This window comes from Propionicicella superfundia DSM 22317 (assembly GCF_000423465.1).
In the GTDB taxonomy this organism is placed as follows: Bacteria; Actinomycetota; Actinomycetes; order Propionibacteriales; family Propionibacteriaceae; genus Propionicicella; species Propionicicella superfundia.
In genome coordinates this window covers 1-56,468 of record NZ_AUIA01000013.1, presented here as the reverse complement: position 1 = coordinate 56,468, position 56,468 = coordinate 1, and the positions used below count along the sequence as shown (strand labels likewise).

Genomic DNA, 56,468 nt, shown 5'->3' with positions numbered 1-56,468 from the left:
TCTCGTGGTACCTGACCCGCCGCATCGGCCATCCCGTCGAGCTCCTGACCCAGGCGGCCGGCCGGCTCAGCCGTGGCGACTACGACGCCCGGGTCACCGTCACGGGCGGCGGCCCCGAGTTGAGCACCCTGGGCGACACGTTCAACACCATGGCCGACCGCCTCGGCGACGTCGAGAACACCCGCCGGCGCCTCCTGTCCGACCTGGCCCACGAAATGCGTACCCCCATCGCCACCCTCAACGCCCACCTCGAAGGGATCGCCGACGGTGTCCTCACCTGGGACGACAACACCCAAGCCGTCGTCGAGCAACAAGCCCAACGCCTCACTCGGCTCGCCCGCGACCTCGACGAGGTGTCCCGAGCCGAAGAAGGACGCATCGAACTCCAGACCAGCGTGCAACCGCTCACCGATTTGGTCGAGCCGGCGATCCGTCAGGCCAGGCACGCCTACGACACCAAAGGCGTCACCCTCACCGTCCGAGTCGACGACGTGCCGGTCCGAGCCGACCCCCAGCGCGTCGCCCAGATCCTCGGCAACCTGCTCACCAACGCCCTCCGACACACCCCCCAGGGGAGACGAGTCGACGTGACGTCAACCTCGACCCCGGACGCCGTGACCATCAGCGTCGCCGACACAGGCCAAGGCATGACCGCCGAACAACTCGCGCACATCTTCGAGCGCTTCTACCGCGGCGACGCCGCCAGGGAGGCCGACAAGGGCGGATCCGGCATCGGGCTCACCATCGCCAAAGCACTCGCCGAAGCCCACGGGGGCAGCCTCACCGCCACCAGCGACGGGGAGGGCACCGGCGCCACCCTGCGACTCACCCTCCCCAGGGAAACGCACCAATCGGGGCGGTGAGGGCAAGACCGTGACACCCGCTCCTCCGCTGTGGACGCTGACCGGACAGCCGCTCATTGCGCCGGCGTCACGCCCTCGTCCGGGTGGCCTGCGAGCTGACGCCAAGCCGTCCGCGTCGTCCAGGAGACAGTAGGCAGAACGTCCGCTTCCATATGACACCCGGCACGACTCCGGGCCGAGGTCCACAGGTCGGTCATCAGGTATTTCTGTGCTTGTTCAGAATGGGCCCTTTCCCGCAAAAGGGCGGGGTGTCGCGCGGGGCTCACTTCCCCAAAGCCAGCCGCACCGAGCGGCGATTCAGGCCCGTTCGCTCGGCGATCACCGTCTCCGCAACCCCAGCATCCGCAGTAGCGATGACCGCCCCCGTCAGCCGACCCATGGCCTCCCGCTCAGCCACGCGCGCCCGCGACCACTCCTGCGCGAGACCCTCCAGCGTGGCGTCCCCCACTAGCACCATGAGCGCGCCACTCATGGCTTCCCCCATCATCTCCTCGTCGGGATGCTGTCCGTGGCCCCGGCCCGGGTAGCGGGCGGCGATCATGTCGATCATCCGCTCGAAGGCCTCGCGCTGGTCCCCGGTCAGCTCGGTGTCGCCGAGCTCGTAGGGCTGCATGGTCATGCTGTCGGTCCTCCCGGGTTGGCGGCTAGCTATCTGTGTACCACTATACAACCGTTGTGCAGTGCTGCACAATCCCTGAGGAATCCGGGAACGCACTCAGGCACTAACCACGCCGCCGCTGGCCTCCCCGACCCCACAGCCACCGATGTGCGCTACGTCCTAGCTGGCATCCGCCGGGAGCACAGCCGCCGACTCTGACGCGCCACGCCCCTGAAGCCACCACTGCTGTTCGACGTGCTGACCGCCTGCCCCACCACCGACACCACGGCATCCGGACGCCGAGAACCCAGTCTGACTGGCGCCCGCGACCGTGCCCTGCTGATGGTCGTCTTCGTCGGCGCACTCCGGCGCAGCGAGATCGCGGCCGCCACCGTCGAGGACTTCCAGCCCGACCCTCGGGACTGCTTCTGCGGATCCCTCGATCTAAGACCAACCAAGACGGGGCAGAGCCGGAGCTGGTCGTCCTCCCACGTGCGCGCCTAGGGCGTGTCGCATAACTGGTCGCGTAGCAGCGTGATGATTCCGGCGAGGACGGATCATGCCGGCGTTGGGGTCCCACACGTAGTCGCGGTTGAACCAGACCACGAACTCTTCCAGCCAGTCCCACACTTCCTGGCGTAGGAGCGGGTCCTGGCAGGTGGCCGGGTCCCACGGGCGCGGGAGCAGGGCCGGGTCGCCGAGCATCTCCTTCTGCTGGGCGGTGCCCTCTGCGGCGAGGTAGAGGTCGCGGTAGGCGACGGCCAACAGTGGGGTGTTGGGGGTGGGGAACGTCCACACCAGCGACTTGTCCGGTGTCCTATCCATCGTGGTCGGCCGCCTCGGTGAGTGCGTGCCGGCGGGCGTTGGCCAGGGCGGCGAGTTGGCGGGCCTCGATGGAGACCTCGTCAGCACGCGCACGCTCGACGATGGTGCGGGTGGCGGCGAGTTCGGCCAACAGTTGGCGTCCGGTCTTGCCCTCGATGCAGCGCGACAGCTTGGCGATGATCGGGGGTGCGTTCTCGGGGACGACGAGGGCCTGCTTGGTGGGGATCTGCCGGACTTCCTCGGGTTTGAGGATGGCCATGTCCTCCCCGCTGACGCTGCGTCCACCCTTGCCGCCGGTCTGCCAGGTGGTGCGGGCGACGCGGACGCTGCCGACGAGTTCGGAGATCTCCCGGTTGAACCCGCCGTCCTTGCTGCCGCCGAACATGACCAGCACGTTGGTCAGGCCGAGCAAGGCGCGGGCTTCCTGCTCGCCGTACAGGGCGGCGAGCTGCCGCCACGTCTGTGCAGCCCAGATGAACGAGATGCCCAACGCTCGTTCGTTGGCCATCCGGATGCGGAGGGTGGGCAGGGGTGCGGTCGAGGGCAACTCATCGAGGCAGGCCAGCATCGGCGGGCACAGCTTGTTGTGCTCGCTGGCCGTGGCGAGGGCGAGGGCGGTGTCGAGGACGTGTTCGGCCAGGGCGGTCATCAGCGGGCTGGCGCTGGCGTAGGGGTCCTCGCGTCCCAGCAGGTAGATGGTGCCCCCGCGCCGGATGATGTCGGCGATGTCGGTGGCCGGATGCCCCGGACGTGGCATGCAGCGACGGCGGATGTCTGGCTGGAAGAACAAGGTCAACGCTTGCTGGACGGTGGTGATCGTGTTCCCGGCGGTGCGGTCGTCGCCGGTGAGCGCGCCGGTGAGCAGGCCGTGCCAGAACGGGGCGGCGTCGGGGTGCTCGCGCAGGATCTCGGCGGGTTCCTGAGTGGCCAGCGGGTTCGCGACCCAGCGCAGGACGACGTCGAGGGTCTGCCCGGTGAGCGCGGCGGCGTGGAAGTAGCCCTGCAGCACCTTGGCGGCCTCAGCAGCGTAGAACCGGGCTGCGGCATCACCGCTGCCGGAGGCGCCGGCCTTGACGGTGCCGGCGGTGAACGCCTTCGCCCGGCGTTCCGCCACCAGCGGGTCGACGCACCCGTCGATCGGGTTCCACACCAGTTCAGGCAGGCCCGGGACGGCGCCGAACGGGTCCAGGACGTGGCAGGGCCGGCCGTCGCGGGTGCGGGCCTGCCACGACAGCAGCAGGTCGGCCGGTTTGGTGAGGGTCACCAACGCTGCACCGGGGGCGGTGAGCAGGGCGGGGACGAGGATGTCGAGGGTCTTGCCCGAGCCCTGGGGGCCGATCACCCCGCAGGTGCGGTCCCACGGGCACCACAGGTCCCCGGCACGCGGGTGGTGGGCGCGGCCGATCCGCCACCCCACGTGGTGGGGGTCGAACCGGACGCGGCGTGGCTTGGCTTCATGGTGGGTGATCATGCTCATCGGAGTGCTCGCTTCTTGGGGTACAGGTCGGGGCGGATGACGTGGCGGACCTTGCGCAGGCGGCTCACGCCGAGGACGTGTTCGACTTGGGTGGGGGTGGCCATGCCGAGGATGCGGCCCGGCCCCCACCGCGCCCACCCCCACACGGTGAGGAGGGTGATCCCGGCCAGCAGGACGAGTTCGGCGACGATGATGCACACCAACACCGGGGCGGTCGCCCCGGCGGGTAGGGCGCCGTCGGCCAGCCCGGCGTGCGGGTCACCGGCCACCACGCCGGGGATGCTGGAAACCAGGGCGGTCGGGGTCGGCCAGTGCCAGCCGTACCCGGCCAGCCAGATCGCGAGCCCGCGACCGGCGTGCAGGCCGTAGAACAGCACCAGGACCACGCCCAAGAGGACGGCGAGGGGGATCTCCCAGGTGAGCGGGTAGGGGTTGTGGCGGCGTTGCTGCTGCATGAACGGACTCCTTAACTAGGGCTGGACGAGGTTGGTCGGGGTGGGGTTAAACCGGCGCTAGCAATTATTCGAAGCGGTTGAAATGTCCATGCCACGAGGTGCGCGGCAGAACCCATGGGGGTCGGCGACGGTAGGCTGAGGTCGTCGGGCGAGGAGGGATCGCAAGCATCTGGTGCCATGCGCGACGCTGATCTGAGAGGTGGTCTGTTGGCACAGGAGGTCCCCGTTCCCGGTAACCCGGAGGACGCTCAGCAGTTGCTGTACCTGCTGCTCGGCAGAGCGATCGCCCGTTGCCAGGTCGCCGAAGCCGCCGCAGAGACGATCCACCAGGTGCTGCTGGGCAAGCCCCCTCGCGAGCGGAGCACGCTGGGGGCGAAAGCAAAGGCCGTGGAGCCTCAGCTTCCAGACCATCTCCAAGCCGAGTACCGCACCCTTGTCGAGGCGCGGAACTATCTGGTCCACCGGTTGCTGTTCGACCACGGCGGATGGAAGGGCATCCCCGGCTGGGACAGCCCCGAGCTGTATCGGAAGCTCTACGACTCCATCGACGACGCAACGCAGACCATCGATCGAGTCAGCGACCTGCTGAACAGGTACCTCGTTGACACGAACCCCGAGGTGGCGATCTTCGAGATTGGCGATCAGGGTGTCGAGGACATTCGAGACCTGTAACCCTCCGCCCTCTTGATGGTTCGGGCTGGTGGCCCTCCCCGAGCGCGCCAGGCTGCTCAGCGTCAGCGGCGCGCGCCGGCGTAGTTGTTCCAGGCGGAGCCGGTGAGTTCGGCCCAGCGGGTGGCGGTGCCGATGCTGATGCCGGTGAGGGAGGCGAACACGGCGGGCGGGGTCGTGGATGCCAGGTGCAGCAGGGCGGTGTTGCGGCTGGCGCGGGTGATGATCCCGAGCCGGTTCATGCGCGCCATGAGCGACGTGGGGTGCAGGTGGGTGCCGGCGTTCTTCCCGGTGAACAGCCAGCGGGGATCGGAGAGGGTGCTTGCCGTGCCGAAGGGCTTGGCGACCGGCAGCGCGGTGACCAGGGCGTCGAGCGGCGGGATGAGCAGCAGTGGCTCGGGGCCGAGGGCGAGGTAGGTGTCGCCGTCGCTGACCTTGATGTCGCTGGTGGTTAGGGCGGCGATCTTCGCGGCGGGTTGGGCGTAGAGCAGGATCAGGCAGGCTGCGGCGCGGTCCTCGATGCTGGCGGAGTCGGGGTCGTGCAGGAGCCGTCGGGCCAGGGCGAGTTGTTCGTCAGGATCAGCGTCGTGGCCTGGGTCCTTCGGCGCGATGGGCTCCGGCAGTCGTACTCGGGGTAGGTAGCCGCCTCGTTTGAGCCAGCGGATGAAGCTCAGACGGGCGCTCCGACTGGGGCCGCCGAGCCAGGCATCGATGCAGGCTTGCGGGCAATCGTCGAGGTCATGGCCGTAGGCGGTGAGGTGGTCGAGGAAGCTCTTGGCGGTCTGAATGTCGCCCCGGCAGCGGGCCGCGACGTGCGCGCTGATGCGACCGTGGCGGTTGGTCTTGGCGCGGCCGGCGACGTGCCAGCGGGCGTAGCGTGTCAGCACTCCGCGTAGCTCGGGATCGGTGATGCCGGCGACGGTTTCGGTGACGTAGCGGTGCAGCCTGGTGGCGTTCTCATCGCGTGGCGGGAGCGCCTCGGCGGCGACGAGCATGGCGCGCAGGTAGTTGACCGAGAAGACCTGCGGCTGGGCATCGAGAGCATCGTGGGACAGGTCGAGCCGGCCGGCGGCGATGTCGGTGAGCAGGCGCAGGCTTGCAAGACCCCGCCAGTTGCTCAGCAGCGACCGGGGTTGGCGAAGCTCGGTCAGCGCGTCGCGGACGCCTTTGAGCTCGGGGCGGATCGTCCCGCCTGGGCCGGTGAGTGCGGCGTCGATCTGCTGGGCGGCTTGGCAGGCGAAGCAGCGGGGACGGCCATGATTGGTGGTGCGGCGGCCGAGGGCCTGCCACCCGCAGATCGAGCAGTCGATCACCGGCGCCTGGTAGCAGGTCGGGCAGATATCCGGCGTCGTCGCGGTGGCTTTCAACGCGATCCGTTTGAGCCGGCCGCAGACGCAGCAGACCCGCTTCGGGTTGCGGTAGCAACGCGGGCAGAGGTTCCGCGATCCCGCGCGCTTCCCGCCGGCCCGAGTAGCCAGTGGGCCGAGAGTGCCGCATTCGTCGCAGGCGTCCTCGGCGGTGCGAGTGCGGGCGTAGCAGGTCACGCAGATCGCGCCGCCATCGTCGGTGCGGGCGTTGACTCGTCGCGTCCTGCCGCAGCCCGTGCAGACCTCCTCGGGTGAGCGCTGCGCGCGGCAGGCTCGGCATTCGCCCCGATCCAGGATGTGGTTCCAGCGCAGGTTCTTGTCCCGTCCGCAGCGGAAACAGGTACCGCGGACGATCGTGCTCGCCATTCAGTCGATCAGTCCCCGGCCGGTCTGATGACCGCGCGAGTCGGACGGTTCTTGCTCGGCTTCGACGGCGTGGCCGCCCCGGTGGTGCCGGTCTTGCGGCCGCGCCGGGAGTTGGTCGCGACGTAGGGCTCGATCAGGTCGTTCGGTGTGACATCGAAGATGTCGCAGAGCGCGGCCAGGAACCGCATGTTCAACCGCTCGGGCTGCCCGGTCACGATCCGGTAGACCTGCGTGGAGGTCATCACCACGCCTCGTTCGGCCAGCAGCGGCACCAGGTCGGTGGTGGACTGCATGCCGTGCTCGTTCATCACCTTGCGGACGTGCCAGCGATAGGCCACGGTCTTCGTCATGATGGTCAGCCTTCCTCGATCGCCGATGGTGGAGTGAACGCCGCGTCCAGAGCGCGGCGCAGGGTGCGGTTCCGGTAGTCGCCGGAGACGCCGGTGTAGAGGGCGGTGGTCGATCCCCAGCGGTGCCCGACCTGCTGCTGCACGAACAGCGGGTCGAAGCCGTCCTCGATCAGATGCGTCACATAGGAGTGCCGCAGGCAGTGCGGGTGCAGGGCGGGGTCGAAGCCGAGCTCGTCGCGGTACTCGGCGAACCGTAGCCCGATGTAGCTCCCGCTGACCCTGGATTGTCGCTCGGTCGGCCAGAGCATCCCGCTGCCGGCCGTGTCGAACAGGGGCAGCACCTCGGTGACGTATTCCTCAATCACCGGGCGGGTCCAGTCGAACACCGCCAGCACCGCGCGACGCCGGGGTTGAGAGCCACGGCTGGCTTTGCCCCACCGGACGTTGCAGACCCCGAACCGGCCGAACTCGGTCGCGGTCGGGTTGCGGGTGAAGTCATGAAGGTCCAGCATCCCGACCTCACGACGACGCAGCCCGAAGGCGTAGATCATCTTGAACAGCGTCGCGTCGCGGAATACCGACTTCCAGCCCTTCTTCCCGCGTGTGCGGGCCTGGTCGACGCGATCGTCGGCATAGTCGAAGAAGGTTTGCACCTCGATCCGCGACAGAGGTCGCACCGTCGGGCGTGCCTCGTGATCGCCCGTGTGGATCGCGGTGTTCCACTCGTGGCAGACCTGCACCGGGTGGGTGCCGAACAGCTCCTCGCACCGCTCCACCCACCCGTAACGACGGTCGGTGAGGAAGTCGCAGAACAACGCGACCGCGTTCTGATAAGAGCGGATCGTGCCGTGCGAGCAGGGCTTGTCGCCGGAGACCAGCTCGGTCGTCCACTCCTCGATGTCGGCAGGAGTCCACTCCCACGGCAGGCTCCCGCAGAACCCGGCGAACCGGCGCACCTGCGCCAGTCGCGCCCTGATCGTCTTCGCATTCAGCATCCGCGAGGACTGCTGCGCCGACCAGCCGGCCAGCATGTCATCGAAGACCTGCTCCACCGGGCGCAGCAACGACACGTTGCCCGGCCGCAGCGCCGTCACCGATCCAGGCCGGTTCCCGTCCTCGAAGTCCACCCCGATAGTCTTACATCTAATGTAAGAAAAGAACATCTAATGTAAGCAGTGGCGCGTTTCCCCCGGTCACGAGCCGCTTCGCAGCGCCCAACTGTCGCCCACTGATACCCTTGCCTGACCAGGGAATCCGCACGATCCCGGCCCTGGTCGATTACATCTAATGTAATAATTGCTAGTTCGGCCTGACGGTGACGTGGAGGTGGTCGTAGTGGCCTCCGGTGATGGAGGCGGGGTCGTGCATGCCGCCGCCGTTGTAGGGTCGCCAGCCCTGGGCGTCGCGGGTGATGGACCAGATTTGGCCTTGCCAGATGAGGTACTCGACGCCGAGCACGTCGGCGTTGTCCTTCATCCAGTTGGTGACCTCCCAGCCGGCGTCGAGCTGCGCCGGGGTAGGCCGCTGGCCGATCCGGTTGCCGAAGGTGATGTCACATGCCCTGCCGAGTGGATGCTCGGACTTGGTGCCGGGGCGCGGTGAGTAGCAGCCCCAGCCGGTGTCGGGGAACGCGGCGAGGGTCTGCTGGTAGAGGTGCAGCATGCGGGCGGTGATCTTGCCCGAGCTGGTGGGATCGTCGACGAGCCGGTCGGGGTCTCCATCGACACCGGTCGGCGCACCGGCGGTGGCGTTGTTGCAGGCGGCGGGTGATCCGCTGGTCGCCATCGGCAGGTTCGCGGCCCCGTGCTCGTTGAGCCAGGCTGCGGCGTCGATGGCCTCACCGTTCGTGCCGCCGGGCTGGACCTCGAAGTGCAGATGCGCCCCGGTGCTCATGCCCGAGGAACCAACATCGCCGATGTGCTGCCCTGCGTTCACCCGGTCTCCGCGGCGGACGTGGATGCCGCTCTGCCACATGTGCGCGTACGCGGTCGCGACAGTCTGGCCGTCGATGGTGTGCTCGATGACGATGAGACCGCCGTACCCGCTAGAGAACTCCGCGACGGTCACGGTGCCATCCGCGGCGGCGAGGATCGGCGTGCCATCGGGCGCGGCGAAGTCGGTTCCGGTACGCATCTTCCGCTCGCCCGTGATCGGGTGCACCCGCATCCCGAACGGCGAAGTCAGCACCCAGGTGCCCTCGGGCAGCGGGAACACCACCCGCGACGACGAGACTGCCGGGCCGCCCACGCCACCAGCAGCACTGCCACCTCTGGTGAGGGCGGCGAGGATGCTGTCGGCGACGGGCGCGTAGTTGCGGTAGCGGTCGGGGTAGGCGGACACTTCGACGGCTTGGGCGGCTTCGCCGGGGTCCATCTGTTGCCAGCCGGGGATGTCGAGCAGGCCGCGCGGTGAGGGGTAGTTCGGTCCGGTCGGCCCGCCGAAGAACGCTCGCGCCTGATAGTTCGGGTCCATCAGTTCTGCGACGGTGCCCCATCCTGATTGGGGGCGCATCTGGAATAGTCCGAGGGAGTCGTGGTCGCCGCCGTTGCCGTCGTTGGGGTAGTTCGCCGACTCGGGGTAGGCGCTCGTGTTGGTGAGCATCCGCAGCGTGGACTCGGTGAGCGCGGCCATCAGCGCGATCTTGATTCCCGGCCTGCCGACGTCGGTGATGCCGTTGCCGACGGCGATGATCGTGGCTGCGTGCGTGAGCTGTTGACGGTTCAGTGTGAAGGTCTCGCCGTTCGCGGTGGTCACGGTGAGCGAGTCCGGGATCGGGCCGAGATTCACGGTCCCGGCGGGGGTGGCGCAGTAGGCGGCAGCGGGGTTCATCAGCGCCCCGATCCCGAGGAGTGCTGCGGTGGGGGCGAGGAACAGCAGCGCCAGGGCTGCGATGGCGGCTTTGCGGAACACGGATGCCAACCCCTTCAGCGCAGCGGGTTGTCGAGCTGGGACAGCCGCAGCAGGTGGCAGGTCGGGTAGGTCGGTGCGCAGACGACGAACACGGTGAACGCGACCGGATGCTCGCTGGTCACCGGCTGCCCGTTCCAGACCCCGGCACGCTGCCGGGTGCCCTCGATCGTGATCGCTGTCGTTCCTGCCGCGAGCTGTCCCGGCTGGGCCTGCGCTACCGCGTCGGCCCAGGCGTCCGGGACGTACGCGGTGTCGATGGTGAGGTGCTGACGGGTGGCGTACTGCCGCAGCTCGATCCAGGCGTCCCGGGTCGGCAGGTACGCGGCCACGTCGGAGGCCAGCCCGGCCTGTTCGTCTCCGCTGGGGTCACCGACCGTGAGGATCGCCGACGTGTAGTCCAGCGGCCACAGCCCCGAGGCCGTGTTCCACGCGAACAGAGTGGACACGACACCCTGAGCGAAGGTCTCGGGATCGGCCGAACGCGGAACCGCTGGAACCCGCGGTGGCTGCGGTGTGCTCGGGGCCACGGTCGGCGGTGTCGCCGTGACCGGGCCGGACTCCGGGCCGGGATCGGGGCTGGTGCTGCTGCGGGGGCCGGTGAGGAGTCCGTAGACGCCGACGCCGGCCAGGAGCAGCAGGACGATGCCGGCGGCGATGAGGGCGACGAGTCGGCGGCGGTTCCGGGGATAAGTGGGTGCAGGGCTCATGCCGAGCAGGTGCACACCCGACACCCACGCCAACGGTCATAGCGCGCGGAGTCGTGGCCGCTCCGCCGTGCCTTCGCGGGCGGCTCGGAGCGCATCGGCGAACCGGACTGTGCCGTCGGTGGTGGCGAGGAAGTTCTCGAACTGCTCATCGGTCAGCTCGGCGGCGAGCGCGCCGGCGTCGTAGTGGGTCCACCAGTTGGTCAGTTCGCCCCAGGTCTGGATGAATGCCCGGAGCGGGTAGCGGACGGGTTGCCCGTCGCCCGTGACGAGCGGCAACGGACGCGGTGCGGTGCGCTTGCCCTTCTTGATCGACTTCGCCTGGGCAACGGCGGCTTCGGCACGGGCGTGCATCTCTGCCTCTCGCCGCTCCCGCGCGGTGGTGTCGGCATCGCGGATCGCTTGGTAGATCGGATGCACCGGGTCGCCGGCCTCGATCCTTTCCAGCCCGGCCGCGGCCTCGGCGCGCAACGTCTCTGGCTGAGCGGGGTTGTTGGCGATGTCTTCGAGGTAGCCGATCTTCTCCAGCGTCGTGTGCGAGGCACCGCCGGGAATCATCGCCGCCGCCTGCTCCCGAGCCTTCCCGAGCGGCCCGCTCGACGGTGGTGCATAGTTTGCACCACCGTCGTTTCCCGGCTGGTTGTCGCTGCTGAACTGCGTAGCGGACTTGCGTCGGGCGGCGTCTTCGGCCATGACCTGCTTGATCTCGCGGTAGAGGCCGGCGGCTTCGAGCTGGGTGTAGGGCTTGTGGAGCATGTTGTCGTCCTGCTCGGCGAGGAGCTGCCCGAGCCGGTCGGACAGGCCGCTGCGAACCCACACGTTGACGGTGCGCCAGCCGAGGTTCTTGATCGCGGCCAGGCGTCGTGCCCCGCACACCAGCACGCCGTCGATGGTGATCGTGAGCGGTTGCAGCAGTCCGTCGCGCCCGATGGAGGCGGCGAGGGCGTCGATGTCGCCGAGGTCGGCGCGGTGCCGGGTGCCGACGAGGATCGACTCGACGGTGCGGTCGAGTTGGATGCTGCCGATCTGTGGCTCGGTCACGATGGCTCACCGCCTCCGCCGCTCGGGGCGGCCAGTGCGAGCGCGAGGATCAGATCGTCATCGCGGAGCAGCAGATCGAGGGTCTCGCCGAGCAGCAGCCGGAGCAGGACGCCGCGACCACTGCTGGTGGCGACGTAGGCCGGGTGTGGGTTCCCGAGTAGCGCTTTCAGGAGCGCGGCCCAGGAGCGGCGCGGCAGGTCGAGCAGTGCCCGTGCGTGCCGGTCGCGGCGCAGCGCCTCGTAGGCGGACTGGCGGGTGCCGGCCTTCATCAACGCGCCGCAGATGTGCTCGACCGCGGCCCGTGCTGTGTCGGTGGGCCAGTCGAGCAGGCACAGCATTGCGATGGCGTCCTCGGCCGCCGATCCAGCGGACATGCATGCCTGCGCCGACCCGAGACTGTCGCGCGGTTCCGGTTCGAGGTCGCTGGGACGCAGGTCGGTGGTGTGGAACGCGGGATGGTAGTCGGCCAGCGCGGTGTCGCGTTCGGAGAATCGTTCGGGGTCGTGGAACGCCGAGACGTGCGCGCGGCGGGCCTGGTGCACCGAGCAGAGCAGCCCTTGGGCGCGTTCCTCGTAGACGCAGGTGATCCGCACGGCGTGGGTGATGATCGCCCACGGATCGTTGGCCTCGCGGGTCGAGCGGTACTGCATCGCGTCGAACGCCGCCGTGACCGCTTCCCAGGTGTCGAGCTTGTGCTTCCTCGCGAGAGCGCGGTACTTGTCGGCGGCGAACTCCATCAGGTCGCGGGCTACCGGGTCGTGAACCCAGGCGTCCTCGCCGCCCTCGTAGAGGCGGTTGAGCAGGGCGCGCAGGCCCTCGCCGGTGGTGAAGTCCTCAGCCCCGTAGGCCGTCGGCTGCTCGGTGCTGGTGCGGGTTGGTGTGGTCATGGTGTCGGCACCTCCTGGCAGGCAGGTGCGCACTCGCTCCCACGAGCGCGTCCTGCATGCCGATGCCGTCGCAGCCATGACCTGTCACCGCCGTCAACTCATCGAGACCCCGGAGCGGGACATCTGCGACGCCGGTGTGCTGCTGCGCCCGAACGCTGAGATCGGCGGCAGTCGCCGGGCGCTGTCCCCGAGACGACGAACGCCTGCACCGAGCGGGGTGCGGGTGCGGCGCGCCAGCTCGGCCTGAAAGTCGAGACCCCGCCCGGCCGCGTGCGCGGAATGCCGGGCGATGAGGTCGGTGGGGCGCACCCACTCCACGCCGCGCCCGCGAACGAGCGCGTGCTGCTTGTCGTCGCGGGCGACCTGCGCGGCCCGCACGGCCTCCGGCGCCGAGGCCGAGGCGACAGGTTCGAGATGCCGCTCCGGCTCGTCAGATACCTGACGAGCCGGAACGCTAATAGCACTGCTCAACTGCCGTGGGGTATTGGTGCTGTTCATGGAATGGCCCCTTTTCTCTCCACGGCGATGTCGCCTGTGACAGGCAGGTGCGCGACGGCGAACCAGCGCCCCACCGTCGAGGGGTGCACACCAAGCTCGTGGGCGATCCTCTTGTTCGACCACCCCGCGTTTTTCAGCGAGGCCGCGTGAGTCCTCCGAACCAGATGGCCGTCCGCTTCAGGCGACGTTACGGATCCATCGGACTCGGCTGCCACAGGATCGGTCCCGACAGACAACACTTGAAGTTGTTCGGGCAACACAGGCACAGGAGTCCCCGTCAGAATCACCGTGAGGTGCGTGATCGCAAGCAACACCACGGGCGGTACCGCTGCGACCGAGGCCGCGAGCATCGCCGGCACGTCGGCGTCTGCGGCAACCACGGCGTGTATCGAGTTTGCCGTCACCGAGACGAGCGCGCCGCCGACCAGCAGCGTCCACGGATACCAGGCCGAGCGATGCCCGGCCAGGGCGACGACGGCGACGGTGGCGACGACGATGATGCCGTCCACGATCAGCGGCCACGCCCACGCCTGCCCCGCACCGATCCCGGAGCGAGCGGCCAGATCGGTCAACGAGGTGAACGACAGCCAGAACGCCCCGGCGGCGATGAACACCGTCCCCGCGACAGCAGTCACAGCGGCCCAGCGCCGCCCGTCCGATTCACGCCTCACAGCCCCACCCTCCCCACGGCTGCGGAGGGTGCGCCCGCCGAGCGGCCGAACCACCGGCCCTCGCCCCGGGTCCGGCCCTCGAACGTGGCCTCGGGTGGGGGCTGGGTGGTGCGGTAGGCGGAGCGCACGGTCGTGGAGATCTCGCGATCGCCCAGACCCGCCGCCTGGGCCGCAGCCCCCAGCGCATCGAGCGCGTCGGCGGGCGAGACGCCGTTCTCGGCAAGGCGGCAGGCGGCCCAGAACAGGCTTCGGTTCCGCTCGCCCTCACCCCGCCCGGCGACCCACGCCGCCAACCGCTCAGCATCCACATCCATCGAACCGCTGCTGGCGCGTGGTGGGGTGACGGTGCGCGGGTCGAGGAAGTCCCGCAGACGGGCCGCGTCCACCGTGCCGACCGAGTGCGCGGCGATGTCGGCGACCTCATAGCGGCGCGAATGGCTGTCGATGATTCGCCGGGAGGGCGGAGCAATGATGTAGCCGCCATCGCCCCGGAAATCGATACCCGCGGTGGCGGCCTGCCACGACCGCTGCTCCCTGCCCGGCGCTGCTGGGAAGTAGACGTGCGCGCCCCCGGTGGGTGTGCGCACCAGCAGACCGGCTCCATCGACGAGCCCCGCATCGGTGGCACGCCGGTACGCCGCCCGGCCGTCGTGGTGGCCGTGGGCATCGACATCGACGACGACAACGCCCGATGGAGCGCCGGTCGGGATGCCGAGGTTCGCGTTCGGTGTGCGCGACCACCACGCCGCCACTTGTTCCGGGTCGCTGCTCGCGTCGAGGAACCCACGGCGGGTCAGCGGCCGCTTCCCCTCGACGACGCACGGGAACACGGGCACGCCGGCCGCCGCGAGGCTTCGTGCCGCAACCGCCAGGTTGGGCGAGCGATCAACGCGAATGAGCGCGGCCAGAACATCGAGTGGCTCGGGCATCACAGCCCCCGCCCTGCCAGGTCCGGCACTGGCGCAGCACGCGGGCGATCCGCCTCCACCGCCGGCGCTGCCGTGCGGGAGGTGCGCGGACTGGGAGTGTCGCGGTCGATGCCGGGCGGGGTGCCGTCGCCGACCTGGAGCGTGTCGAGCTGGTCGAGGATCACCAGCGCGGTCTTTCGCACCCGTTCGCCGGTGGCCTGTACCACCTGGACGGGCTCTTGGCCGTCCGCGCGGGCGGCCCAGGTCGAGACGTACGGGATCGTGTACCCGGCGGTGTCCATGCCGTGCGCGGCACCGATCATCAGCGCGACGGACTCGGCTTCGACCTCGCGGATGCCGCGATGCTGCCGCGCTTCCTCGTCGTCGGGATCGTGCATCACCACGTGCGCCAGCTCGTGTGCGAGGGTCTTGACCTGCGCGGCAGGGTCCATGTTCTCCCGCACCGCGACCGTGCGCGCCTCGTAGTCGGTCATACCGTTCGCGCCGGAGATCATCCCCTCGTGCGGCACCCGCAGCACCTCGAACCCCGCGCCGCGAATCTGCCCGGCCAGCCCCTCCCACAACCCCGACGGCGCTTCACCTTCCAGCAGCGTCGGAGCGGGCGGCACCGGAAGCGGTTCGCCGTCGGTCTGCGAGGCATCCCACACGTACGCCGGGCGCGCTCCGACCATCCGCGAGCGCACGACCTCGTTGACCTTGTGCTTCTCGCGGGGTCCCAAGCGACGCCAGGAGTTCGGATCGGCAGGATTGGATGAGGCGAACCGGCCCGTCACGGGCGCGAAGATCATGTAGCCCGGCTGACCCTTCAGCACCTGCCGCCCAAGCCCTTGCCACTGCCGGTACCCGGCAACCAGGGTGGGGAAGGGTTCGGGCACGCGGCCTGCCTCGAACGCGGCTTCGTGCTGCACCCAGATCAGCATCGTGTTGTTGAACGACCGCGACCGGAACCGCGCCGCGAAGGCGAGCGCCTGGCGCCAGTCGTCACCCGAGACCAGCGACTCGACCGCGCCGGTCAGCTTCTCGTGCAGCTCGTCGAGCTTCGCCTCTCGCGCCGCGCGGGCGTCCTCGTTCGATGCCATGCTCCGGCCTCCTCTTCGGCGGGCCGCGACGCGGCTGCGCGCGGCGGTACACCTGGCAGGTAGGCGCGAACACCCGCGCCCAGACCGTGAGCTGGACATCGTTCACCTCCTTGAGGCAGCCCGAGCCGAGACCGGGACGCAACATTGAGCATGCTCAAAATGCCCCGGAGTCCTGTTCTAACACTGACCGTTGAGCATGCGCAAGCCTTGATTTGTGCATGCTCAACGAGTACGGTTGAGCATGCACAACCACCTTCTGGGTGGACTACATCGATGCCTTGCCCGTTGCGAAGGGAAGGGGGTCACCGTCATGACCGAAGACGAGAGCCAGGCTGCGGCCGAAGACCTCGCCAAACGTCTGCGGCTCCTGATGGATGTCGCCGTCGCCGAGTCCGGCACGGAGCCGACCTACTCGCAGATCGCCGGCTACCTCCAAGAACGAGGCACCAACCTGTCGCGGTCGCGCTGGACGTACATGGTCAACGGCCACCGCTACGTCCAAGACCCCGCCGTCTTCGAAGGGCTCGCGGAGTTCTTCGACGTGGACGCCGCGTTCCTGCTCGGCGAGGACGGTGCTGCCACTCCCGAGAAGGTCTCTGCGCAGCTCGACCTGGTTCGGTCCATGCGTGCCGCGAAGGTGAAGTCCTACGCTGCCCGCACCCTCGGCGATATCTCGCCGAAAGCACTCCACGCCATCACCAAGTTCCTGGACGAGGAAATGACACACATGCCCGAGCACTGACCGGTACCGCACGATGGAGCCGCCACCGGTCCCTGCTCCCTACAGAGAAGGGGCGAACCGTGAAGATCGAACAGACCGTATCGGCGGCCGTCGCGGGCCTTGAGCTCGGCAATACCTTCGCCCTTGACGATCTCCTCCACACCGTCCAAGACCGGCGGCACCGTAGGCTCCGCGTCGTCGAACTCGCAGACCTCGACACCCACGACGGCCTCTGCGCGCTCTGGCTCTCCACCGATGCCGAAGACGTCGTGCTTCACGCCCGCAGCGACTCCGCGCTGCATCGCCAGCAGTTCGTGCTCCACGAGCTCGCCCACATGATCCTTGGCCACGGCGAAGGCGACGGCTGTGCAGTCGGGGAGGTACTGCTGCCCAACATCCCGCCGTACACCAGAGGTCGCCTGCTCAGGCGGCAAGACCTCGACAGCGAAACCGAGATCGCCGCCGAGTCCCTCGCCGACCGGCTCGCCGCCGGCATCCGAGGGTCGGTGTTCGCAGAGTCCAGATACTCGGAGATATTCGGATGATCCAGACGCTCGTCGCAACGCTCATGTGGGCGCTCGTGGCGAGCCTGCTCATCTTCCGACGCAAACGCACCGACCGAAGCATCACCTACGCCGCCCTCACCATCGCCATCGCGATGACGCTCAACGTGGATGCCGCCTACAGCGCCGTCGATCGACTGCTCGGTGGCACCAACCTCGCCACCCTGATCGCGGACGCGCTCCTGATGACCGGGCTGTTCTTCCTCGGCCGCGGCGTCATGAAGACCGGCGAGTACCGGCCCAGGCTCGTCCGAGCCGCCGTCAGCATCCCCGTCCTGCTCGTCGCGCTGCTCGCGATCACCGCATCGTTCCTGCTCATCGACCGCGGCACCACTACCACACGATTTATGATCGACCTCGGCGCACAGCCAGCGGCGGCGGTCTACTCGATCATCAACTTCACCTACTGCCTCGTCATTGTCGTGGCGATGCTCGTCCTCGCCATAAGGCAGTACCGGCACAACACCGGCATCCAGCACCTCCCCGCGGCACTGTTGAGCCTGGGGTCGGCGTTCGGCGTCGCGCTCTGCCTCGCCGTGATCGTCATGGACGTTGCCCACGCCACGGGCCACCTCGACCTCATGCACACTATCCAGTCCGCCTACGATCCGCTCTCCGTCCTGACCTTCGTGTTCCTCTGTGCCGGGTTCGCGATCCAGCCTGCCGTCCGTCGCGCTCAGCACCGCGCCCGGCAGAGGCAGACCGTCGCCCTCACAGCGCAGCTGGAGTCGCTTTGGCACCAGGCGACGCGCGCACGGCCCGGGCTGAGCCAGGCCGACCCCCTCGCCGCCAGTAGCGAAGACCCCGAAGGGCACCTCCACCGAGTGATCGTCGAAATCCGCGACGCGATGATCGACCCTCGCATCACCTTCGACATCAGCACCGACGACCGCGACCTGCTCGAACGCGCCGAGAGCCACCTCGTCGGAAGCGACAGTGCCCTCGCGACGACCTCGCCCGTTCCCTACGTCGAGGAGCGGGAGTCGTGATAGGCCGCATCGCTCTCGGCGCTGGGGCCGCGGCGGCAGCGGTTGCCGGGGTCGGGTGGGCCATCGCGCGGCGGCTCACCGCACCCGTCGGCCCACGAATGTTCGACCTCACCGTTCGAGGCGTCGAGTACACCGACGACGGCGACCTGATCGTGCTCGACCGCACCGACCAGGCCGCCGCGCCAGGCATCTACAATCTCTGGTTCGAGCACGGCGGCTGGGCGCAGCTCGCCACAGATACCGTCGATCGAGGACCCACCCGCGTCGCTCGCAGGATCACGGGCACCACATCGGGTTTCACTCCGAAGACCGGCGATTGCGCCTCCTGGAGCGGCATCTACTACGCCACCCCAGCCGACGCCGGACTCCACACACGCGACATCACCATCACGACCCCCGCAGGACCATGCCCGGCCTGGCGCATCGACGGCGACCTCGCGACCTGGGCCATCCACATCCACGGCCTCGGCAGCACCCGCGCCGGCACCCTCCGCGGCGTCCTCGCCGCAACCGAACTCGGCTACACCTCCCTCGTCGTCAGCTACCGCAACACAGCAGAAGGGCCGCGAGTTGGCACCGGCCGGACGACCTTCGGCTACGCAGAGACGAGCGACGTTGACGAGGCCATCGGGTACGCCGCCCGACGAGGAGCCGAACAGGTCGTGATCTTCGGCTGGTCGATGGGTGCCGCTGTCGCTCTCCAGCTCGCCGACCACCCGCGACATCCGGGACTGATCGCCGCGCTCGTACTCGACTCCCCAGTCCTCAACTGGACCGAAGTCATCAAGTCCAACTGCGCCCGCAGCGGATGGCCCGCAGCAGCCGGGCACCTCGCGATCCCGTGGCTCACCCTCGACCCACTGGCACGCACAGTCGGCCTGCCAGGACGCATCCCACTTCCCACCTTCGACTGGACATCCCGAGCCGTAGAGCTCAACACGCCGACCCTGATCCTCCACGGCACCCGAGACGACTCCGTGCCGATCCGGCTCTCACAAGCACTCCGAGCCGCTCGCCCGGACCTCGTCGAGCTTGAGACCTTCGATGCCGGCCATACCCTCTGCTGGAACAGCGATCTGGACCGCTGGCGGAACACGGTGACCGCCTGGCTCAAGGTGCGCATCCCACGCTGATCGGCAGAACGCAGCGGCCACTCTCGAAACCCGTCTCGTTCGGCCACGCCCGGAGAAACCCAACTCAAGCCGTACCTCAGCCGGTATCATCGTGGGTGTTGGCCTGCCTGGGCCATTGAGCGAGGGAGGACCAACGTGGCTGAGCCGTGGCTGTCCGCAGACGACATCGCCGCCCACCTCGGGGTCACCAAAGACACCGTCTACACCTGGATCGCCGAGAAGGCCATGCCCGCCCACAAGGTCGGACGCCTCTGGAAGTTCCAAGCCAGCGAGATAGACGACTGGGTGCGCGCGGGCGCGGCAGCCAGCGACCAAGAGCTCCACGTAGCCCATCCCGGTGTCGGTGGACGCTCCTACGCTCATGACAACGACGAGCACGGGGAGGGGGGAAGATGAACCTGAAAGACGCCCAGCGCTTGGTGAAGTCCAAGCAACGCGTTGCGGACCACGGCGAGGTGTTCACGCCGGCGTGGATGGTCGAGGACATGCTCGACCTCGTTAAGCACGAGTCTGAGCGGATCGACTCCCGCGTACTCGAACCCGCCTGCGGCTCGGGCAACTTCCTCATCCCCGTCCTGGCTCGCAAGCTCGCCACGGTCGAGCTTCGGCACGGCAAGAGCGAGTTCGAGAAGCGCCACTACGCATTGTTCGCGCTCATGTGCACCTACGGTATCGAACTTCTCGCAGACAACGCCGAAGAGTGCCGCCACAATCTCGCCGAGGTGTTCAACACATTCTTGGGTATCGGCAACGATGACCAGTGGGCGCGAGCGGCCCGCGCGGTTCTCGCCGTGAACATCGTCCAGGGCGATGCCTTGACCATGACCGTGCCAAGCGGCCAGCCGATCACCTTTCCTGAGTGGGGCTACCTCGGCAAAGGCAAGTTCCAGAGGCGCGACTTTCGCTACGACGACCTCACTCAGCGCGCCTCGTACGAGGGAACCCTATTCGGCGAGCTCGATGACGAGGACCTGTTCGTCCCCGCGCAGACTTACCCGACGATGACCGTCAGTCAGATCGCCGAGGCCGCCGCGTGACCCTTGCACCTTTCACCCTCCGAGGGCACAACCCGGATGTCTTGACGTGCATCGCGAACCTCTCCAACGATGAGGTCTTCACCCCGCCGGAGTTCGCGAACCAGATGCTCGACACGCTTGCCGCCGCGTGGGCAGACGCCAACGACGGCGCCGACATCTGGACCAACCCCGATGTCACGTTCCTCGATCCGTTCACCAAGTCCGGTGTGTTCCTCCGCGAGATCGTGCGCCGGCTCACCGACGGACTTATCCTGACGATCCCTGACCTCACCGAACGCGTCGATCACGTCCTCACCCACCAAGTATTTGGCATCGGGATCACCCAGCTCACTGCGCTGCTCGCGCGCCGGAGCGTCTACTGCTCGAAGTTCGCCAACGGCCCGCACTCGATCGCTAGGTCATTCACGACCGAGGACGGCAACATCTGGTTCGGGCGCACGGAGCACACCTGGGGCGGCGGGAAGCGGGAGTTCCGTGCTGATCCACTGACCAACGACGAAGTCGCCGTCTATACCAACCGCAAGTGCATCTACTGCGGGGCGGGCGAGGATGACTACGCCCGTGGTGACGACCTTGAGACTCACGCCTACGCATTCATCCACACCGACGACATCAAAGCCCGCATCGCGGAGCTGTTCGGAGACACCATGCAGTTCGACGTCATCATCGGGAACCCGCCCTACCAGCTAAGCGACGGCGGTCATGGGACCAGCGCTGCGCCGATCTATCAGCTCTTCGTAGAGCAGGCCAAGAAGCTCGACCCGCGATTCCTGACGATGGTGATACCGTCGCGCTGGTTCTCCGGAGGCAAAGGTCTCGACGAGTTTCGAGAGTCGATGCTCAAAGACGGTCGACTCCGCTGTGGATGTTGGCGTTAGGTGGCGGCCTTTTGTGTTCGCTCTGTGTCGTTAGTTGCCGATGACGAGGATGCTTGCTGCTGCTTCTACGACGTCGTCGGTGATGGTTTCGAGTTGGTTGATTTTTAGGACGCGTGTGATCTGTGGAAATAGCCGTTCGAGGAGCCGGAAGTTGCCACGGGTGATGCGTTCTACTGCGGCGATTGCCTGGGCATCGGTGAAGTCATCAGGGTCGAGGGTCCGGCCGAGGCGTTTCCAGTGTCGGTCCAGAACAAAGAGGAGTTCGTCTCTGCCGAGGGCGCGGTACCGGTGGGAGAAGCCGAGCCGGCTATACAGGCTCTTCACAGAAGGCGGTGGGTGATGGGGCAGGATTTCGGAGGGCCCTGGTGACGTGAAGGGGGCCCTCGGGTTGGCAGGATGAAGGTGTCTAAGCCACATCTGAAACCCAAGGGCCCTTGTGCGAAACGCTACCCCACCCTGCCTCGATACGTTCTGCCGTCTGGACCGTCTCGGGCTGTCCGTGACCGCCCAGCGGGTCGAACCCGACCACACCGTGCTGCGCTGCCGCCCCACGACACCGCCGTCGCCGTGCCCGGGCTGCGCCGGGCCGGGGGTGCGTCACGATGCGGTGTTGCGCAGGTTGGCGCATGTGCCGTTCGGATGGAAGCCCACGATCTGGAGGTGGTAGTTCCGCGCTACCGGTGTTGGCCGTGTCGACGGATCTGGCGTCACCGCATCACGGCGGCGGCGCCGTCGAAGGGGAAACTGTCGCGGGACGCGGTGATGCTGGCGGTCAAGTCGATCGTGGTCGACCGGATGTCGATCGCCCGGGTCGCGGCCAACCTTGGCGTCGCGTGGAACACCGCCTCGGATGCGATCCTGACCGCTGGTACCGAGCTGCTGATCGACAGCGCTGGCCGGCTTGATGGTGTCACCACGGTCGGGGTCGATGAGCACGTGTGGAGACACACCCGACACGGCGACAAGTACGTCACCGTCATCATCGACCTGACCCCGACAAGGACTCGGACCGGCCCGTCGAGGTTGTTGGCGGTGGTCGAGGGCCGCTCGAAGCAGGCGTTCAAGTCCTGGCTCGAAGCCCAGACCAAGGCGTTCCGGGACCGGGTGGAGGTGGTGGCGATGGACGGGTTCACCGGCTACAAGACCGCCGCCGTCGAAGCGATCGACACCGTGGTCACGGTCATGGACCCATTTCATGTGGTGGCCCTGGTCGGGGACAAGCTCGACCGCTGCCGGCAGCGCGTCCAGCAGGAGACGCTGGGGCATCGGGGACGCTCCGGTGACCCGCTCTACGGCATCCGCCGCGTCGCCCGAACCCGGGCCGGGCTGCTCACCGAGAAACAGCAGCACCGGCTCGCGAAGGTGTTCACCGATGATCGGCATGTCGCGTTCGAGGTCACCTGGAGCATCTACCAGAACGTGATCGACTCCTACCAAGCCGACCAGCCGGCGGAAGGAAAGAAGATCATGACCCGGCTGATCAGCAGCCTCCAGAGCGGGGTTCCGACTGGCCTCGATGAGCTGCGGTCGCTGGGGCAGACGATGAAGCGTCGCCGCGATGACATCCTGGCGTTCTTCGATCATCCAGGCACATCGAACGGTCCTACCGAGGCCGTGAATGGGTTGCTGGAGCACCTTCGCGGGACAGCGCGCGGGTTCCGCAGCATCGTCAACTACGTCGCTCGGTGCCTCCTCGACGCGGGCGGGTTCAGACCCCTGATCCACTCACTTCTGTGAAGAGCCGCTATACAGCTGGGGGTAGTGCCGGAATCGTTGGTCGATGCCGGGCATGCCGATGAGGATCATCGGCAGGTGGGTTCGGTCGTGGTTGTCACGGAGGAGTTCAAGGGCTGTCGCGTTGAGGCGTTCGGCTTCGTCGATGATGAGGAGCTCTACGAGTGTGGTGACTCTGTTCATCGAGCGTGGTGCGGTATCGAGTTTGTGCAGGTGTTCGTCAATGCACGAGCCGATTCTCACCTGGTAGCGGTGTATGTCCTCCATGAGGGTTTTTGGGCGGCAGAGAACGTCCGGGGTGTAGAAGACGGTCCGGGAGCGGTTGGCGAGTGTGTAGTGCTTCTCGTCCTGGTCGCCGCGTGGTCCCCACTCGGTGATGTAGGGCTCAAGGTCATCCCAGTTTGCGTAGCGGCGCGCGGAAAGTGTTTTACCCACCCCGGCGTCCCCGTGGCAGATCCCTATTGTTCGTTCTTTTCGGACTGCGTTGGCGAACTCGTTGAAGCGTCGGTGTTCCTTGGTGACGATGAAGGCAGGGTTCATCATTAGTCCTCTTCGTAGGTGCGCAGTCGGCGCCGACGCCGTACTGGTTCAGTGGCGTGCGGTTCTTCACGGCTGGTGACTGATGGAATGCGGTCGTTGATGGTGCGGCGCAGTTCCTTCCGGCGCGCTCTACGGGCGGCCTCGATATCACGCAGGCTCAAGCGAAGGTTGGGGTGATCTTCGTCAATGGCGACGCAAACGAAGGTGTCGTGGTCGTAAACGCGGATCTCGGATACGTCTCGCGGGTCGTAGCGGATGGTGACGGTTTGCCCCACGAAGGGCGCCAACGTGGGCGAGAGGTAGCGCTGGCCTTGAAAGTGGATGCCGTCGCGTTGCACGGTCCGGTTCTTTGGAACTGCCAGGAGGAGTCCGTCGAGGCCCTCCAGGGATTCGGGCATCCGGGGAAGCCAACCGTCCGCGACCCAAGCATCCCGTGGTGAGATACCAAGTTCGCTGTGGGGCCGGTCGTTGTAGGCGGCGACGAAGCTTCCGATAGCGCGATCCAGTCCCGGGAGGTCGAGCGTGGGGCGTGGTTTCCTGTTCCCGGGCCCAAGGTGTCCTGGGAGGGTGGGAAGAACTTCGGTGTTGATGGTCCCGAAGAACCGTTCGATCTTTCCTCGGCCCTGGGGACGGCCGATGGTCGAGTGGATGATGCGGACGTGCAGCTCGATGGCGGTGCGTTCGAGGTGGTGGCTGGTGAAGTCGGAGCCGTGATCCACGTGCAGGATGTCGGGCAGCCCGCACATCGCCCAGCTAGGGTCACTCTTGCGCCAGATCGCCTGCCGGAGGGCAAGAGCTGTGTTGAGCGCTGATGGTGCACCGGTGAAGACGGTGTAGCCGCAGAGCGCCCGGGAGTAATCGTCCATCACTGTCGTCAGCCAGGGCCGGTCGGGTTTGCCATTGGCGCCGTTGATGAGGATGTCGAGTTGGGTGTGGTCCGCTTGCCATACCTGGTTGGGCCGGTCGGCGCGGCGGCGAAGGACAAGTTCATGCCGGTCCCGGAAGGATGCAGGACCTTCGAGAGCCAGGGTCACCAGGGCAGGGTCCAATGCCTGGACGATCCCGCGGACAACGGAGTAACTCGGCGCCAGCGCGCCTCTTCTGCCCGCTTCAGTCGCGGCGAGTCTGTGCAACGTTGCCATGCTCGGGCGGGGCCTCGTCAGTGCAAGTCCCTCGATAAACCTGGCCAATCCGGGGTCTATGCGCCGCGTGCCGGCATCGGCTCGTGGATGCAGGTCGAGAGCACCCGCACCACCCCTTCGGTAGAGCCGGACCCAGCGTTGAAGAGTGCGGGTGCTGATTCCGGTTTCGCGGGCGAGTGCGGCAAGCGGGATCTGGTCCTCGACGTGAAGTCGAAGGACTTTCCAGCGCTCCTCGCCGTTCAGGATTACCTAAGTTCCGGTGCTCTCGCGGGCGGCGAGGGCTTGCTGGTGGCGGTAGAGCGTGGCACGGCTCCAGCCCACGAGGCGGGCGGCATCTTCGGCGGTGCGGCCCTTCGCCCGGGCGTCCTGCGCGATCGCCAGCTTGTCCGCAATGACAACCGGATCCGTCAGTGGCCGGCCAAAGCGCGTTCCGTTCTGCCTGGCAGCGGAAATGCCGGCATTGACCCGCTCGACGATCAGCTCGCGCTCATACTCGGCCAACGTGGCGAGCATGTTCAGCATCAACCGGCCCGTCGAGGTCGCCGGGTCGATACCGTCTGAGATGGATCGGACCTGGACGCCGCGTTCGCGCAGCAGGTTCACGGTGTTCAGCACGTCGATCAACGACCGGCCCAGCCGATCAACCCGCCACACAACGACGATGTCGCCCTCCTCGGCGTACCCGAGGAGCCTCTTCATTCCAGGCCGCTCGATCGCCGTCCTACTTCCCGAGGTCACATCGGCAAAAACATCGCGCTTCTGCACGCCGGCGGAGACCAGCGCGTCGAGCTGCAACTGGGCATCCTGGCTCGACGTACTCACCCGTGTGTAGCCCAATTGCCTCATCAGGCCATTCTGACTCAAAAAGCCCGTCACGAGGCTATGCTGAGACGATTTACGGTGAGACGTCTTTCCGGGACATCGGCCAGCCCGGGTTTCTCAGTCCGCAGCTGGCTCCTCCCGACGCCTGAACAGTGTCTTGAAAAGCTTTTGTTTATCGAGACACCGCCTTCGGAGACCTTTGTCAGTCGCCCATACCTGCAGTGCGGTTGACTAGGCTGACCCGGGCACTATCGTGCTTCATCGGGGAAATGCTTATCGGGGGGATCATTTATGCCAGGTGAATTTCTGGGAGCCCGGCTGCGGGTCGGGATAGCCGGATCGTTCGGGATGCTTCACTACGCGCTCCTTGCCTTGGCCACGTCATCCGGCATGCCCGGGAACCAGGGTGCAGGTCAGGCGTCGCACTCTTTTCTGACCGAGGACATGCTGGGGCGAGGGTTCAGGCGAGCGTGCAGCAGCGACTTTGCGGACATCGCTTTGAAGGCTCAACCGGCCGACGGCAGCGTCATGTGTCGTGCTTCCGCTCACGGTGCTGTCTCTCTATGGGTTGACGACGCTCTGATCTGGTTTGAGCGTCTTGACCCACAGGACGAGGAAACTGCCCTCTGGTTGCAGGCCGCCCGAAAGAGCGAAATCACTCTCATCAGCGGCGACCATCTCCTGGTGTCGGGGACTGACGTTGATCCGAGAGCCGCAGCCGAGAAACGGACCTTGGTGATGGCCAAGATTCCACTTGCTTGGACCTAGCCGTTGAACGGGACGTTCGGCACGTGCTCGCATTTCCCCCGGCAGCGGGCATTGCTCGCGTCCGTGCAGTCGATGAGAACCACCGCGTAGTTCGAGACCGTCGGTACGTCCGTGTTTCTTAGCCGACGCGGCCTGCCTCATGGATTCCAGGACTGACGCTATAGCCTGGCGTAGGCCCAGCCCTCCCATTGGCGCCGGGCCAAGTGGGCGATGGCTGCGGGCACCATGCCAACGCCCGAGGCGAGGTCTTTGTCGTCCATGCCTGCTGAGCGCATGCTGTTGCCGCAGGCAAGGATGCCTATGTCCAGCTGACCGGCGTTGGTGATGGCTTCGGTGGCGGGAGTGCCGTGGGCAAGGAGTGTGACGCCGGGGCCCTGGACGACCACTTCAATGCCCGCTCCCTGGCCGAGCGCGGCACGGGCGTTGGCGGCGCTGCGCAGGACGCCGGCGGCGGCAGCCTCCTCGAGCGGGCCGGCTGAGTGGATGAGCAGGCCGGGTGCTGCCTGCCCAGTCTCTGGAACCGTCGTTTCGTCGGACACTCTACTTCGCCGCGTCGTCCAGCTCGGCGAGGGCTTTCCGGAGGCGTGTACCGGCGTCGTCGGCTACTTCTTTGACTGCCGGGGCGGCGCTGAGCTGGACCATGGTCTGCGGGTCGATGGCTTCCACCGTGGTCACCTGTGCGTCTTTATTCCGGCGCACCACGACGTTGCAGGGCAGGAGAGCACCGATTTCGGGTTCGGCGGCGAGGGCGCGGCTGGCCAGGGCGGGGTTGCAGGCGCCGAGAATGACGTAGTCTCCCACGGCCTCCGCCGCGTCAGTGCCGAGCTTGGCTTCGAAGGTGGAGCGGACGTTGATTTCCGTGAGGATCCCGAACCCCTGGACTGACAGGGCGTCCCGGGTGCGGTCCAGGGCCTCGGCCCAGGGAAGGTCAACGGCTGCGGTGAGTGTGTACGTCATGGTTCTCCTTTGGACTGCTCGGCAGCTGGTCTGGTCAGGCGAGGGAGAGGAAGAGCTTCTCCAGGTCTTTCTTGTCCATCGTTGCATCCTGCTGGACGATGCACTGCTCAAGGCCCGTGGCGATGATCGCGAAGCCTGCCCGGTCCAGCGCCTTCGATACGGCGGCGAGCTGGGTGACGACGTCCTTGCAGTCGCGGCCTTCTTCAAGCATGCGGGTGACGGCGGACAGCTGTCCCTGGGCGCGCTTGAGTCGGTTGATGACGGGGGTCAGTTCTGAGGGATTGAGTTCCACGGGTTTCTCCAACTATCGATAACGTCCCTCAATCTTATACCCCCTAGGGTGTTTTGACTACCCCCGGGGGTATCTGTAATACTCGGTGGGGTATCCACCCGACCCCTTCCGAGAGGCCAACCATGACTCCCCCTTCCACGGCACCGACCGTTACCGCACTCGCCCCTGAAACTCTCCAGTCCTGGTTCACAGAGCATCAGGATCTTGTGGTGATCGATGTCCGCTCCGCCGCGGAGTTCGAGTCCATGCACATCCGCGGCTCCTACAACGTGCCGCTGCCGCTTTTGTCCGAGCACACTGACGAGCTCGCAGCCCGCCTGGGTTCCCGTGTGGTTCTGGTCTGCCAGTCCGGCGTGCGCGCCGAGCAGGCCCGCCAGCGCCTGGCCAAGGCCGGAATCGACACCGCCTACGTCCTCACGGGCGGGGCGCCTGGTTTCGCCGCTGCCGGCGGGGACGTCGTCAAGGGTAAGGACCGCTGGGACCTTGAGCGGCAGGTCCGCCTCGTGGCCGGCTCCCTGGTGGTCCTGGGCCTGGCGGGGGGCAGGTTCGTCTCTCCGAAGATCCGCACTCTTGCCGGGGTCATCGGGACCGGCCTGACGTTCTCGGCCGCGACCAACACCTACGCCATGGGCAAGGCCATCTCGGCCATGCCGTGGAACAAGGCCACCCAGGAGCCCACCCGTGAGAGCGCCATCCTGCAGCTTCCCCAGCAGACGGTTGAGGGCGCAGCGGCATGATTCCAGCCCTGGCTCTGGGGCTCGTCGTCGGCATTGTCCTGGGTGTGGTGGGCGGCGGCGGGTCCATTATCGCCGTTCCCGCCCTGGTGTACGGGGTGGGCATGACCCCGGCGCAGGCGATTCCCACATCGCTGTTGGTCGTGGGCGTATCCTCACTGGCCGCGCTGCTGCCCAGGGTCCGGGAGGGCCTGAACTGGCCCGTCATCGCCCTGGTCGGGGCTGCCGGCATCCCGGCAGCCTGGGCCGGCGCGGCCGTGGGCAAACTGCTGGACCCGAACATCCTGATGCTTGCCTTCGCCGTGATCATGGTGGCAGCTGGCATCAGGATGCTCATGAAGCCCCGCGAAACTGAGGGCTCCTGCAGCACTGGGCCGCACAGGGCCTTCCGGACCTGCGCCCCCAAGGCTGTCGGCGTGGGCCTGCTCGTCGGGTTCCTCACCGGGCTGCTCGGCGTGGGCGGCGGCTTCCTCATCACACCCGCGCTGACCATCTTCCTGGGCCTGCGCATGAAACAGGCCGTGGGAACCTCGCTGGCCATCATCGTCATCAACTCCGCCGCGGGTTTCAGCGCCCACGCGGCCGGCTACAGCATCGACTGGGCCACCACCCTGGCGTTCGCCTTCCCGGCCATCGTGGGATCACTGGTTGCCGCCCGGTTCGCCCGCCGCCTGAAAGATACGCACATCCGCATCTCGTTCGCGGTACTCATCTTTGCCGTCGCGGCGTGGGTCACCGCCGGCACGGTCACCGCCTGACCCATCCACTAGAGGAGAACACCATGGGACTCATCAGCTCCCTGAAAAAAGCCTTCAGCAAGCCTTACGCAACGGTCTCGGTAGCTGAGGCCAAGGACCTCCTGGCCTCCGGCGCCGTGCTGATAGATGTCCGCTCCGCCCAGGAATGGCGGACCGGCAGGGCGCCGCAGGCCAAACACATCCCCCTGGACCGGCTCCAGGGCAGCACCGCCGGAATCCAGAAGACCCGTCCCGTGATTGCCGTCTGCGCCTCCGGGGTCCGCTCCGCGTCAGCGGCCCGGCTCCTGGCCTCCCAGGGGTATAGGGCGTATTCGCTGCGCGGCGGCATGGGCGCCTGGCGCGCAGCCGGCGAACCCGTCCGCTAACACCAGCACACCATTTCGAAGGAGAAAACATCATGGCTGAAATCACCATCACCGACACCGACCAGCGCCGCACTACCGCCCGCATCCTCGATGTCCGCGAGGACTTCGAGGTCGCTGAAGGCATGATCCCCGGAGCCCTGCACATCCCCATGGGCCAGCTGCAGGCACGCCTGGCCGAACTTGACCCCGCCGTTCCCGTGATCGCGGTCTGCCGCAGCGGAAACCGCAGCGCCGCCGTGGCCGATGCTCTCAACGGGGCCGGCTACACAGCGGACACCATGGCCGGCGGCATGACCGCCTGGACCCGCGCGGGACTCCCCACCACCTAGCCTTACCGCCCCGCCGCCGCACACCCCACACCACGCCCCGAAAGGACACGAAAGACGATGGCAACCATCGACATCACCGAACAGAGCTTCGCGCAGACCCTGGAGAACAGCGAGATCGTCTTCGTTGACTTCTGGGCAGCCTGGTGCGGCCCGTGCCGCCAGTTCGCACCCACCTACGGCGCCGCAGCAGAACGGCACCCGGACATCACCTTCGCCAAGGTCGACACCGAAGCAGAACAGGCCCTCGCCGCCGCCGCGAAGATCACCTCCATCCCGACTCTGATGGCCTTCAAGGACAAGACCCTGGTCTTCTCCCAGCCCGGAGCCCTCAACGCCACCGGCTTCGAAGAAGTCATCCAGGCCGTCAAGAACCTGGACATGAATGAACTCCACTCCCAGGCCGGACCTCAACACGCTTAAAGCGATGCCAGCCGGACAGGCGTACCGCACTGTCACGGCAGACGAACTCGCCACGGTCTGGCCCCGCGCCACACTGGTGGACGTGCGGAGCCGCGAAGAGCACGCGACCGCACACGTCCCGGGGAGCCTGAACATCCCCCTGGACGAACTGCCCTCCCGGCTTGCCGACCTGCCCGGCGGAACGCTGTACCTCATGTGCGGGTCAGGGAAACGCAGCAGCCAGGCCGCACGGATCCTCACCGACCGCGGATACCACACCGTCAACGTCGCCGGAGGGATCACCGAGTGGTACCGGGCAGGCCACCCCGTCACCTATCACCACACCCCGGAAAGCCCCTCACGGGAACAACCCCGGACCTGCCTGGGCAGGCCTGCGCAGGCACCTGCACAGACTGTTCCACAGCTAAAACGGCCGAGGCCGCAACCCGCTTGCAAGATACCCTCGGGGGTATCTACACTTGATTCAGAACAAACCTTCAAACCCCTTTCAACTCAAGGAGAGCACCTGATGCTTATCGAGCGCATTTACGACGAAGACCTCGCCCAGGCCAGCTACCTGATCGGCTGCCAGGCCAACGGCACCGCCGTTGTGGTGGACGGCCGCCGCGACATCGCCGTGTACCAGGAACTGGCTGAGAAGAACGGCATGAAGATCATCGCCGTCACCGAAACCCACATCCACGCCGACTACCTCTCCGGCACCCGCGAACTCGCCGCTGCCACCGGCGCGAAGATCTACGTCTCCGGTGAAGGCGGACCGGACTGGCAGTACGAATTCGACGGCGAACGCCTCTACGACGGCGACAAGATCACCATCGGCAACATCAGCATCCAGGCCCTCCACACCCCGGGCCACACCCCGGAACACCTGTCCTTCCTGGTGACCGACGGCGCGTTCAGCGACCAGCCCGGCTACCTGCTCTCGGGCGACTTTGTGTTCTCCGGCGACTTGGGCCGCCCGGACCTGCTGGACGAGGCAGCCGGCGGCATCGACACCCGCTTCGAGGGCGCAAAGCAACTGTTCGCCAGCCTCCGAGACAAATTCCTGACCCTGCCGGACTACGTCCAGGTCCACCCCGCCCACGGCGCCGGCAGCGCCTGCGGCAAGGCCCTCGGTGCCATCCCCTCCTCCACCGTGGGCTACGAACGCCTCTATGCCTGGTGGGGACCCTACCTCGCTGCGAACGACGAGCAGGGATTCATTGACGAACTCCTGGACGGCCAGCCCGACGCCCACGCCTACTTCGGCCGCATGAAGCGCGAAAACCGTGAAGGGCCCGCCGTGATGGGTGAACGCACGCCGCTGCCCGAAATCGCTACCGCCACCGTGGCTGCGGGCCTGGAAGCGGACACCCTGACCTTCGTCGACACCCGTTCCAATGGAGAGGTCCACGAAGGCACGGTCGCGCGTTCCCTGAACATCCCCGCCGGGAAGTCCGTGGCCAGCTACGGCGCCTGGGTCGTGAACCCGGAAACGGACAAGAACCCGCTGGTGCTCCTGGCGGACGGTCAGGAGCAGGCCCAGGACATGTGGGACCACTTGGTCCGTGTGGGCGTCGACAACGTGGCCGGCTACGTCACCAGCCTCGACGGGCTGCCCACGTTCACGCCGAAGCTGATCCAGCCCGAGGAACTCGAGGGCTTTGACGCGGCCATGGTCCTCGATGTCCGCAACAAGACCGAGCATCAGGCCGGCCACATCCCGGGCTCCTACCAGCTCAGCGGCGGGCGGGTCATGTGGCACCTGGATGAACTGCCCGCTGAGGGGACCATCGTGTCCTACTGCCAGTCCGGCGTGCGGAACTCCGTCGCGGCCAGCGCCCTGCGCCGCGCCGGGTACAACGTGGTCGAACTCGACGGCAGCTACGCCGCCTGGACCATGTGGCAGCAGACGCGCCAGAACGCCGTCTCAGCCAAGTAACCCCACAGACCGCCCGGGCAGGACCCCCTCCTGCCCGGGCCCCCGGACGCGTTCCCCGCGCGTCCGGGCACCGTTATGTCTCCGGAATGAAAGCGAGTACCCAGGAATGGCCAGAACAAAGGAGGGAGGCACCCTGGACTCCACCCGTGCCGTGCTGGGCCTGCGGCAGAATCTGCCGCAGTTCATGCTGCTGGTCACCGTCAACGCGCTGGTGGGCGGCACCCTGGGCCAGGAACGCACCGTCCTGCCCCTGCTCGCCTCCCAGGAATTCCACCTCGACCTGTACACCAGCGCGCTGACCTACATCCTGGCCTTCGGCCTGGCCAAGGCCGCCATGAACTACTTCGCGGGAACGCTCGCTGACCGTTACGGACGCAAACCCGTCCTCATCTACGGCTGGCTCGTAGCGATTCCCGTGCCGCTCATGCTCATCTTCGGCCCGTCCTGGGGCTGGATCGTCGCGGCCAACGTCCTGCTGGGCGTCAGCCAGGGCCTGACCTGGTCCACGGCCGTGATCATGAAAATGGACCTCACCGGCCCGAAACAGCGTGGCCTTGCCATGGGTCTGAACGAAGCGGCAGGCTACCTCGGAGTCGCCGTCACAGCCCTGGCGACCGGATATATCGCTTCCGCGTACGGGCTCCGGCCCGGCCCGTTCCTCCTCGGAGCCGCCTACATCGCCCTCGGGTTGGGCCTGTCAGTCCTGACCGTGCGCGAGACCCACCACCACGCCAAAACGGAAGCCTCCCAGCACGTCAGCACACATAGCCGTGCCCATGCCGGCCTCACCACAGGCCAGGTTTTCACCCTCACCAGCTTCAAAGACCGCTCACTCTCCGCAGCCAGCCAGGCCGGCCTGGTGAACAACCTCAACGACGGCCTCGCCTGGGGCCTCTTTCCGGTCTTATTCGCCGCCTCCGGGCTGAGTCTGAGCCAGACAGGGATTTTGGCCGCCGTTTATCCCGCGGTCTGGGGCGTCGCACAACTACTCACCGGTGCCGCCTCAGACCGGTGGGGCCGCAAATGGTTCATCACGGCAGGAATGATCGTCCAAGCCGCCGGACTCGCCCTAGTCGCCGCCTCCCACAGCTTCGGACCCTGGCTCATCGCCGCAATCCTCCTCGGGCTCGGAACAGCCATGGTCTACCCCGCCCTCCTGGCTGCCATCGGAGACGTCGCCCACCCCACATGGCGTGCCCGCTCCGTTGGAATCTACCGGCTCTGGCGTGACGGCGGCTTCGCCATAGGCGCCCTCCTTTCAGGTCTTCTCGCAGACCTGTACGGGATACCCACAGCCATCGCCGCCGTCGCTGCACTTACCGCCGCCTCCGGCCTAGTGGTCGCCGTACGCATGCGCGGCAACGACCACCTCACCGGATAGAAACCGTCACTTAGCCCGATACGACGGCTCCGAATAACTGCGCGGTGAGTACCGGTAATCCAACGCTGTCCCTGTGAGCGCGACACTGCACCGGCCGACCTGAATACGGCGCTGAAGAAAGCCCAAGGTCCGGTCAGGGAAACGCCCCTCATCGCTTCCCGGACGCCCCACACGGGGTTCTGCCCCGAATCCCAGAGTCGAACCCAAGACGCCCGAACTAGGCGTCATTCCTGCCGAAAGGTTGTTGTAATCTGTCTGTTGAATTCCGGCTCAGCAGGGGGGGCGGGCTCCCCTCGCGTCGAATGGTCCCTGCTTGTCATTCCATCCTTCTCTGGGCGAGCGTGCGTCCAGTAACCTACCGCACCACGCCTTCCTCGACTGCCCCACCGGACTGGTCGAATACTCCTTCGCCGATAACCGGTTTCACTGGTCTGACGGGCTGTACCGGATCTACGGCTATGAGCGCGGAGACGTCGTTCCGTCCATGGAGATGGCGCTGGCCCATATTGAACCTGAGGACCGGGAAACGGTCCAGGCATACTGGGACCATGTGTCCTCCCATGGCGGACCTTCCTCGATTTACATCTCCATCCGGGACCGCAAAGATCGGCAGCACAAGCTGCTCCTGACAGCGGACTACATCCTCGACGGCAGCACACCGGTGGGCGTTTGGGGCTCTGTAGCTGACATAACGCAGTCCATCCATACCGACCGGCACCAGCTCGCCACCGAAGCCGTGGCAGCGTCGGCGCGCAAAATCGGGACTACATCGAGCAAGCCAAGGGCATCCTCATGGGAAAAACCGGGATCGGCGCGGACAGAGCATACGAGCTCATGAACCAGATGAGCCAGGACAAGAACCTGAAGGTACATGCCATTGCCCTGGACATCATCAACCGGGCCACCAGCCCCGGCGGCGACCCAACAGCTGACAGACCACACGAATAGCCTCTGGGCGGCGCGGGCGGCTCCGGTGTCTTGGTAATGCATGACGCTCTGCAGGTGGTCGGGAGCGCTTAGCGATCAGCAAGGCGACACTTAGCGCCGAAGAAAGACCGCCATTTACCGCCAACATTCACACGACTCCGCTCCATCGACGACTTCCTCAGCGCTTCGGATGTGTTCCCCGGTGTCGGCCTCAAGGGCGGTGTGAGTTACTTCCTCTGGGACCGCGACCACCCCGGGACTTGCGAGGTCACGACCCACTTCAAGGGATGGGAAGACTCGGTCGATACGAGGCCACTACTCGAGGCCGGTGCCGACGTGTTCATTCGCTTCAACGAAGGGGTCTCCATCCTCAAGAAAGTTGTGGCCACCGACACAGGAACGTCCGACGGCCTCACACTCCCTCCGGGGCAACGGTTCGAGGAACTGGTTAGTTCTCGAAAGCCGTTCGGTCTTGAGACGACGTTCCGTGGCAAGACGACGCGCGGTGCAGATGATGTTTTGGTCTACCAGAATGGCAGCCCAGGCTACATCGCAAGAGACGCCATCCCCTCGGGCAGCAACCTGGTCGACAAGTGGAAGGTGTTCGTCGGCTATGCGGCGCCTGGCACGGGAAATAAGGACACCTACCCCCATCGAGTCATCAGTACCCCGTTCCTCGGCGAACCCGGCACGATTTCGTCTGAAACCTACTTGTGCATTGGACTGTTCGACTCTAGGAGCGAGGCCGAGAGCGCCCTCTCATACCTGTCGTGCCGACTGCCGCGGTTGCTGATCCAACTCCGAAAGGCATCTCAGCACGTCACGAGTAAGGTTTACGGTTTCGTGCCCAGGCAGGCGTGGACGCAGCGCTGGACCGACGCCGACCTATATGCCCGGTATGGCCTTACCGACGACGAGATCGCCTTCATAGAGAAGGTCGTCCGCCCGATGGATTTGAACGCAGATGAGTAGAGACATCGGCGAGCTTTTCCCGGCGAGGCCCGAATCGAGGCTGCGTATCTACGCGTGGTCGCCGAACGATCCACCAGCAGGATATGCAGGACTTCTCAAGGTCGGGCAGACAACGAAGACGGATGTGAATGTGCGCATCCGAGAGTCTCAAGGGCAGATGCAGCAGGCCTACATGCTGCACGTTGACGAACTCGCCGAGCGCGGTGACGGGTCGGTCTTTCGCGACTTAGATGTGCGTCAACGGCTGATCGACAAGGGCTTCGAGAACCCGATCTTCGGCTCAGCACGAGAGTGGATGCGCTGCACCCCGGACGATGTCCGTACGGCGATCACTGAGTTGCGTACGGGCGTGAAGCTCAGTGGCACCCATCACGAGACGTTCCCGATGCGCCCGGAGCAGGTCAGCGCCGTCGATAAGACCGAGGGCTACTACGAGTCCATCTGGGCCGAGGACTCTCACGCGGTGCCACGGTTCCTGTGGAACGCCAAGATGCGCTTCGGGAAGACCTTCGCCTCCTACCAACTCGCGAAGCGGCTCGGCGCCAAACGCATCCTCGTGGTCACCTTCAAGCCCGCAGTGGAGGACGCCTGGCAGACCGACCTGGAGTCTCACGCCGACTTCGACGGCTGGCAGTACGTCTCCTCGGCCACCGGGGGCAGCCCAGATGAGGCGGACAAGACTCGGCCACTGGTCTACTTCGGATCGTTCCAGGACCTGCTCGGGCGAGATCGGAAGACCGGCCTCATCAAGGCGAAGAACGAGTGGGTCCACACCACCAACTGGGACCTCGTCATCTTCGATGAATACCACTTCGGTGCGTGGCGAGAGTCCGCCAAGGAGCTGTTCGAGGGCGAGGACGAGAAAGTCAAGCAGAAGGAACTGGCCGCGGAGTACAACGACGGCCTCGTGGCCTTCGACGAGGAGCTTGACGAACTCGGCAACGACGAGGACGACTTCCTGCCGATCACCACCCGCGCCTACCTGTACCTGTCGGGCACGCCATTCAAGGCGCTGGCAACCGGTGAGTTCATCGAGGAGCAAATCTTCAACTGGACCTACACCGATGAGCAGCGCGCCAAGGCCGAGTACGCCGTCGCGCAACCGGACGCCTGGAACCCGTACGGGTCGCTCCCGGAGATGCGTCTGTTCACGTACCAGATGCCTGACGAGTTGATTGCCGTTGCGAATCAGGGAGAGTTCGACGAGTTCGACCTCAACGAGTTCTTCGAGGCAAAGGGCATCGGTAAGGACGCCGAGTTCACCCACAAGACCGACGTGCAGAAGTGGCTCGATCTCGTCCGCGGCGCTCACCTTCCCACCCAGGTCGACGCGATGCGGATGGGCACCCGCCCGCCATTCCCGTACTCCGATGTCCGACTCCTGCCGTACCTTCAGCACTCGTTCTGGTTCCTGCCCAACGTTGCTGCCTGCGAGGCAATGTCGAACCTGCTCGCGGAGAAGCAGAACGTGTTCTGGCACGACTACAAGGTCCTCGTCGTCGCGGGTCCCGGCGCGGGCATCGGGCTGGATGCTCTCCCGCCAGTGCGGGCGGCGATCGGCGACGGCCACGACACCAAGACGATCACCCTGTCGTGCGGCAAGCTCACCACGGGCGTCACCGTCAAGCAGTGGTCCTCGATCCTGATGTTGCGCAACCTCAACTCACCCGAGACCTACTTTCAGGCAGCGTTCCGCGTACAGTCACCGTGGTCGATCAAGAATCCCGACGGAGACAACCCGAGCGCCGAAGCAGTCCTCAAGCCTGTGTGCTTCGTGTTCGACTTCGCGCCCACTCGCGCGCTGCGTCAGATCGCCGACTACGGCGCCGGTCTCTCGCCGGAGACGCCGAACCCTGAGCAAGCCGTCGAGGAGCTCGTGAAGTTCCTGCCCGTGTTGGCGTACGACGGGTCGAATATGACCCAGGTCGATGCCGGCGGCATCCTCGACATCGCCATGTCGGGCACCTCCGCGACCCTCCTGGCCCGCAAGTGGGAGTCCGCAATCCTCGTCAACGTCGACAACGACACCCTGCGCAAGATCATGAACAACCCCGACGCCCTCAACGCCGTCATGAACATCGAAGGCTTCCGCGCGCTCGGCAGCGACATTTTCGAGACCGTCGTGAACAAGAGCGACGCCGTGAAGAAGGCGAAGAAGGAGAAGGGCGACGACATTACTCCGGCGGAGAAGAAGGAGTTGACGGAGGAGGAGAAGGAGTACAAGTCCAAGCGGACGCAGATTCAGGAGAAGCTGGTCAAGTTCGCCACCCGCGTCCCTGCGTTCATGTACCTGACCGACTTCCGTGAGAACACTCTTACCGACGTCATCACCAAGCTCGAACCCGGCTTGTTCCGCACCGTCACCGGACTGACCGTCGAGGACTTCCACCTCCTCGTGAATCTCGGCGTCTTTAACGCCACCCATATGAACCAGGCCGTCTTCGCCTTCCGCCGCTACGAGGACTCCTCCTTGTCCTACACCGGCATCGAGTCCCACAAGGGCCTGCGCCGCTACGGCCTCTACGACACCGTCGTCGCCGTCAACGACGAGACCGCAGTCTGACCACCCGTCAGCCCGAATCGAGAGAGCCGCATGTACTTCTAGACCCCGTGCAGCATCGAGGAGATGCTCACCGCCATCCGCAAGCGCGAGTATCTGATGCCAGCTATCCATCGTGAATTTGTCTGAGGCACGGATACCCCGTCGGCTCCTTCCTGCTCTGGAACTTCAAGCCCGACCGCGCAGTCGTACACGTTCTACGAGTTCCTGACGAACTACCGCGAGCGCGACAACCTTACGCGGACAAGACAACGGTTCCCTCCGGGCAGCAAGACCCTTCAGCCGATTGGTCAGAGGTACCGGCAGATCGACTCGGGTGTGCAGACCTCCGGCGGCGTCTGTGCTGCGTTCGCGCGTAGGTCGGCGACGCTGGTACGGAGCAGGCGGAGCTGCTCGAGCTGCTCGTCGATCTCGACCAGTCGCCGGTCGAGAAGGTCTCGAACATGACCGCACGGCGACCCGCCCGCGTCACGTACTTCGAGGATCTCGGCGGTTTGCGCGAGAGTGAGCCCTGCTGCGCGGGCCCGGTCGATGAATTCGAGCCGCTGCACCGCCTCGTCGCCGTAGTTGCGGTACCCAGCCGGGGTGCGCTCCGGCGGTTGGAGCAGCCCGCGCGCCTCGTAGTACCGCAGCGTGGACGCCCTCGTCTTCGCCTTCCCCGCGAGTTCCCCGATCCGCATCGTCACCTCCGCCACCGACTTGACCTTCAAGCATACTTTAAGGTCCATTCTTTCAGGAGTGGCCGCACGAGTGGCCGGTTCGAACTGGAGGAGGCATCGTGACATGGCACACGGAGGTTGATCTCGTGGTGATCGGGACGGGCGGGGCGGCGATGTCCGCAGCGATCCACGCGCGCCTCGAGGGGGCCAGCGTGGTCGCCATCGAATCGGGAACCCTCGGCGGTACCTGCGTGAACGTGGGTTGTGTGCCGTCCAAGACGCTTCTCGCGGCCGCGCACACCCGGCACTCCGCCCTCACGAACCGGTTCTCAGGCGTCCCCAGCTCTGCTGGGATGGTCGATCTCAGCGCGCTCATCGAGCAGAAGGATGATCTGGTTGGGATGCTCCGCCAGACCAAGTACGCCGACATCGCCGCTGCCTACGGGTTTGACATCCTCCCGGGCACTGCAACGTTCACAGACGCTGGAACCCTGCTCGTGGATGGACGACCGGTGCGCGCGAAGTCGTATCTGGTCGCCACCGGCGCCGAGCCGCACGTGCCGGCAATCCCCGGGCTTGAGCAGGTCGATTATCTCACGTCGACCACAGCGATGGAACTGACGGAACTGCCCGCGTCGCTCGTGGTGATCGGCGGTGGCTTCGTCGGCCTGGAACAGGCGCAGCTGTTCGCCCGGCTCGGAGTAGAGGTCACCGTCATCGGTCGGCTCGCCCCGCACGCTGAACCGGAACTGTCGTCCGAGCTCCGCAAGGCCTTCCTGGCCGAGGGGATTAGTGTCATCGGCGACCGCGCAGCCACGATCACCCAGCACGAGGGCCTGGTCCAGGTGACGACCCGCAACGGGAAGGACGCGACCGGTGAACGTGTCCTCGTTGCCACCGGTCGCACCCCGCGCACCGAAGGGCTCAACCTTCCCGCTGCGGGTATCGCGACCGACGAGCGCGGCTTCGTCATCGTAGACGAGCAGCAGCGGACCACGAACCCGGCTGTGTTCGCCGCCGGTGACGTCACTGACGTGCCCCAGTACGTGTACGTCGCCGCGAGGACCGGGAAGATCGCCGCGCACAACGCCCTCGGTCACGACGAGCGAGTCGACTTCACCGGGTTGCCGTCTGTGCTGTTCACCTCACCCCAACTGGCCTCCGCCGGGATCACCGAAGCCGACGCGATCGCCGCCGGATACCGGTGCGCCTGCCGATACCTACGACTTTCCGACGTGCCCAGGGCCATCGCCAACCACGACACCCGCGGCGGCATCAAGATCGTCGCCGACGCCGACACCGGCACAGTCCTCGGTATCCACGCCCTCGCCGACACCGCTGGGGAGATGATGCTCGCCGCAACCTACGCCATCACCGCCGGATTCACCGTCACCCAACTCGCCGACACCTGGGCCCCCTACCTCACCATGGCCGAAGGCATCCGCCTCACCGCGAACCTCTTCCGCAACGAACTCCCCACCTCCTGCTGCGCCTGACACAAGAGCCGGGACCAGCGATGTGGTGATCCAAGTGGTATCCGCGACGCCTTCAACACCGGCACCGACCGCGTGATCGATGCCTACGCGGTCAGCGTGGGCTCAGTTGAGGCAGCGGCGCCGAGCACGTCGTCTGGGCCGCTCACACGCGCAGCGCACCGGGACACTCAGCCGCCAGGTAGCAACCACAGCACGCTGCCATCTACGCAGTCGGCTACGAGTTCAGAGGCCGAAGGCACCACCACTGACGAGGATGAAGATGCCCAGGCCGATGAGCACGATCGGGAACAGGATGTGTTCCCAGCGTTCCAGGAGTTCGGCGATCGGTCGGCGGGTGGCGACGAACTTGCCCAGGCCGACGAGGGCGGCGACCAGGGCGAGGAACACGATGCAGTACGCCACCACGGCCGCTGGGCCCACGCTGAGGAAGACCGGGACGTAGACGCCGATGTTGTCCCCGCCGTTGGCGAAGGTCACCCCGGCCACCGTCCACACCCCAACCTTCTTGCCCTCGACCTTTGCCTCATCGTCATCGTCGGCACCGCGGTTGCGCCAGGCTTGCCACGCAGCCCAAAGTCCCAACCCCAGCGGAATGAGTCCGAAGTAGGGGATGACCTCTGGCGGCAGGAACGCTCCCGCCCCGAGCGTCACCAGCACGGAAGCGCCCAGGATGCCAGCGAACCCGAGGTACTGTCCGACCAGGATTCGGGCGGTGGTCCCGCGCTGGCCCGCGCCTCGGGCGAAGAACAGTGAGAGCACGATGATGTCATCGATGTTCGTGGCGATGAATAGGCCGATCGCCTGCAGGACGGAGGACAGGATCATGCGCCCACCGCCGCGTTACAGCCGCCTGGCGACCCAGCGGTTCCGGCAGCCGCGTGCCGTTGATACTCTGCGACCATCATTGTCCGTTCCTGGTGTGGTGTGGGCCTCGGAGGTAAAGCAGGACGCCCAGGGCGACGCCGAAACCGAGGATGACGTCGGCAAGGTTGCCGATGAACAGGTTGCCGTAGGCGAGGAAGTCGGTGACGTGACCGCGGCCAAACTCGGGAGGGGCGAACAGCCGGTCCAGCAGGTTGCCGACCGCGCCTCCCCACACCAGGCCGATCGCGACCGCCCACCCGACGGTGCGGGCGCGGGTTGCGGCGACGAGTAGAGCGACAGAGGCCGCCGCGGCGATGACGGTGAGCAGCCAGGTTGCGCCGGCTCCGAGGGACATCACGGTGCCGGGGTTGAACGCGAGCTGCAAGCCGAGCCAGTCTCCCAAGAGCGGAATACGGTCATCCTCGCTGAGCTGAGCGAGGGCGAGTGCCTTGCTGCCTTGATCGATCAGCACCGCGCCAGCGGCGACGGCGCACGCGAGCAGGAACCAGCGGAGCCGGACGCGCGCCGCCGCCGGGCCGGCAGAACTCGCTTCCACGGCATCCGCTTGTCCCGGGGAGGGAGCGGAGCCGTCAAGGGGATCGGTCATGCCTTCGTGCGCCGCGCCGCGCGGAGCCCGTTGAGGATGACGACGACTTCAGCGACCTCGTGTACAAGCACGACCGCGGCGAGCCCGAGGACTCCGGTAATCGCCAGCGGCAGCAGCACCACGATGATCGCGATCGACAACACGACGTTCTGGTTGATTATGTTGCGGCCGCGGCGGGCGTGGGCGAGGGCCTGTGGGATGAGGCGCAGGTCGTGGCCGGTGAACGCGACGTCGGCCGACTCGATCGCAGCATCGGCGCCCTTGGCTCCCATCGCGATCCCCACATCCGCGGCCGCCAGCGCGGGAGCGTCGTTGATGCCGTCCCCGATCATGGCAGTGGGCTGAGACTTCGACAACTCCGCGACGGCGGTGGCCTTGTCCTCGGGGCGCAGCTCGGCGCGCACGTCCATGATGCCGGCCTGGCCGGCCAGCGCTGCGGCGGTGCGGGCGTTGTCGCCGGTGAGCATCGTCACCCCGATCCCGCGGCGGTTCAGCGTGGCGATGACCTCGGGAACCTCTGGGCGCAGTTCGTCACGCACCCCGATCGCGCCAGCCGGCCGGTCGCCGCGGTGGACGATGACGACGGTCATCCCCTCGGATTCCATCACCTGCACCTGGTCGGCCAGCGTGCCGGCGTCCAGCCAGCGGGGGCTACCGACGGCGAGACGGGCACTACCGAGCGTGCCGGTGATGCCGTGCCCGGCGGTCTCGGTGACGTCGTGCGCGGTCGGGGCGTCGGGGACGGCCTTCGTGATCGCGGCGGCCAGCGGGTGCGTGCTGTGACCTTCCAGGCTCGCCGCCCACGCCAGCACCTCATTCTCGGTCGCGCCGGTGGTGACGACGCGGGTCACCGTGGGCTCGTTGCGGGTCAGCGTGCCGGTCTTGTCGACGGCGACGTGGCGGATGCCGCCGAACCGCTCGAACGCGGCCCCGGACTTCACGACCACACCGAACTTCGACGCCGCGCCGATCGCGGAAACAACGGTGACCGGGACGGCGATCGCCAGCGCGCACGGCGAGGCTGCGACCAGCACCACCAGAGCGCGGGTGATCCACAGCTCAGGGTCGCCGCTCAACAGCGACCCAAGCACGCCGACCAGCACGGCGAGGATCATCACGCCGGGCACCAGCGGGCGGGCGATCCGGTCGGCCAGGCGGGCACGGTCGCCCTTCTCGGCCTGCGCCTGCTCGACCAGCTCCACGATGGTGGTGAGCGAGTTGTCGGTGCCGGCGGCGGTGGCCTCGACCTCGAGCACGCCGGTGGTGTTGATCGACCCGGCCGAGACGTCGGTGCCCGGTTCGACCTCGACCGGGATCGATTCACCCGTGATCGCGGACGTGTCCAGGCTGCTCCGCCCGGCCCGCACGGTGCCGTCGGTGGCGATCCGTTCGCCCGGCCGGACCACCAGGACATCCCCGACGCGCAGCTCCTTCGCCTCGACCTCGGCGGTGGCGTCGCCGCGCTTGACGAGTGCGGTTTCGGGCACGAGCTTCAACAGCGCCCGCAACCCTGCGCGGGCGCGGTCCATCGCCTTGTCCTCCAGCGCCTCCGCGATGGAGTATAGGAATGCCAGCGCGGCGGCCTCCTCGACGTAGCCGAGGATCACCGCGCCGGTGGCGCTGATCGTCATCAGCAGCCCGATGCCGAGCTTGCCCTTGGTGAACAGCTTGCGCAGCGCGCCCGGCACGAACGTGTACGCGCCCAGCAGCAGGCCGATCCAGAACAGCACCAGGCCCGCGGTCTCCGCGCCGGTCCACTCGCACGCCAGGCCGGCGGCGAACGCGACGCCGGAGGCGATCGGGATCAGAACGCTCGGGCTCCGATACCACGGCCGGTCATCGTCATCATCGTGGTCGTCGAGGTCGACATGCTCGACCTGCGAACCCGTGACCGCGCTCACGCCCGCACCTCCACTGCCTGGCAACCCTCGACCCCGCAGTCCGGGTCCATGCACGGCACGCTCTCGTCGACCGCGAGCGTGACATCCACCAGCGCCGTCAGCGCGCGGGCCAGGTGCGGGTCTGCCACCTCGTAGCGGGTCTGTCGGCCCTCGGGCTCGGCCACCACGATCCCGCACCCGCGCAGGCATGTCAGATGGTTCGACACGTTCGAGCGCGACAACCCCAGCTCGCGGGACAGCACCGCCGGGTAGCTCGGCCCGGCCAGCAGGGTCAGCAGAATGCGGGAGCGGGTCGGGTCGGCCATAGCTCGGCCGAGCCGGTTCATCACGTCGAGTCGATCGGAAATAGTCAGCATACGATGACTATACACTGTACGACGTACAGTCGGCGCCAGGTGTCCTCATGAGCGGCGAGTCAGTTGACAGCTCCCTACCAGCGAGCGTGGCGAAGTGCTCGAAGATCCGTCGTGGAGAATATGTCCCGTTCCTCCGTGCCGGCGTCCCGCTCGATTAAGGTCGACGACTACTTGGCCGCCGCATGCCTGCTGCCGAACCTTCAGTTGCTGAGTGGGGCCGCCAACATCGAGAAGCAGGATGGACTGCCTGCGGAGTGGATGGACATCGCCTTCCCGAGCGAAGGACAAGCGAGCTACGTACCTTGCCGAGGACGACCTCGACGGCCTTCCGCTCGACTTGGCCGACTTCACCTCGTTCTTCGAGCAGCGCAAGCAGCGAGTCCGGGTCCGCCTGCTCGCCGCTCTGGGAACGACACCGGGAGCACCGGAGGACGCCGCTCTCTCGTAGCCCACGTTCACGCGGCGAGCAGTGACAGCGCGGACACAGCCTGGAGGGGTAGCAATCCGTTGCCGAGGGCGGTGATCTGTTGATTCTGCGTCAGGCCGCCGCTATCGGTGACCCATCCAGTCGGCAGGCCCATGAGCCATTCGACGAATGCCGGTGCTGGGCGGGGGCCGTCGGCGTCGTCAGGGGAGGGCTGGCGCTGACGCGGGTCGCCCGGTGATGTGTTCCCAACGAGTGATGGCGTCGGCGTAGCGTCCCCATCGCTGAACAGTCCGTCGATCAGCGACCACAGCGTCTCCGATCCGGCTCTCCTGTTCGATGAGCCAGCCGGTCCGTGGAGGGCGAAGTCGATGATCTGGTGCGACAGCGCAATCGTCCCTCGTCTCGCTCGCACCTGGTCGAGAGTCTCTCCACCGCGCGATGAGTCCGTCGCCAGCGGGGTGCGGAACAGTGCGCCGGGCGAGGGCGAAGATGCGGAAGCGTTGGTGAGGAGCGCCGACAAGGGAAGCCGGTAAGCCGATCCATCCTGCATCCAGCCGCAAGTCGGCCAGATCGCCGAGAACGGCGCCGAGAGCCCGAAGAGGTCGAGTTGCGTAGTCTCCCAGATGCCACGGGTCGGGTTCCACGTTGCGAAGGGTTGCGCCGTCGGGGGATGCATCGCCTGGGTTGCGTCGGTCATGGTTATCTCCTTCTGCGGATGGCCGCGTCGCGGGTGAGGACAGCAGCCCGCGGACGTTCTCGATGACGACCCATTCGGGCTGGAGCGCGTCGATGGCTACGGCCATGTGCGCCCAGAGACCCGAGCGCGTACCCGGAGCAAGGCCGGCGCGCTTGCCTACCGTGGAAACGTCTTGGCACGGGAATCCGCCGATGAGGATGTCCACGGGCTCGACCTGACTCCAGTCGATGGCCGTGATGTCGCCAAGATTCGGAGCTTCGGGCCAGTGGTGCGAGAAGACGCGGGCGACGGGCGCGTTGAGTTCGGAGAACCACACGGTCGTGGCGTTGAATACGTGCTCGACGGCGAGGTCGAGGCCGCCGTAGCCGCTGAACAGCGACCCGATCCTGAGTCGTGGTTCGCCGCTGATGTCGAGGTCGTGCATAAAGTCTGCTCCGGTGAAGGTCGTCCCCGGCATCCGTGCCTCGTTGAGCACTGATGCCGAGCTGGCCAACTGTCAGGTGCACAACTCCGGCACGCCCGCAGCTCGTCGAGCCACGCGAGCGACACCGCCCGACGCCCCCATCTCCGGCCTTCGCTCTGACCGCCATCCGAGGTCACACGCGTCTTGCAGATCGAGGTAGCCGGGCATTACCGCGGCAGAGGTCACCGGGTGAGGGTGCTCACCTGCCCGGCAGGAGCGGAGGTGAGCATGACGGTTTCGATGCGCGTGATGTCGGCAGGTGACGGCTATAAGTACCTGCTCAAGACCGTCGCGGCAGCCGACGGCAACAGGCCGCTCTCGACGCCACTCACTCGCTACTACATGGAAGTAGGCACCCCGCCCGGCCGCTGGGTCGGCGCGGGCGTAGCGGCCCTCGGCAAGGGCGAGATTCAGTTGGGCGACCGAGTATCAGAACACCAACTCCAGCTACTGATGGGGACTGGCCATGATCCGATCACCGACCAGCCGCTCGGTCGTTCCTTCCCGACCTACAGGAGCCAGGCGGAGCGGATCGAGGCGCGCATCGCCGACCTCGAACCGACGATGACGCCTGGCGCCAAGGGCGAGGCCGTCGCGCAGATCGTTGCCGAGGAGACTGCCCGGAGCACACGACGCGCGGTAGCTGGCTTCGACTTCACCTTCTCGATCCCGAAGTCCGCGTCAGTGTTGTGGGCGGTCGCAGACGCCGGGGTCCAAGCGCTGATCGCGGAGGCGCATCATCGAGCGGTTGCGGAGGTGGCTGCGTTCATGGAACGCGAGGTTGCAGCCACCCGCACGGGCGCAACCGCCGGAGATGGCGCGGTTGCGCAGGTCGATGTCACCGGACTCATCGCGACCGCATTCGATCACTTCGACTCCCGCGCCGGCGACCCCCACCTCCACACGCACGTCGTCATCAGCAACAAGGCCAAGACCGTCCTCGACGGGAAGTGGCGCTCGCTTGACGGCAGACCGATGCACGCCGCCGTCGTGGCGCTCTCCGAACTACACGAAGCCGTGTTCGCCGACCACATGACGCGCACCTTCGGCCTCTCCTGGGAAGCGCGCGAGATGGGCCGTGACCGGAACCCAGCATGGGCGATCACCGGCGTGCCGGAGAAGCTGGTCGCGGAGTTCTCCACCCGCGCCCGCCACATCGACGCAGAGAAGAACCGGCTCATCGACGAGTACGTTGCCCAGCACGGACGCCAACCATCGAACGCGACGATCCTCAAACTGCGAGCCCAAGCCACACTCGCGACCCGCCCCGAGAAGCAGGTCCGATCCCTTGCTGACCTGACCGCCGAGTGGCGAACGCGAGCGAGCAAGACCCTGGGCCAGGACGCGACGTCGTGGGCGCGCGAGGTCACCGACAACGACAAGCCGATGCTCCTGCGTGCCGACGACGTGCCGCTCGACGTGATCGGCGAGCTGGGGCGTACGGTCGTCGAGGTGGTCGGTGAGAAGCGGTCGACCTGGCGGCGATGGAATCTCATGGCCGAGGCGTCCCGGCAGACGATGGGGTGGCGGTTCGCCACCATGCAGGACCGGGAAGCGATCGTCGCGATGATCGCCGACGCCGCCGAGCTCGGCTCGCTGCGGCTGACGCCACCTGAGCTCGCCACCTCGCCGGTCGTGTTCCGTCGCCCCGACGGCACCTCGGTGTTCCGTCCGAAGAGCTCGACCGTGTTCACCTCCGAGTCCCAGCTCGCGGCCGAGGACAGACTCCTCGAACGAGCCGCCAACCTCGGCGGACCGACGGTGACGCTTGCCACGGTCGAGAAGATCACGCACAGACCCGACGCGGACGGTCGGATGCTCGGCGATGACCAAGCCGATGCCTTGACCCGGATCGCGGTGTCGGGTCGGATGCTCGATGTCCTCGTCGGTCCCGCGGGGGCGGGCAAGACAACCGCTATGAACGCGCTCCGCCGCGCGTGGGAAGCCGAGCACGGCTCCGGGGCCGTCGTCGGGCTCGCGCCGTCAGCGGTCGCTGCCCAGGTTCTCGCCGACGACCTTGGAATCGCGACTGAGAACACGGCGAAGTGGTGGCAGAACCACCTCGTCCACGGCACCACGTTCGAGGCGGGACAGCTCGTCATCATCGACGAAGCATCCCTCGCCGGCACCCTGTCACTGGACCGCATCACCCACCTCGCCCAAGACGCTGGCGCGAAGGTGCTGCTGGTCGGCGACTACGCCCAACTGCAATCCGTGGACGCCGGCGGTGCGTTCGCGATGATCGCCAGAGACCGGGCCGATACCCCCGAACTGGTCGATGTTCACCGCTTGACCCACGCCTGGGAGAAGACCGCTTCACTCGAGCTTCGTCACGGGCGTACGGCGGCTATCGACACCTACCTCGCCCACGAGCGCATCACCGACGGCGACGTCGAGGCCATGACCGATGCCGCCTACAACGCCTGGCGCGCCGACCGCGACGCGGGACTGGTCTCGGTACTGATCGCCGAAACCCACGAAGACGTGACCATGCTGAACCGACGCGCCCGAGCCGACCTGATCCTCAACAAGACCCTGAAACCCGACCGCGAAGTCGAGCTGCGCGACGGCACCGCCGCCGGCGTCGGGGACACCATCATCACGCGCCTCAACAACCGGAACCTCCGCACCCTGGCCGGACGGGACTGGGTACGCAACGGCGACATCTGGACCATCACCGCCGTCGGCGACGACGGGACCATCACCATCGCACGCGACTACGGGACCGGCACCACCGTCCGCGACGACGGAACCATCAGGGCTCGCAGGCGTGGGCGCAGGTTCGGCGGCGGCATCGTCCTCCCAGCGGCGTATGTGGATGAGCATGTCGATCTCGGCTATGCAGTCACCGCCTACCGCGCCCAAGGCATCACGACCGACACCGCGCACGTCCTGGTCGAACCGACCTCGACGAGAGAGACCTTCTACGTCGCGATGACCCGAGGACGGCACGCGAACCACGCCTACGTGACCCTCGACCGCGCCGACGACCACGCGCAGCCACACCCCGGCGACGACCCGCACGCCACCGCACGAAGCGTGCTCTACGGCGTCCTGCAGCACAGCGGGGCCGAACTCTCGGCGCACGAGACCATCGTGGCCGAACAGGAACTTTGGGGCTCGATCGCCCAACTCGCCGCCGAGTACGAGACCATCGCAGCCGCAGCCCAACACGACCGCTGGGCCACCCTCATCCGCGCCTCCGGGCTCACCGACGAACAGGCCGAGAGCGCCATCGAGTCCGAAGCGTTCGGCCCGCTCGCGGCAGAACTCCGACGCGCCGAAGCCAACCACCACAACGTCGAAGCGCTGCTGCCGCGCCTCGTCGCCGCGCGTGGGTTCGGCGACGCCGACGACATCGCCGCTGTCCTCCACTACCGGGTTGAGCGGGCGACCGCGCGTCCCGCAGGCTCAGGCAGGACACGCAAGCCATCGCGGCTCATCGCCGGCCTCATCCCGCAGGCGCATGGAGTCATCGACGCCGAGATGCGAGCCGCTCTCGACGAGCGAGAAGCACTGATCGAGGCGCGCGCCGACGCCGTACTCGATGGCGCGCTGACCGTGAGCGCGCCGTGGACGAATGCTCTTGGGGCGCCGCACGCCGAGCGACGACGAGCCGCGACCTGGCGCAAGGCTGCCCGGGTGGTCGCGGCCTACCGAGACCGCTACCGCCTCACCGACGACACACCCTTCGGCACCGCGCCAGAGTCTGCCGCGCAGAGGATCGACGCTGCGAGGGCGCGATCCGCGCTGACGCAGGCGACCGAAGTCGCAGGTACGCGCACAGGACGTAGCATGCCCCAGCCGGTCGAGCACAGATCGCCCGGCCGCTCGCTGTAAGTCCTGTGGCAGGCGGGCGACCTGCGGAGGATAGCGTCGTCCACCTGCCTGGAACTGACCCGTGTCGTGGGTGGAGGGAGCATCTGGCACGACCTTGTCTCTCTCGGCAGGTACTCCCCGCAGCGAGAGGTCGCTACCGGTACGCTTAGAAGATCACCACCCGGCTTTGGAGGCGTGCCACTGAGAGGAGGTCCCCTGATGGCGACCAACGATCAGCTCAAGGCACTCGTAAAGAGCCACGCCGACGGGGACGACCCGCAGTTTTACGCGGTGGCCATGCAGGTCGCAGCCAAAGCCGCACGCGCCGGGCAGTCGAAGTTCGCCCAGGAGCTTCGCGACCTCGTCAACGACCTCCGTGAGCGATCTGGTCAACGCGCCCGCATCGCCGCCGTGGTTCCGTTCGCTCAGCCGAAGGGTGAGCTCGGGGCGCTGCTGAACGTCTCGTACCCCGAGGCCAGACTGAGCGATCTTGTGCTCACGGACAAGCTTCACGAACGACTGACGCACGTACTGCTGGAACAGCGACAGCGTGACGCGCTGGCACGACATGGCCTGACCCCTGCCCGGCGTCTTTTGCTCACGGGGCCGCCAGGCACCGGGAAGACATCTACTGCGCGCGTGATCGCGGGCGAACTAGGACTTCCGCTGTTCTCGATCAGACTGGATACAGTGCTGACGAAGTTCATGGGAGAGACTGCCGCGAAACTGCGTCTTGTATTCGATGCGCTCGCCGAGACTCGTGGTGTCTACCTCTTCGATGAGGTTGACGCGCTCGGTGGCGACCGCGCCGCACAGAATGACGTAGGGGAGATTCGTCGAGTACTCAACTCGTTCCTACAGTTCCTCGAAGAGGACACGTCAGACAGCGTCATCATTGCTGCAACGAACCACCCCAGCCTGTTGGACAACGCGCTGTTCCGCAGGTTCGACACCGTGATGGACTTCGCTCTGCCGGACGACGCGGCAGTGGAGTCAGTTATCAAGAACCGGCTCGCGTCATTCCACATCTACAACCTGAGCTGGACACGAATCATCCCGGCAGCTCGTGGTCTGAGCCACGCTGAGATCGCGACAGCAGCCGAGAATGCCGCTAAGCGAACCGTCCTTGGTGGACGCACCCAAGTGCGTACCGATGATGTTGTCATCGCTTTGGAAGAACGTCCCCGCTCCAAGCGTCGGACTGACGGGGCAAACTAGCGGAGATGGCTGAGCGAGACCGTCCGCACATCCTCGTGCCCACGCCGCCCGCGTCTGAGTCCTTCACGCCTCTCACGACGCCGGTGACGAGCCGAGGTGGTGGCTTTGGCGGGAGCCGGAGCGAGCACGGGAAGCGCCTGACTCAAGAGTTCGAGGCCGCCTGGGCGGCCCCAGTAGATGAGCCTGAAACCACGGGCACATACCTCACCTTCGCCTCCTTTCCCGGTCTCGACCTGATGTTCGAGAGCTTGGAGTCGCGTAGACCTGGTGCCCAGCCAGAGCTTGTTGCTGTCCAACAGGAATCGACCCCAGCAGGTGAGATCGCAAACGCGACGGTCTTCATCCCCGAAGGGCAGAAGGAGTTCTTCCTCAAGAAACTTGAGCAGTACGTCGAGACGGCCGAGGTTGCAGAAGGGAAGCCGAAGCACGCGGCTCTTATCGAGGGTATTGCCTCGATCCGTCGCGCAACGATCCGAGAGCTGTGGACGGACCCTGCGGACGAGTACCCGACTAGCCCCACCGAATCCCGCTGGTGGGAACTTTGGCTCAGAGTCATTGACGGCCAGGAGTACGCCCGACTGACGGCGTACGCCCAGTCGCATAACCTCCCTGTGAGCGACCACTACCTCGGATTCGGTGACCGAACGGTCGTGCTCATCCGCGCCACGAGTGAACAACTCGCGATGACCTTCCGGAGCATCGACGACATCGCCGAGCTGCGTCGCCCTCACGAAGTAGCCTCGCTCCTTCCAGGGTTATCAGCATTCGAACAACGCGACTGGGTGCGCGAGTTGCAATCTCGCGTCGAGCACGCTGGAACCGACGCTCCCGTGGTGTGCCTCCTCGACCGTGGCGTGCAGGCCGGGCACCCGCTACTGGAAGACTCACTCGCAGCCGACGATCTTCACGCGGTTGAGCCAAGTTGGCGCAAAGATGTGGCGATCCACGCACACGGCACCGAGATGGCTGGACTTGCGCTCTATGGAGACCTGCAAGCGGCAGTCGGCGCGCAGCACCGCATCCGTCTGGAACATCGGCTCGAATCAGTGAAGCTGCTCCCTGACACTGGGGACAACGATCCCGATGTGTACGGAGCCGTGACAGCGAGAGCGATCGATCAGCCCGAGATTTCAGCACTGAATCGGGCCCGGGTGTTCATGCTGGCCATCACTGCACCTGCCGCTGCGCCGAACCCAGGGCATCGTGTCGAAGACCGCCCGAAGCAGGAGTCCGGGCGTCCCACAGCGTGGTCAGCCACGCTCGATGCCCTGACCTTCGGCCGTGCGATTGATGACAGCGTCCCCAAGTTCACCTACCTGAACCGAGATGAGGAGCCGACGCCCCGGCTCTTCGTCGTTTCCGCCGGCAACATCCGTGACGTGCGCGCCGAGGACAATCACCTTGATCGTAGCGATGCGGAAGGAGTCGAAGACCCGGCACAGTCGTGGAACGCACTCGCGGTTGGAGCCTACGCGGAACATGACGCGATGGATCACGCCCCGGACGTCTTCGCAGGATACGTGCCGATCGCTGCCCGTGGTGAGCTATCGCCCACCAGTCGAACTTCGGTTTCCTTTGATCAGAAGCGGTGGCCGTTCAAGCCGGATGTTGTCGCACCTGGTGGGAACCTTGCTCGGACCCCTGACGGCTCAGGGGTCGACACACCTGAGAACCTCGCGATCCTCACCACTCGTCTTCAACATCCTGGCGAGGGCTTCTTTACGACCACCCGGGATACCTCGGCGGCCACGGCCCAGGTCTCGGCGATCGCAGCCGACATCCGGGCCGCCTACCCTCACTTGAGGCCCGAGACAGTCCGCGCCCTGATCGTCCACTCCGCCGAGTGGACTGACGCGATGCAAGCGCGAATCACTGCCGCGAGCACAAAGGGAGCGGCGGTCAACTTGCTTCGTCGCTACGGGATGGGCGTGCCCAGCCTGGAACGCGCTACCCGCAGCGCAACCAACGCGCTGACACTGGTGGACGAGGCAGTCATCCATCCATATGAGCGTGACGGCAATTCCAGCAGCGGGAAAGCGCGCGAAATGAACTTGCATCGCCTCCCGTGGCCCATCGACGAGTTGTCCGCGCTCGGAGAGACCGAAGTTCGGCTGCGCGTCACCCTCTCGTACTTTATAGAACCAAACCCATCGAGTCGCGGCTGGACGGGCCGATACGTCTATCCCTCTCATGGGTTGCGCTTCGCGATGAAACGACCCGAGGACAACCTTGACGCGTTCCGCCAGCGCGTGAATAAGCAGGCGCGCGATGAAGGTGAGAAGCCATTGGCTCTTAATACCGAGAGCGGTTGGCTTTTCGGGCGTGACCAGCAGACCTCAGCCGGATCGCTTCACACCGATATTTGGTCGGGGTCGGCCGCTGACCTCGCGGCGAAAGAAGCTGTCGTTGTGTATCCCGTCGCAGGTTGGTGGAAGAACCGGCCGAAGATGGATCAGAGCGACAAAGGCGTCAACTACTCGCTCGTCGTCAGCATCGACGCCCCCGAGGTGGAAGTCGACCTCTGGACACCGGTCTACCAGCAGGTGGCCGCGGTGATCGAGGTCTGACAGCGAGACCCGATCCTGCGGTGAGCAAGAACGCGGACTTTCACCTCGACAAGGGTGACCGGGAGCTCTGATGGCTGCGCGCAGAGTCCCGTGACCTGGGAGCCTGGGGATCGGATGCTGTGAAGACCTGCCCGCTCTCGTGACTGAACGATTTCGTCTCCGTCGGTTGGCGCGGGTGCGTCAGATCACCCGCATTCGCGACAACATGAGCGAGTCTCTGCGCGAGCAGGAGATTGGGGCCGACACTTGTTGCGCTGGTCACCGGGCCGGGAACAGCTCCGACGGTGCGGCCGAGTTCGTGCGCGCGCCGGGCGACGGCCATTGAACCGGATCGAGCACCGGCTTCAACGACGACGGTGGTCGCGGAGAGCGCAGCCATCAGCCGCGCCCGAGCAATGAAGCGATGGCGTGTCGGGACTGCACCTGGTGGCACCTCGCTGACCATGAGGCCGAGGTCTGCTACTCGCTCAAGCAGTTCACGGTGGCCCACGGGGTAGGGGCGGTCAACGCCGTTCGCCACGACCGCGATCGTGTCGCCGCCTGACGCGAGGGCCGCTCGATGAGCAGCACCTTCGATGCCGTACTCACCGCCGGCCACGATGATCCGCTCAGCGTTGGCGAGGTCGGAGGCAAGCTGCCCGGCCACATGCTCGCCGTAGGAGGTCGAGGCCCTCGCGCCGGTAATCGTGACGAGATCGTTGAGCTGTCGCGCGAGGAACGATGTCGTGCCACGAGTCCAGAGGACGTACGGCCGCCGGTCGCCAAGATCGTCGAGCGCGGAAGGCCATTCTTTGTCGCCGGGAATCAGCGTGCCGATACCGGCGCGCTCGGCTCCGACGAGGTTCTGTTCAAGTGTCCGAGTGTCTGAGCGCTGGAACTGGGCACGCCACACTTGAGCGTCAACGGAACTGAGCCCCGGCACCGCGTCTTCACCCTCGGCGAGCCGAAACAGCTCAAGCGCACCGAGCTCGCCTAGGAGGCGACCGGTCACGGCATCGTCCGGTTCGACGAGCATCGACAGCGCCATCCGCGCCGTGCGCTCGTCCTGGGCTACCTGGCTCAAGGTCGTCATCGTCGGGTCCTCTCACTCATACAGAGAGGTGCGCGCGGCGACGCAGGAGCCAAGGGTTCCGTGAACGCCGACCCCGGCGTACAGTGGTCGGTGAGGCAGGTTCTCCTCATATTGCGGGTCCTTCGGGACGGCCTTCGGGCACTCACACACGTTCTGCCTCCTCGACGGAGTAACACGTGTGACGAGAGGCCCGTCATGTTCCGACTTATCTGGACGCTCAGCGTTCGCACCCGCGACTACCTGCACCGCTACATGCCGAGCAACCGACTGCTCGCTGCCATCCGCACACGTCGTGGCCTCAAGTGGGGGATACCCGCGATGCTGGTCGCGCTTCCGTATCTCCTGATCGCCAGCATCTGTTCTGGTTCGGCAGCCGACGGCGTCCCAGGCTGGCTCCACCTCATCGTCCTGTGGGCCTGCTGGAACGCACTGAAGTTCATCATCATGGGACCCGTGAGCGTCGCACTGCTCCTCCGCGCACGCCTGCGCGAGGCCGCGATCCGTCGTCACCAGCGCCACGACTCACTCGTCGAGGCAAGCCCCCGTGAGCCAGCTCTTCGTGTCTAGGCTCAACCGCCCACGGCAGCGGCTGCCGTGATGCGAGAACCACGACGGCCGCCAGGTCGGATCACGACACCGTGCGAAACGAGCGCTTGCCGGACCGCCTGAGGCCCCGCCCCGACTCTCATGCCGACCTCTACCAGCGTCAACCCGCTGAGGTAGAGGTCGGCTGCTTCGTGGATGCGGGAGGGGTCGAACCGCCCGTGGCGGATCGTCACCTCCCGACGGGTGAGGTGCATGGCGACCGTGCGGCGGTTCACTCCGAAGCGGGATGCCAACTCGACGAGCGTCGCTCCCTCGCGATACTGCGCCACCAGATCGTCGACCTGCTCTGGGCGAAGGAGGGTTTGAGCCATACCAAGTGATCGCACCACTCGCCCCCTGGAGTCGGAAACGGTAGGTCCGGAGGAGCGCTGGTCGTGGTTGTAGAAGCCCCGTGACCTGCGCAGAGACAGGGTTTTCAGGTGTGGGCAGGGGTTCTCAAACTCTCTACGGAGGTCCACCCTTTCAGACGTAGTCGAACCCCTGACATGGGTGTTATCCCCGTTCGTTGAGCGAGCGCAGCGAGTCGAAGCGACGGCGAACGGCTCCGCGAGGCGGAGAGTTGCTTCCTCGTCTTCGTTGATGTCGATGCCGGTCGTGAACGTCTGGTTCGCCAGGCGCTTGCCGTGGGCGTCGGTGCTCTTGTAGAGGCGTTGGCAGTCGATCAGGAGGCGTAGGGCTTTCGCGATCTGGCGGCGTGGGCCTTGGTCTTGGTCGTGTTCGTTCTCGATGCGGCGGTCGATGTCGGCCAGGCCCGCGCGGATGCGGTCTTGGTGGCGTTTGAGGGTGGGTAGGTCGATGGCGTCGGCGAAGTGCGCGGCGAGGAGCTTGTCGGACTCGTCTTCCAGCCGTCGGCGGTTGGCGGCGAGTTCTGCGAGTTCGTCGGATCGGGAGGAGAATCGCTCGTCGAAGGCTTGCTCGACTTTCTTGGCGAGGCCGACGTATTGGTCCTCGTTGATGCTGATCCTCGCGTAGCAGTCGGCGACCAACTGTTCGGCGATCGCAACGGGGATTGCGCGTCGCGTGCACTTGGTTTTGCGGGTGCGGCGGCCGCTGCACGAGTAGTAGGCGTATTGGATGCCCTGCTTGTTCGTGGGCAGGTCGAGTTGCAGTCGTGAGCCGCAGGTCCCGCAGAACAGGCTGCCTTTGAGGTAGTGGTCGTGGACCCTCTTGCGTGCTCGGGCTTGCTTCGCGGTGTCGAGGATCGACTGCACCCGATGCCAGGTCGGTAGGTCGATGAGTGGTTCGTGGCTGCCGGGGTGGTTCGCGCCTTTGTAGGGGACGAGGCCGATGTAGTACGGGTTCCGCAGGATCTTGAAGAACGTCGAACGACCCACCGGCCCTGACGGGCGTTGCGGTGTCGGGATCGTAGTGAGCCCGCGTGCGGTTGCGTCGGCCAGTAGTTCCACGACGCTGTAGTCGCCGGTGGCGTACTGGTCGAATGCCCATCGGATGAAGGGGGCGCGTTCCTCGTCGATCTCCACGGTCCGGTACTCGCGCCCCTGTTCGTCACGGGCGCGGACGTTGAGGTAGCCGATCGGTGCGCGCATGGGGGTGCCGCCGGTGGCGACCTTCTGCGTCAGCCCTTTCGTCACCTCGGTCGCCAAGTTCTTGGAGTAGAACTCCGCGATGCTCGACATGATCCCGTGCAGCAGCATCCCCGAGGGGGTTTCGTCGATGTTCTCCGTCGCCGACACCAGCTTCACACCCGCGTCGAGCAATGCCCGGTGGATCTCGACATCGTCGAGGCGGTTGCGGGCGAGCCGGTCGACCTTGTGGACGATGCAATACGTCACCTGATGGCTCGCGATGTAGTCGAGCATGCGTTTCAAGTCCGGCCTGTCGGCGGAGCGGGCGGACTCCCCAGCATCGACGAACTCCGCCACAATCCGCGCACCGAGAGCTTCAGCCTTGCGGCCGTTGGCTTCGCGTTGCGCCGGGATGGAGAACCCCTCGTCGCGGCCACCCTTCGCGGCCTGTTCCTTCGTGGAGACGCGCTGATAGGTCACCGCCGTAAATGCGAGCTTCTCGTCAGCCTCGGCTGGTGCTGGGAGTAAGAGGGTCATCGTGCTGTCCTTCCTTGGCCT

General features: G+C 66.4%; 56 protein-coding genes and 4 pseudogenes (1 of these 60 running past the window's edge). 28 read left to right on the top strand and 32 right to left on the bottom strand.

The genetic code is table 11. The annotated features are described in order from the left end of the window. On the top strand, positions 1–863 hold the 3' portion of the coding sequence (locus G555_RS0101975; protein WP_245581169.1) for a sensor histidine kinase. The gene continues 265 nt to the left of window position 1, outside the view; 863 of the gene's 1,128 nt are visible here — the last part of the coding sequence; its start codon lies off the left edge, out of view; its stop codon occupies positions 861–863. A 262-nt stretch (positions 864–1,125) separates the two neighbouring features. Here G555_RS0101975 and G555_RS0101970 read toward each other — a convergent pair whose 3' ends face one another. The 4 genes from G555_RS0101970 to G555_RS0101955 all read right to left on the bottom strand — a co-directional run bounded on the left by G555_RS0101970 (position 1,126) and on the right by G555_RS0101955 (position 4,218). Then, entirely contained in the window at positions 1,126–1,482 is a 357-nt protein-coding gene (locus G555_RS0101970) for a hypothetical protein (RefSeq protein WP_028707576.1), read from the bottom strand. 423 nt (positions 1,483–1,905) lie between these two features. Then, complete coding sequence (locus tag G555_RS22740; protein ID WP_156887384.1) at positions 1,906–2,286, bottom strand: hypothetical protein; 381 nt, start codon at positions 2,284–2,286, stop codon at positions 1,906–1,908. Further along, positions 2,279–3,763 (bottom strand): type IV secretory system conjugative DNA transfer family protein, encoded by a 1,485-nt coding sequence (locus G555_RS17300; protein WP_245581168.1) that lies wholly within the window; start codon positions 3,761–3,763, stop codon positions 2,279–2,281. The genes G555_RS22740 and G555_RS17300 overlap by 8 nt, the downstream gene beginning before the upstream one ends. Further along, complete coding sequence (locus G555_RS0101955; protein ID WP_028707575.1) at positions 3,760–4,218, bottom strand: hypothetical protein; 459 nt, start codon at positions 4,216–4,218, stop codon at positions 3,760–3,762. The genes G555_RS17300 and G555_RS0101955 overlap by 4 nt, the downstream gene beginning before the upstream one ends. A 207-nt stretch (positions 4,219–4,425) precedes the next feature. On the opposite strand from G555_RS0101955, the gene G555_RS0101950 reads away from it, so the two are divergent. Then, positions 4,426–4,890 (top strand): hypothetical protein, encoded by a 465-nt coding sequence (locus tag G555_RS0101950; RefSeq protein ID WP_211223143.1) that lies wholly within the window; start codon positions 4,426–4,428, stop codon positions 4,888–4,890. A 62-nt stretch (positions 4,891–4,952) separates the two neighbouring features. Here the strand turns inward: G555_RS0101950 and G555_RS0101945 are convergent, their stop codons facing one another. The 11 genes from G555_RS0101945 to G555_RS0101895 form a co-directional block, all read right to left on the bottom strand. After that, positions 4,953–6,620, bottom strand: a complete 1,668-nt coding sequence (locus G555_RS0101945) for a hypothetical protein (RefSeq protein ID WP_028707573.1) — start codon at positions 6,618–6,620, stop codon at positions 4,953–4,955. A gap of 8 nt (positions 6,621–6,628) precedes the next feature. After that, positions 6,629–6,970: a helix-turn-helix domain-containing protein gene (locus G555_RS0101940; protein ID WP_028707572.1), complete on the bottom strand. Its 342-nt coding sequence runs from the start codon at positions 6,968–6,970 to the stop codon at positions 6,629–6,631. A gap of 5 nt (positions 6,971–6,975) precedes the next feature. Next, positions 6,976–8,097, bottom strand: a complete 1,122-nt coding sequence (locus tag G555_RS0101935; RefSeq protein ID WP_028707571.1) for a tyrosine-type recombinase/integrase — start codon at positions 8,095–8,097, stop codon at positions 6,976–6,978. Between the two features lie 172 nt (positions 8,098–8,269). Next, positions 8,270–9,880, bottom strand: a complete 1,611-nt coding sequence (locus G555_RS23335) for a M23 family metallopeptidase (protein ID WP_028707570.1) — start codon at positions 9,878–9,880, stop codon at positions 8,270–8,272. 14 nt (positions 9,881–9,894) lie between these two features. Further along, positions 9,895–10,587 (bottom strand): hypothetical protein, encoded by a 693-nt coding sequence (locus G555_RS0101925; protein ID WP_028707569.1) that lies wholly within the window; start codon positions 10,585–10,587, stop codon positions 9,895–9,897. A gap of 36 nt (positions 10,588–10,623) precedes the next feature. Further along, entirely contained in the window at positions 10,624–11,625 is a 1,002-nt protein-coding gene (locus G555_RS0101920; RefSeq protein WP_028707568.1) for a ParB N-terminal domain-containing protein, read from the bottom strand. After that, a complete protein-coding gene (locus G555_RS0101915) occupies positions 11,622–12,512 on the bottom strand; it encodes a hypothetical protein (protein ID WP_028707567.1) in 891 nt (296 codons plus the stop codon). The genes G555_RS0101920 and G555_RS0101915 overlap by 4 nt, the downstream gene beginning before the upstream one ends. 93 nt (positions 12,513–12,605) lie before the next feature. Beyond that, on the bottom strand, positions 12,606–13,010 hold the full coding sequence (locus G555_RS0101910) for a hypothetical protein (protein WP_028707566.1): 405 nt from the start codon (positions 13,008–13,010) through the stop codon (positions 12,606–12,608). Continuing rightward, complete coding sequence (locus G555_RS0101905) at positions 13,007–13,645, bottom strand: DUF2637 domain-containing protein (RefSeq protein WP_028707565.1); 639 nt, start codon at positions 13,643–13,645, stop codon at positions 13,007–13,009. The genes G555_RS0101910 and G555_RS0101905 overlap by 4 nt, the downstream gene beginning before the upstream one ends. A gap of 32 nt (positions 13,646–13,677) precedes the next feature. After that, positions 13,678–14,610 carry a bifunctional DNA primase/polymerase gene (locus G555_RS0101900; RefSeq protein WP_028707564.1) on the bottom strand — a complete coding sequence of 311 codons (933 nt, stop codon included), beginning with the start codon at positions 14,608–14,610 and terminating at the stop codon, positions 13,678–13,680. Continuing rightward, the gene (locus G555_RS0101895) at positions 14,610–15,689 is read right to left on the bottom strand and encodes an ArdC-like ssDNA-binding domain-containing protein (protein WP_028707563.1); all 1,080 of its coding nucleotides are present in this window, start codon (positions 15,687–15,689) and stop codon (positions 14,610–14,612) included. Before G555_RS0101895 ends, G555_RS0101900 begins: the two co-directional genes overlap by 1 nt. 310 nt (positions 15,690–15,999) lie before the next feature. Here G555_RS0101895 and G555_RS0101890 point away from each other — a divergent pair, with 310 nt between their 5' ends. The 7 genes from G555_RS0101890 to G555_RS17290 all read left to right on the top strand — a co-directional run bounded on the left by G555_RS0101890 (position 16,000) and on the right by G555_RS17290 (position 21,010). Beyond that, positions 16,000–16,431 carry a hypothetical protein gene (locus G555_RS0101890; RefSeq protein WP_013601296.1) on the top strand — a complete coding sequence of 144 codons (432 nt, stop codon included), beginning with the start codon at positions 16,000–16,002 and terminating at the stop codon, positions 16,429–16,431. A gap of 59 nt (positions 16,432–16,490) precedes the next feature. Then, positions 16,491–16,955: a hypothetical protein gene (locus tag G555_RS0101885; protein ID WP_013601295.1), complete on the top strand. Its 465-nt coding sequence runs from the start codon at positions 16,491–16,493 to the stop codon at positions 16,953–16,955. Continuing rightward, positions 16,952–17,962 carry an MAB_1171c family putative transporter gene (locus G555_RS0101880; RefSeq protein WP_026926277.1) on the top strand — a complete coding sequence of 337 codons (1,011 nt, stop codon included), beginning with the start codon at positions 16,952–16,954 and terminating at the stop codon, positions 17,960–17,962. Before G555_RS0101885 ends, G555_RS0101880 begins: the two co-directional genes overlap by 4 nt. After that, positions 17,959–19,095 (top strand): alpha/beta hydrolase, encoded by a 1,137-nt coding sequence (locus tag G555_RS0101875; RefSeq protein WP_028707562.1) that lies wholly within the window; start codon positions 17,959–17,961, stop codon positions 19,093–19,095. The genes G555_RS0101880 and G555_RS0101875 overlap by 4 nt, the downstream gene beginning before the upstream one ends. Before the next feature lie 135 nt (positions 19,096–19,230). Next, positions 19,231–19,491 carry a helix-turn-helix domain-containing protein gene (locus tag G555_RS17295; protein WP_013601292.1) on the top strand — a complete coding sequence of 87 codons (261 nt, stop codon included), beginning with the start codon at positions 19,231–19,233 and terminating at the stop codon, positions 19,489–19,491. Continuing rightward, the gene (locus G555_RS0101865) at positions 19,488–20,132 is read left to right on the top strand and encodes an N-6 DNA methylase (RefSeq protein WP_013601291.1); all 645 of its coding nucleotides are present in this window, start codon (positions 19,488–19,490) and stop codon (positions 20,130–20,132) included. The genes G555_RS17295 and G555_RS0101865 overlap by 4 nt, the downstream gene beginning before the upstream one ends. Before the next feature lie 104 nt (positions 20,133–20,236). Continuing rightward, positions 20,237–21,010 carry an Eco57I restriction-modification methylase domain-containing protein gene (locus G555_RS17290; protein WP_245581166.1) on the top strand — a complete coding sequence of 258 codons (774 nt, stop codon included), beginning with the start codon at positions 20,237–20,239 and terminating at the stop codon, positions 21,008–21,010. A gap of 30 nt (positions 21,011–21,040) precedes the next feature. Here G555_RS17290 and G555_RS0101855 read toward each other — a convergent pair whose 3' ends face one another. Next, entirely contained in the window at positions 21,041–21,334 is a 294-nt protein-coding gene (locus G555_RS0101855) for a TniB family NTP-binding protein (RefSeq protein ID WP_028707561.1), read from the bottom strand. 112 nt (positions 21,335–21,446) lie between these two features. On the opposite strand from G555_RS0101855, the pseudogene G555_RS17285 reads away from it, so the two are divergent. Then, positions 21,447–22,747: pseudogene (locus tag G555_RS17285) on the top strand (ISL3 family transposase). Here the strand turns inward: G555_RS17285 and G555_RS17280 are convergent. From G555_RS17280 to G555_RS0101815, 7 genes and pseudogenes are all read right to left on the bottom strand, one after another. Further along, positions 22,736–23,284 (bottom strand): AAA family ATPase, encoded by a 549-nt coding sequence (locus G555_RS17280; RefSeq protein ID WP_036920724.1) that lies wholly within the window; start codon positions 23,282–23,284, stop codon positions 22,736–22,738. The pseudogene G555_RS17285 and the gene G555_RS17280 sit on opposite strands and share 12 nt — an antisense overlap. Positions 23,285–23,286: 2 nt before the next feature. Next, on the bottom strand, positions 23,287–24,318 hold the full coding sequence (locus G555_RS0101840; protein ID WP_245581165.1) for a Mu transposase C-terminal domain-containing protein: 1,032 nt from the start codon (positions 24,316–24,318) through the stop codon (positions 23,287–23,289). Between the two features lie 168 nt (positions 24,319–24,486). After that, positions 24,487–24,669 (bottom strand): annotated as a pseudogene (locus G555_RS23180) (helix-turn-helix domain-containing protein); the annotation flags it as partial. Between the two features lie 6 nt (positions 24,670–24,675). Next, complete coding sequence (locus G555_RS0101835) at positions 24,676–25,272, bottom strand: recombinase family protein (RefSeq protein ID WP_036920721.1); 597 nt, start codon at positions 25,270–25,272, stop codon at positions 24,676–24,678. A gap of 902 nt (positions 25,273–26,174) precedes the next feature. Continuing rightward, complete coding sequence (locus G555_RS0101825) at positions 26,175–26,555, bottom strand: DsrE family protein (protein WP_211223140.1); 381 nt, start codon at positions 26,553–26,555, stop codon at positions 26,175–26,177. A gap of 1 nt (position 26,556) precedes the next feature. Continuing rightward, positions 26,557–26,973: a DUF302 domain-containing protein gene (locus G555_RS0101820; RefSeq protein ID WP_028707556.1), complete on the bottom strand. Its 417-nt coding sequence runs from the start codon at positions 26,971–26,973 to the stop codon at positions 26,557–26,559. Positions 26,974–27,007: 34 nt separating this feature from the next. After that, positions 27,008–27,265 carry a metal-sensitive transcriptional regulator gene (locus tag G555_RS0101815; RefSeq protein ID WP_028707555.1) on the bottom strand — a complete coding sequence of 86 codons (258 nt, stop codon included), beginning with the start codon at positions 27,263–27,265 and terminating at the stop codon, positions 27,008–27,010. Between the two features lie 122 nt (positions 27,266–27,387). Between G555_RS0101815 and G555_RS0101810 the strand changes: the two genes are divergently transcribed. The 12 genes and pseudogenes from G555_RS0101810 to G555_RS0101765 all read left to right on the top strand — a co-directional run bounded on the left by G555_RS0101810 (position 27,388) and on the right by G555_RS0101765 (position 37,635). Continuing rightward, a complete protein-coding gene (locus G555_RS0101810; protein WP_028707554.1) occupies positions 27,388–28,002 on the top strand; it encodes a rhodanese-like domain-containing protein in 615 nt (204 codons plus the stop codon). Beyond that, positions 27,999–28,757, top strand: coding sequence for a sulfite exporter TauE/SafE family protein (locus G555_RS0101805; RefSeq protein WP_028707553.1), 759 nt, complete (start codon positions 27,999–28,001; stop codon positions 28,755–28,757). Before G555_RS0101810 ends, G555_RS0101805 begins: the two co-directional genes overlap by 4 nt. Positions 28,758–28,780: 23 nt before the next feature. After that, a complete protein-coding gene (locus G555_RS0101800; RefSeq protein ID WP_028707552.1) occupies positions 28,781–29,122 on the top strand; it encodes a rhodanese-like domain-containing protein in 342 nt (113 codons plus the stop codon). Positions 29,123–29,154: 32 nt separating this feature from the next. Then, positions 29,155–29,451: a rhodanese-like domain-containing protein gene (locus tag G555_RS0101795; protein ID WP_028707551.1), complete on the top strand. Its 297-nt coding sequence runs from the start codon at positions 29,155–29,157 to the stop codon at positions 29,449–29,451. 57 nt (positions 29,452–29,508) lie between these two features. Continuing rightward, positions 29,509–29,871, top strand: coding sequence for a thioredoxin family protein (locus G555_RS0101790; protein ID WP_028707550.1), 363 nt, complete (start codon positions 29,509–29,511; stop codon positions 29,869–29,871). Next, a pseudogene (locus G555_RS22980) lies at positions 29,834–30,154 on the top strand (rhodanese-like domain-containing protein); the annotation flags it as partial. The gene G555_RS0101790 and the pseudogene G555_RS22980, both read left to right, overlap by 38 nt. Positions 30,155–30,379: 225 nt before the next feature. After that, positions 30,380–31,792: an MBL fold metallo-hydrolase gene (locus G555_RS0101785; RefSeq protein ID WP_028707549.1), complete on the top strand. Its 1,413-nt coding sequence runs from the start codon at positions 30,380–30,382 to the stop codon at positions 31,790–31,792. Between the two features lie 106 nt (positions 31,793–31,898). Beyond that, positions 31,899–33,173 (top strand): MFS transporter, encoded by a 1,275-nt coding sequence (locus G555_RS0101780; RefSeq protein ID WP_028707548.1) that lies wholly within the window; start codon positions 31,899–31,901, stop codon positions 33,171–33,173. A 313-nt stretch (positions 33,174–33,486) separates the two neighbouring features. Continuing rightward, positions 33,487–34,011 carry a PAS domain-containing protein gene (locus tag G555_RS21640; RefSeq protein ID WP_211223138.1) on the top strand — a complete coding sequence of 175 codons (525 nt, stop codon included), beginning with the start codon at positions 33,487–33,489 and terminating at the stop codon, positions 34,009–34,011. Continuing rightward, on the top strand, positions 33,966–34,121 hold the full coding sequence (locus G555_RS23330) for an ANTAR domain-containing protein (RefSeq protein ID WP_211223137.1): 156 nt from the start codon (positions 33,966–33,968) through the stop codon (positions 34,119–34,121). The genes G555_RS21640 and G555_RS23330 overlap by 46 nt, the downstream gene beginning before the upstream one ends. 201 nt (positions 34,122–34,322) lie before the next feature. Continuing rightward, the gene (locus G555_RS17275; RefSeq protein ID WP_211223136.1) at positions 34,323–35,072 is read left to right on the top strand and encodes a hypothetical protein; all 750 of its coding nucleotides are present in this window, start codon (positions 34,323–34,325) and stop codon (positions 35,070–35,072) included. A 130-nt stretch (positions 35,073–35,202) separates the two neighbouring features. Continuing rightward, on the top strand, positions 35,203–37,635 hold the full coding sequence (locus tag G555_RS0101765) for a DEAD/DEAH box helicase family protein (protein ID WP_211223135.1): 2,433 nt from the start codon (positions 35,203–35,205) through the stop codon (positions 37,633–37,635). Positions 37,636–37,922: 287 nt separating this feature from the next. Here the strand turns inward: G555_RS0101765 and G555_RS0101760 are convergent, their stop codons facing one another. Further along, positions 37,923–38,342, bottom strand: coding sequence for a heavy metal-responsive transcriptional regulator (locus tag G555_RS0101760; RefSeq protein WP_425413815.1), 420 nt, complete (start codon positions 38,340–38,342; stop codon positions 37,923–37,925). A 68-nt stretch (positions 38,343–38,410) separates the two neighbouring features. Between G555_RS0101760 and merA the strand changes: the two genes are divergently transcribed. Beyond that, entirely contained in the window at positions 38,411–39,787 is a 1,377-nt protein-coding gene (gene merA / locus G555_RS0101755) for a mercury(II) reductase (RefSeq protein ID WP_036920688.1), read from the top strand. 222 nt (positions 39,788–40,009) lie between these two features. On the opposite strand, the gene G555_RS0101750 is transcribed toward merA, so the two are convergent. From G555_RS0101750 to cmtR, 4 genes are all read right to left on the bottom strand, one after another. Further along, positions 40,010–40,612, bottom strand: coding sequence for a cadmium resistance transporter (locus G555_RS0101750; RefSeq protein ID WP_026926284.1), 603 nt, complete (start codon positions 40,610–40,612; stop codon positions 40,010–40,012). A 76-nt stretch (positions 40,613–40,688) separates the two neighbouring features. Then, a complete protein-coding gene (locus G555_RS0101745; RefSeq protein ID WP_084634515.1) occupies positions 40,689–41,258 on the bottom strand; it encodes a signal peptidase II in 570 nt (189 codons plus the stop codon). Further along, positions 41,255–43,159, bottom strand: coding sequence for a heavy metal translocating P-type ATPase (locus G555_RS0101740; protein WP_028707543.1), 1,905 nt, complete (start codon positions 43,157–43,159; stop codon positions 41,255–41,257). Before G555_RS0101740 ends, G555_RS0101745 begins: the two co-directional genes overlap by 4 nt. Beyond that, complete coding sequence (gene cmtR, locus G555_RS0101735; RefSeq protein WP_028707542.1) at positions 43,156–43,515, bottom strand: Cd(II)/Pb(II)-sensing metalloregulatory transcriptional regulator CmtR; 360 nt, start codon at positions 43,513–43,515, stop codon at positions 43,156–43,158. The genes G555_RS0101740 and cmtR overlap by 4 nt, the downstream gene beginning before the upstream one ends. A 238-nt stretch (positions 43,516–43,753) precedes the next feature. Here cmtR and G555_RS0101730 point away from each other — a divergent pair, with 238 nt between their 5' ends. Then, positions 43,754–43,963, top strand: a complete 210-nt coding sequence (locus G555_RS0101730) for a hypothetical protein (protein ID WP_028707541.1) — start codon at positions 43,754–43,756, stop codon at positions 43,961–43,963. A 7-nt stretch (positions 43,964–43,970) separates the two neighbouring features. On the opposite strand, the gene G555_RS22975 is transcribed toward G555_RS0101730, so the two are convergent. Both G555_RS22975 and G555_RS23325 read right to left on the bottom strand, forming a co-directional pair. Further along, complete coding sequence (locus tag G555_RS22975; RefSeq protein ID WP_245581164.1) at positions 43,971–44,639, bottom strand: hypothetical protein; 669 nt, start codon at positions 44,637–44,639, stop codon at positions 43,971–43,973. Positions 44,640–44,730: 91 nt separating this feature from the next. Continuing rightward, a pseudogene (locus G555_RS23325) lies at positions 44,731–45,063 on the bottom strand (DNA cytosine methyltransferase); the annotation flags it as partial. Positions 45,064–45,330: 267 nt separating this feature from the next. Between G555_RS23325 and mobF the strand changes: the two are divergent. The 3 genes from mobF (at position 45,331) to G555_RS0101705 (ending at position 52,706) form a co-directional block, all read left to right on the top strand. Continuing rightward, entirely contained in the window at positions 45,331–48,942 is a 3,612-nt protein-coding gene (gene mobF, locus G555_RS0101715; RefSeq protein ID WP_084634513.1) for a MobF family relaxase, read from the top strand. Between the two features lie 198 nt (positions 48,943–49,140). Further along, positions 49,141–50,139 (top strand): AAA family ATPase, encoded by a 999-nt coding sequence (locus G555_RS0101710; protein ID WP_028707539.1) that lies wholly within the window; start codon positions 49,141–49,143, stop codon positions 50,137–50,139. Between the two features lie 5 nt (positions 50,140–50,144). Continuing rightward, on the top strand, positions 50,145–52,706 hold the full coding sequence (locus G555_RS0101705) for a S8 family peptidase (protein WP_028707538.1): 2,562 nt from the start codon (positions 50,145–50,147) through the stop codon (positions 52,704–52,706). Between the two features lie 40 nt (positions 52,707–52,746). Here the strand turns inward: G555_RS0101705 and G555_RS17265 are convergent, their stop codons facing one another. Further along, positions 52,747–53,778 (bottom strand): DNA-processing protein DprA, encoded by a 1,032-nt coding sequence (locus tag G555_RS17265; RefSeq protein ID WP_084634512.1) that lies wholly within the window; start codon positions 53,776–53,778, stop codon positions 52,747–52,749. Positions 53,779–53,973: 195 nt separating this feature from the next. Between G555_RS17265 and G555_RS0101695 the strand changes: the two genes are divergently transcribed. After that, complete coding sequence (locus G555_RS0101695) at positions 53,974–54,345, top strand: hypothetical protein (RefSeq protein ID WP_028707537.1); 372 nt, start codon at positions 53,974–53,976, stop codon at positions 54,343–54,345. Between the two features lie 2 nt (positions 54,346–54,347). Here the strand turns inward: G555_RS0101695 and G555_RS17260 are convergent, their stop codons facing one another. Next, entirely contained in the window at positions 54,348–56,447 is a 2,100-nt protein-coding gene (locus G555_RS17260) for a recombinase family protein (RefSeq protein WP_211223132.1), read from the bottom strand. Positions 56,448–56,468: the final 21 nt, after the last annotated feature.

What these genes read in the sequence shown, in the direction of transcription:
- G555_RS0101970 (WP_028707576.1), bottom strand. Translation starts at nt 1,482, where the DNA reads ATGACCATGCAGCCCTACGAGCTCGGCGACACCGAGCTGACCGGGGAC.
- G555_RS22740 (WP_156887384.1), bottom strand. Translation starts at nt 2,286, where the DNA reads ATGGATAGGACACCGGACAAGTCGCTGGTGTGGACGTTCCCCACCCCC.
- G555_RS17300 (WP_245581168.1), bottom strand. Translation starts at nt 3,763, where the DNA reads ATGAGCATGATCACCCACCATGAAGCCAAGCCACGCCGCGTCCGGTTC.
- G555_RS0101955 (WP_028707575.1), bottom strand. Translation starts at nt 4,218, where the DNA reads ATGCAGCAGCAACGCCGCCACAACCCCTACCCGCTCACCTGGGAGATC.
- G555_RS0101945 (WP_028707573.1), bottom strand. Translation starts at nt 6,620, where the DNA reads ATGGCGAGCACGATCGTCCGCGGTACCTGTTTCCGCTGCGGACGGGAC.
- G555_RS0101940 (WP_028707572.1), bottom strand. Translation starts at nt 6,970, where the DNA reads ATGACGAAGACCGTGGCCTATCGCTGGCACGTCCGCAAGGTGATGAAC.
- G555_RS0101925 (WP_028707569.1), bottom strand. Translation starts at nt 10,587, where the DNA reads ATGAGCCCTGCACCCACTTATCCCCGGAACCGCCGCCGACTCGTCGCC.
- G555_RS0101915 (WP_028707567.1), bottom strand. Translation starts at nt 12,512, where the DNA reads ATGACCACACCAACCCGCACCAGCACCGAGCAGCCGACGGCCTACGGG.
- G555_RS0101910 (WP_028707566.1), bottom strand. Translation starts at nt 13,010, where the DNA reads ATGAACAGCACCAATACCCCACGGCAGTTGAGCAGTGCTATTAGCGTT.
- G555_RS0101900 (WP_028707564.1), bottom strand. Translation starts at nt 14,610, where the DNA reads ATGCCCGAGCCACTCGATGTTCTGGCCGCGCTCATTCGCGTTGATCGC.
- G555_RS0101895 (WP_028707563.1), bottom strand. Translation starts at nt 15,689, where the DNA reads ATGGCATCGAACGAGGACGCCCGCGCGGCGCGAGAGGCGAAGCTCGAC.
- G555_RS0101890 (WP_013601296.1), top strand. Translation starts at nt 16,000, where the DNA reads ATGACCGAAGACGAGAGCCAGGCTGCGGCCGAAGACCTCGCCAAACGT.
- G555_RS0101880 (WP_026926277.1), top strand. Translation starts at nt 16,952, where the DNA reads ATGATCCAGACGCTCGTCGCAACGCTCATGTGGGCGCTCGTGGCGAGC.
- G555_RS0101865 (WP_013601291.1), top strand. Translation starts at nt 19,488, where the DNA reads ATGAACCTGAAAGACGCCCAGCGCTTGGTGAAGTCCAAGCAACGCGTT.
- G555_RS17290 (WP_245581166.1), top strand. Translation starts at nt 20,237, where the DNA reads ATGCTCGACACGCTTGCCGCCGCGTGGGCAGACGCCAACGACGGCGCC.
- G555_RS17280 (WP_036920724.1), bottom strand. Translation starts at nt 23,284, where the DNA reads ATGAACCCTGCCTTCATCGTCACCAAGGAACACCGACGCTTCAACGAG.
- G555_RS0101835 (WP_036920721.1), bottom strand. Translation starts at nt 25,272, where the DNA reads ATGAGGCAATTGGGCTACACACGGGTGAGTACGTCGAGCCAGGATGCC.
- G555_RS0101820 (WP_028707556.1), bottom strand. Translation starts at nt 26,973, where the DNA reads ATGACGTACACACTCACCGCAGCCGTTGACCTTCCCTGGGCCGAGGCC.
- G555_RS0101810 (WP_028707554.1), top strand. Translation starts at nt 27,388, where the DNA reads ATGACTCCCCCTTCCACGGCACCGACCGTTACCGCACTCGCCCCTGAA.
- G555_RS0101805 (WP_028707553.1), top strand. Translation starts at nt 27,999, where the DNA reads ATGATTCCAGCCCTGGCTCTGGGGCTCGTCGTCGGCATTGTCCTGGGT.
- G555_RS0101800 (WP_028707552.1), top strand. Translation starts at nt 28,781, where the DNA reads ATGGGACTCATCAGCTCCCTGAAAAAAGCCTTCAGCAAGCCTTACGCA.
- G555_RS0101795 (WP_028707551.1), top strand. Translation starts at nt 29,155, where the DNA reads ATGGCTGAAATCACCATCACCGACACCGACCAGCGCCGCACTACCGCC.
- G555_RS0101790 (WP_028707550.1), top strand. Translation starts at nt 29,509, where the DNA reads ATGGCAACCATCGACATCACCGAACAGAGCTTCGCGCAGACCCTGGAG.
- G555_RS0101785 (WP_028707549.1), top strand. Translation starts at nt 30,380, where the DNA reads ATGCTTATCGAGCGCATTTACGACGAAGACCTCGCCCAGGCCAGCTAC.
- G555_RS0101780 (WP_028707548.1), top strand. Translation starts at nt 31,899, where the DNA reads ATGGCCAGAACAAAGGAGGGAGGCACCCTGGACTCCACCCGTGCCGTG.
- G555_RS23330 (WP_211223137.1), top strand. Translation starts at nt 33,966, where the DNA reads ATGGGAAAAACCGGGATCGGCGCGGACAGAGCATACGAGCTCATGAAC.
- G555_RS0101750 (WP_026926284.1), bottom strand. Translation starts at nt 40,612, where the DNA reads ATGATCCTGTCCTCCGTCCTGCAGGCGATCGGCCTATTCATCGCCACG.
- G555_RS0101745 (WP_084634515.1), bottom strand. Translation starts at nt 41,258, where the DNA reads ATGACCGATCCCCTTGACGGCTCCGCTCCCTCCCCGGGACAAGCGGAT.
- cmtR (WP_028707542.1), bottom strand. Translation starts at nt 43,515, where the DNA reads ATGCTGACTATTTCCGATCGACTCGACGTGATGAACCGGCTCGGCCGA.
- G555_RS0101730 (WP_028707541.1), top strand. Translation starts at nt 43,754, where the DNA reads ATGGACTGCCTGCGGAGTGGATGGACATCGCCTTCCCGAGCGAAGGAC.
- G555_RS22975 (WP_245581164.1), bottom strand. Translation starts at nt 44,639, where the DNA reads ATGACCGACGCAACCCAGGCGATGCATCCCCCGACGGCGCAACCCTTC.
- mobF (WP_084634513.1), top strand. Translation starts at nt 45,331, where the DNA reads ATGACGGTTTCGATGCGCGTGATGTCGGCAGGTGACGGCTATAAGTAC.
- G555_RS0101710 (WP_028707539.1), top strand. Translation starts at nt 49,141, where the DNA reads ATGGCGACCAACGATCAGCTCAAGGCACTCGTAAAGAGCCACGCCGAC.
- G555_RS0101705 (WP_028707538.1), top strand. Translation starts at nt 50,145, where the DNA reads ATGGCTGAGCGAGACCGTCCGCACATCCTCGTGCCCACGCCGCCCGCG.
- G555_RS17265 (WP_084634512.1), bottom strand. Translation starts at nt 53,778, where the DNA reads ATGACGACCTTGAGCCAGGTAGCCCAGGACGAGCGCACGGCGCGGATG.
- G555_RS0101695 (WP_028707537.1), top strand. Translation starts at nt 53,974, where the DNA reads ATGTTCCGACTTATCTGGACGCTCAGCGTTCGCACCCGCGACTACCTG.
- G555_RS17260 (WP_211223132.1), bottom strand. Translation starts at nt 56,447, where the DNA reads ATGACCCTCTTACTCCCAGCACCAGCCGAGGCTGACGAGAAGCTCGCA.